This is a genomic window from Paenibacillus sp. JMULE4 (assembly GCF_013337105.1).
GTDB classification, from domain to species: Bacteria; Bacillota; Bacilli; order Paenibacillales; family NBRC-103111; genus Paenibacillus_G; species Paenibacillus_G naphthalenovorans.
The window spans coordinates 1-57062 of sequence record NZ_SGWF01000023.1; the positions used below are offsets into that span (position 1 = coordinate 1).

Consider the following 57062-nt stretch of genomic DNA (forward strand, 5'->3'; position numbering starts at 1 on the left):
TTTTGTGTGGGAAACTAAGTTTGCAAAAGAAGGACTGACATTTGACGATGTATTGCTTGTTCCGCGTAAATCGGACGTTTTCGGTAAAGAAATTGATGTTTCAACCCAATTGACCAACCAAATCAAGCTTAACATTCCGTTTCTCAGCTCAGCAATGGATACCGTTACGGAATCTGCTTTGGCGATTGCTATAGCCCGGGAAGGCGGTATTGGTATCATTCATAAAAACATGACGATTGCCCAACAAGCGGAGGAAGTTGACCGGGTGAAGCGCTCCGAGAGTGGCGTTATTACGAATCCGTTCTCCCTTACGCCGGAGCACCATGTTTATGATGCGGAAGAATTAATGGCCAAATACCGGATCTCCGGAGTACCGATTTGTGATGAAAATAACAAATTGGTCGGCATTTTGACGAATCGCGATCTTCGTTTTGTCCATGATTACTCGATCAAAATTAAAGAAGTGATGACGAGAGAAAAACTCGTAACTGCTCCTGTAGGAACTACGCTTCAGGAGGCTGAAGTCCTTCTCCAGAAACACAAAATCGAGAAGCTGCCTTTAGTGGATGAAAACATGATTTTAAAAGGCCTTATCACCATTAAGGATATTGAAAAAGCGATTCAATTCCCGAATTCGGCTAAAGATAAGCAAGGCAGGCTGCTTGTAGGTGCAGCTGTCGGCGTATCCAAAGATGTAATGGAACGTACGGCCGCTTTGGTCGAAGCCGGTATCGATTTGATTGTTGTAGATTCCGCTCATGGGCATCACATCAATATTCTCAATACCGTGAAAAAAATTCGTGAACAATATCCGGATTTGCCGATTTGCGCAGGTAACGTCGCTACAGGAGAAGGCACAAGAGACTTGATTGAAGCCGGGGCGAGCATTGTTAAAGTGGGGATCGGACCTGGATCCATTTGTACAACGAGGGTCATCGCAGGAATCGGTGTACCGCAGATTACAGCCATTTACGATTGCGCTTCAGTAGCGAGACAATATCAAGTGCCGATTATTGCAGACGGCGGTATTAAATACTCAGGAGACGTTGTCAAAGCTATAGCGGCAGGGGCCAGCGCGGTAATGATCGGCAGTCTTTTTGCAGGCACCGAGGAAAGCCCCGGCGAATCGGAAATTTTCCAAGGCCGCCGTTTTAAAGTGTATCGTGGTATGGGCTCTCTTGGAGCGATGAAGGATGGCAGTAAGGATCGCTATTTTCAGGAGAACGAAAGCAAGCTGGTTCCGGAGGGCATTGAAGGACGGGTACCGTACAAAGGACCTCTGGCGGACACGCTTTATCAGTTGGTCGGCGGACTTCGTTCGGGTATGGGTTACTGCGGAGCGAAAAACATTGATGCGCTGATCAATGAAACAACATTCATTCGGATCACCGGTGCAGGTCTACGGGAAAGTCATCCGCACGACATTCAGATTACAAAAGAAGCGCCGAATTACTCCTTATAAAAAGAAATCAAAACCTAAAATGCGGAACGGAAGCTATGGCTTCCGTTCCTTGTTTTTGTACAGCTTCCCAGGCATGTGGTACAATAAAACAGGCTTGTCTATGCCATAAGATGAAATTCTAATACTGGGAGTGAGATGGTTGTTTCGTTATGTTAAAAAAATTTGTTCTGTCGTAGTTGTCACCCTCTTATTAAACGCGTCACTTACCCTGGTTCAGCCAACACCGGTTCAAGCTGCGGATACCCCTGTGGATTTAAAACTGAATGCCAAATCCGCTATATTGATGGAAGCGAGCACAGGCCAGATTTTATATGAATATAACGCAGATGAGGCACTACCTCCCGCAAGTATGGCTAAGATGATGACGGAATATTTAGTAATGGAGGCAATTAAGTCTGGCAAAATCGATAAAACAACGATGGTTACCACCAGTAAATACGCGTCGGAAGTGATAGGTTCGCAAATTCTGTTAGCTGAGGGAGAGCAAGCTACGGTAGATGATATGTTCTCCGCATTGTCGATTTACTCGGCAAACGATGCTGCAGTAGCGCTAGCTGAACATATAGGCGGGACAGAAGAAAATTTCGCCAAAATGATGAATGAAAAAGCAAAAGAATTCGGATTGTCGGAACAAGCTCATTTTATTAATGCGACAGGATTGGGACGGGCCGACCTTGGTAAGTATGCTCCCCAGAATTTGCAGGGGGAAACGCTCCTTTCTGCAAGAGATGCAGCTATCATCGCCTATAATATCTTAAAGGATCATAAGGAAGTACTGGAATATACGAAAATCCCGGCCAAGAAATTCCGTGAGAGAGACACGACACCAATGATTAACTGGAACTGGATGCTTTGGGACAACCGGAACACGACCAATTTTAAGCGATATGCTTATGAAGGCCTCGACGGTTTAAAAACAGGAAGCACGAATGAAGCCGGCTATTGCTTTACCGGAACAGCGGAACGTAATGGAATGAGGCTGATCAGTGTCGTGATGGGAACGTTAACGGAGCCAAGCCGGTTTGAAGAGACCCGCAAAGTGCTTGACTACGGTTTCACGAACTTTGAACTGAAACAGGTCCTGGGTGCGAAAGCTGAAATAGATTCCATGAAAACAGTGAATATTAAAAAAGGTGTGAAAACACAAGTGCCGGTCGTCACGGAAACTGCAGTTTCCATCGTTGCCAAAAAAGGCGCCGCGGCCGATCAATTTACGATTACAGCGGCACCGGCAGATGAAAGTAAGCTTATCGCCCCGATTACACAGGGTCAGGTGCTTGGGACGGTCAAGGTTTCCTATAACGGAAATGAACAAACAGCTAATTTGGTGGCAGCCGAGGATGTAGAGCAAGGAAGCTGGATCCGGCTGTTCTTCAGAGCGATCAAGGACTTTTTTGTAGATACGGTCAAAGGTGTCACAAGCTGATGAAATCCGATAAAATGGGTTGTTTATTTGCTCCTATTGATGTAAAATATTTGTTTAGTTAGTTTGTCCTATTAAGGCCGATCGTCGAAATATATCGATATGTTGTGGGAGGAATCGGAAATGGAAACTGGTACATCGCGCGTTAAAAAAGGTATGGCAGAAATGCAAAAAGGCGGCGTCATTATGGACGTCATGAGTGCAGAGCAGGCTCGCATCGCTGAAGCGGCAGGCGCCTCCGCCGTTATGGCGCTTGAAAGAGTGCCTTCCGATATTCGTGCGGCCGGAGGAGTAGCTCGTATGGCCGACCCTACGATTGTAGAAGAGGTTATGAAAGCTGTATCCATTCCTGTTATGGCTAAAGCACGGATCGGCCATTATGTTGAGGCGAAAGTGCTGGAATCGATGGGCGTAGACTATATCGATGAAAGCGAAGTGCTCACTCCGGCGGATGAAGTGTTCCATATTAATAAACATGAATTCACCGTACCGTTCGTTTGCGGTGCAAGAGATCTTGGCGAAGCGCTCCGCAGAATCGGGGAAGGCGCATCGATGATTCGTACAAAGGGTGAGCCGGGAACGGGAAATATCGTTGAAGCGGTTCGTCATATGCGGATGATTACCGGACAAATCCGGAAGATCCAGTCCTTGTCCAAGGACGAGCTGATGGCTGAAGCGAAAAATTTGGGGGCTCCTTATGAGCTGCTGCTTCAAGTACATGAAACAGGACGTCTTCCTGTTGTAAACTTTGCTGCAGGCGGTGTGGCTACACCGGCAGATGCAGCGCTGATGATGCATTTGGGTTCGGACGGCGTATTTGTCGGGTCCGGTATTTTCAAATCGGACAACCCTGAAAAATTTGCTAAAGCGATTGTTGAGGCGACTACCCACTATACAGATTACGAGCTGATTGCAAATATTTCGAAAAACCTCGGTACGCCAATGAAGGGAATTGAAATTTCCAAACTGCATGTCTCCGAGCGGATGCAAGAGCGCGGTTGGTAATCCATTTTTTTCGTTCGGGAAGAAGGTAGTGTGAGATGAAAATCGGAGTTTTAGCGCTGCAGGGTGCCGTGGCTGAACATATTAAAATGATAGAAAAGGCCGGGGCGCAGGGCGTTGTCGTAAAAAAAGTGGAGCAGCTGCAAGAAATCGACGGAATCATTATTCCCGGAGGCGAAAGCACTACGATCGGGAAACTGATGAGGACTTATCATTTTGTGGATGCCCTACGTGAATTTTCACGGCAGGGCAAGCCGATTTTCGGCACCTGTGCAGGCTTAATTGTTCTTGCAAAAAGCATTGTCGGGCAGGAAGAGGCGCATCTGGAGCTGATGGATATCGAAGTGGAGCGAAACGCTTTTGGGCGGCAGCGTGAAAGCTTTGAAACCGACTTGGATATCAAAGGCATCGATAACAATGTTCGAGCTGTGTTTATTCGCGCTCCTTTGATTGTCAAGGTGGGCGACAATGTGGACGTGCTGTCTACCTATCGTGACCAGATCGTGGCCGCTAGACAAGGGCATTTGTTGGCAGCCTCGTTTCATCCGGAATTGACCGATGATGAGCGGATGCACGCTTATTTTATAGACATGGTACGTGAGACGAGGTAGGAGGGATCTCCTTGTTGGATGTAAAATTACTGCGCAGCGATATGGATAAAGTAAAACAGGCCATGAAGAATCGGGGAGGAAATAACCTCGAGGAGCTGGATCGTTTTACTAGCCTGGATCTTAAACGCAGAGAGCTTTTACAAGAAGTGGAGCAGCTGAAAAACCGCCGTAACGTGGTTTCACAGGAAGTGGCTCGGCTGAAGAAGGCTAAGGAAGATGCGAATCATCTGATTGAAGAAATGAAGGTTGTCGGAGACCGCATTAAAACATTGGATGAAGAAATTCGCGTTCTGGAGTCTGACCTCGATGCTATCGTGCTGGCTATTCCCAATATTCCTCAAGACGGGGTGCCGGTAGGTGCATCCGAGGAAGACAATGTGGAAATTCGCCGTGTGGGCGAAGTACCGAGCTTTTCGTTCGAGCCGAAGCCGCATTGGGAAGTGGCGCAGCAGCTGAATATATTGGATTTTGAGTCTGCGGCGAAGGTGACTGGCTCGCGCTTTGTGTTTTATAAAGGGCTTGGTGCTCGCCTGGAGCGGGCTTTAATGAATTTTATGATGGATTTGCATGCGGACCAGCACGGGTATCAGGAGATACTTCCGCCGTATATCGTAAACCGGGATAGTTTGACGGGAACGGGACAGCTGCCGAAATTTGCAGAAGATGTTTTTAAAATCGATGAAACAGATTATTTCTTGATTCCTACGGCTGAGGTTCCGGTGACCAACTATCATCGGGATGACATATTATCCTTGGAGGATTTGCCTAAGTATTTTGTGGCGTTCAGCGCTTGCTTCCGTTCGGAAGCCGGTTCTGCCGGACGTGATACCCGGGGTCTGATCAGACAGCATCAATTTAACAAAATTGAACTGGTGAAGCTGACCGCACCGGAGCAATCCAATGAGGAGCTCGAGAAACTGACGATGGATGCGGAGAAGGTGCTGCAGCTGCTCAAGCTGCCTTACCGTGTGCTGTCGCTTTGTACGGGTGATTTGGGCTTCTCGTCGGCGAAAACGTACGATCTTGAGGTATGGCTTCCAAGCAGCAATACGTACCGCGAGATTTCGTCTTGCAGTAACTTTGAGGATTTCCAAGCACGCCGAGCTAACATTCGTTTCCGCCGCGATACCAAGGCGAAACCCGAATTCGTGCATACGCTCAACGGATCAGGGTTGGCTATTGGCCGAACCGTCGCCGCCATTCTGGAGAACTACCAGCAGGAAGACGGCAGCGTTTTGATTCCGGAAGTGCTTCAGCCGTATATGGGGAATGTAACGAAAATCAGTAAAAATTAGAGCTTGATCATGCTTTAGTTTTTGTGATACAATGCTTGTTGTCACCCGGAGAGGTGGTCGAGTGGTTTAAGGCAGCGGTCTTGAAAACCGCCGTGGTCGTGAGGCCACCGTGGGTTCGAATCCCACCCTCTCCGCCATTTATAATAATAAATGGTCCATAAAACAAAAAAACAGCGACCTGATAAGGGTCGTTTTTTTTGACAGATAAGAAAGCAGCGGGTGGAACCCCACACCCCTTCCCTCCTTATCCAACGTATGGGTTTGCACGATAAAGGATCTCGCCGGAGGCGAGGTTTTTCTTATTGTGTAACGGAACCTATGGCTTTTTTTACTTAGGTACGCTTGGTATAAGGAGGATGGCATCTCCGCATGTTAGTAATGTGGAGGTGTTACTCATGAGCAAAAAGGATAGCCTGCAAGTGGACCAACAGCAACTGGCCGAGGCATGGGCGAGAACGCTGCCTACCGTGCTGAATACCTCGGACAGAGCAGAAGTCCAGGCTGATGAGGCGGAAGCGAATGTGCTGCGCGTTCATATTGCTACGGCGGGTCGGAATAACTACGGCTTTGATTTCAAATGTACTTATGTCGATTCCAGAGAAGTGAAGGTCGACCTTGTTGATGTGGAACGAGACGGGGACAATGTCGATGAGCGAACGGACGTCATTCAGACGTTAGTTGATGATTATGTAAGGCATATCCATGAGTGTGCACAACAGCTTCATTCTTTTACGCACAGCTAAACGGAGGAAACGGCCAACATGACAAAAAATAAAAGCAGCGTAGATAAAAATCTGCAAAATGTCGTTAAAGATTTGGACAAAACGGTGGTTACCGGCCATCAGGCACAGCAGGTGCAGCAGCAAACCAACGATCACCGGCATCAGGATGCGTTAAATCATGATGAAACACCTCATACATCGATGCTGATGGATAAAGAGTAACCAGCGAAGGGAGACGGGAATCACATGCCTAAAAATATTCCTCAACCGGTAAACCCGCCGAGCGGCCGTCAAAACCAAGACGAGCACCGCCACCCGAATGAACCGTTATCCGGCTCGAAGAAAGTGAAAAATCAAAATCACAGCCGCCATAATAATGGCGAGGGTTAACAATAATCAACAGCCTCTTACCTTGAACTAAGACCCGGTTTGTGGACAGTTTATATCAAATAGCCATCGATTTAGCTAGCCAGTAATGACCTCTGAATTCGTCGGGGGTCATCTTTTTTAATGTCCACTGTTTCATGTGATCGAAGAACAATTCCATGTAATCTCCTCTGTGTGAATATCGAAGTTTAATAGTTGAGTAAGCTGATTTTACTAATTCGTTGCAATAATTAAGTTATAGATGATCTTGGAAAGGGGCCGGGTATTTTAAAATATAGTCTAATAGATGGAACGCAAACCTCCGATAAATTATTTACAGGAGCAATTTTAGTACAATTATCAAAACGGAGTACGAACGTTAGCGAATGGGGGAGGAATCAAAACGAGGTAAATTTTTCGTTGGAATTTACTACTGAACTACATAATCAAATAATACCGTGGAGGTATCGGTATATGTTAAAGGACAAATTAAAGGGTTTTACCGCGGGAATCATTGTAAGTGCGCTATTTGCGGGAACAGCTGCATATGCAGCAAGCGGGAGCACCATGCTTGAAGTTTTTTACGAGGTGAAAGATATTAAAATTAATAATGTTTCTAAAATGCCTGCCGAGGATAAGCCGTTTATTTATAATGGATCCACCTATGTCCCGCTTCGATTTGTTGCCGAAAATCTCGGACAAAAAGTAGGGTGGGATGGTGAAACCGGAACGGTGTTCATTGGAGAAACAAACGAACCGAATGAAGAATTTCTTGGAGAACGAGTCCAACCAATGAATACACAAAAAGTTAGTAACTGGAATGGTATCTCGTTAATTAATCACGGCAAAAAGATTCAGGATAATTTATCGAATGAGTATGAGAACTACGTTGCTTTTTATGCCGATTGGACATTGGATACAGGGGAGTCCATGTATCAAGAATATCCGTTAAATGGCCAGTATACTTCTTTCAAAGCCAAAGCGGGTATATTGAAGGAGAATCAAGACTCGCCGAACATTGTCACTTTCGTTATAGAAGGTGACGGAAAAGAGCTTTATTCCCATGATTTTGGCCCTGGGGAATTCCCGGAGGACGTGTCCGTTAGCGTAAAAGGTGTGAATAAACTCACGTTAAAACTAACAAAGAAAGAACATCTACGGGACGTAGATAATGGGTTTGGGGTTTTTAACCCGACGCTTAACTTGAAATAAGTTGAAATATCAAGGAATCCCGATTAGCATGGGGCTGCCGGCACGACCGGCAGTCCCTGTTTTGCGTCGGAAAGCAAATCCGGTTTGTTTTTCGGTTCAGATTAAAAATCAAGGGATCCCTTTGTTCACAATCGAAACCCTAATTATTATTCTCCAGCTCTACTTTGTTGAAGCAATCTTTCATCATTTCGTAAGCCATGGCTTCATCATCGGTATATCCGTATATGAAAGCACCGCCGGTTACCGCATCAATCACTTCATCAAATTGAGTACAGATGGAAATGGAAAACTCGTCATAAATGATGTAAAACAAGTGATCTGCGGACATGATTCGTTTCCACCTCGATTATGAAATTGATTCCTCATTTTACCATGATCCCATCGAAATGAGAACCGAGTTTAGAGGGTTCTCTTTGATTTTTCATGATGGTGAGACAGAAAGGGACTAGGCTGCCCCGTATGGAAAATCGTAAGCTTGTGCATAGCCCGGGTGCAGGCGGTATACAGCAGCTTTCGCTCAACTTCCCGATAGTAATGTTCGGCTGAGGCGTTATAAATAAGCACAGCGTCAAATTCGAGTCCTTTGGCCAAATAAACGGGAATGAGTACTACGCCGGCGTGAAACAATCGGGTCTCTTTAGTAATCCATTGAAGCTGAGGCAATTGGCTTGAGAGCTTATCGTACGCATCGCGGGTTTCCCGGGCTGTTTTGCATATGATGGCGATCGTGCCGATTCCAGACGTTTGGAGCCTCTTCACTTCCCCAAGCAAGACGTCCGTCAGCATGGCATGATCAGACACGGCTATCAGTTTGGGAGGCTCCCCGCTGCGGCTGAACGGCTCTACAGGCTCCCCGCAGGGCAAAATCGCCTTGGTGAATTCGGCGATTTCTTTGGTTGACCGGTAGCTTCGAACCAGTCGTATGAACTCCACTTGTTCAGGACCATATAAATCGTAGATTACTTCGTAGCCGGCCATGCCATGATCGGCTTCTGCTGTATGATGCGCAGAAATGGCCTGATTGAAATCACCCAGCAGCGTCATTTTGGCCCAGGGGAACAAGCGGTTCAGGAATACCAGTTGAAAGGGCGAGTAGTCCTGTGCCTCATCGATAATGACATGACGGACCGTATTATACGATGGAAAGCCCTCGATTAATCCGGTCAAGTACAGAAACGGAGTCGCATCTTCGTAAGTCAGCCGGCCGCGGTCCATTTGCTCAAGGGTCAACCGACCGATTTCCTCCCATTCCGGAGGGAGCTCAAGTTCTTTGTCCCCGGCGGTTAGGGCAAACCGGGAGACATCGGATATCAGCTGTCTGTATAGTGCCGCAGCCGAAATAAATCGCAGCTGTTTGATCTTCTCCCGGAGCGGCTTGAATTTTTCGTGTACAACGTATTTACTGAGCAGCAGCGCTTCCTGCATCGCGTCATCAAATGCTGTCTCCCGGTCGCCTTTTTGCTTCCGAAGCGCGTTGTAAGCTCGCTGATAGACTTCCTTATCCAGCAGCTCGATTTCCTCTTTCACCCACGGCTTCATTCTTTCCTCTTTGGCCAGCCGTTTAAGCTCTTTCAGAAGCCATTCCTTCACTAAGTGTATTTTGATGCTCAGCTTTATAGACCCGTCCAGGCTATAAAAATAGTTTGCCATTTGCTGCTTGCCGATCAGTACCCTTCCTCGAAAGACCAGGTCATTAAACCGCATGTCTTGGGACTCCAACCCCCGGGCATATTTCTCTATGATGTCGACAAAGGCTTTGGATGATTTAAAGCGGATGCTGCTCCTGCGTATTTCATCTCCAGGATCACCATGGGTATGAAGCATCGCTTCCATTTGCTCGTACGCATCCTCCACTTGAAATTGCGAGCCAAGGCGCAGCTGCAGATAGTCCTGATAGGTCGTTTGCTGCATATTGGCTTCGCCAAGCTCAGGAAGGACGCTTGAGATATAGCTGTTAAACAGGGCGTTAGGACTGAACAGCACCATATTGTCGCTGTTAAGCGTTTGGCGATGCTTGTAGAGGAGATAGGCGACCCGTTGCAAAGCGACGGATGTTTTCCCGCTGCCTGCCGCTCCTTGAACGATCAGTACCCTGTGGCGGTCATCCCGGATGATCTGATTCTGCTCTTTCTGTATCGTGGCCACAATGGATTTCATATGGTCATCGGTACGCTGCCCGAGAATGTGCTGAAGCACTTCGTCGCCGATGGTTATTCCTGTATTGAACATCGCTTTGATTTCGCCGCCGCGAATCATGAATTGGCGTTTTAAATCCAAGGTGCCGGAAATCGTCCCCATAGGCGTCTCGTAATTGGCCGGGCCCGGCGAATAATCGTAAAACAAGCTCGAAACGGGCGCACGCCAATCGTAAACCCAGTATGTCTGTGTCTGCTCATCCAGAACTGAAGCGATTCCGATGTATATTTTCTCAGTATCGGAAGAGCCTTTTTCCGTAAAATCAATCCTGCCAAAATACGGTGAGTTGTACATTCTCAGCAATCGGTATCGCGTATTTTCGGCATGCTGCAGGCTTCGTTCTTGACCGGCGAGCATCATGGACTGCTGCGTAATGCTGGTGTAGGTCTCCATGATGTCGTCGGGATTCGCCAGATTGACCGTAATGTCGTCCCAGAAATCTTTGCGTGCTTCGGTTACCGTCGATTTACGCTGTTCGGATAATTCCTCCGAGCGCTCGATCAGCTTTCGAACTTCATTCAGCACAAGCTTCAGCCTATGCTGCTCTTCCCACCAAGCGGCATCCTGTGTCAAGGGAGGTCAGCCTCCTTCTTCTATAATATGAAATCTTGTTCGGACATCTTACCATAGGGGAACTTTTACGAGCAATTGCGTACAATAGATCTAAGTGATATGATATTTGGAAATTCAGGAGGTTCGTTATGATTATCATCAAAACACCGGAAGAAATTCAACTGATGCGCAAAGCCGGTGAGATTCTCGCCAAGTGTCATCAGGAAATTGCCAAGATGATCAAGCCGGGGCTTACCACAATGGTTATCAATGATTTTGCTGAACGGTTTATTCAAGAGCAGGGGGCTGAACAAGTAGTCAAAGGGTTTAAAGGTTACCCGTTTGCTACTTGTACTTCTGTTAACGACGTGATCGCCCATGGATTTCCGAACGAAGAACCGCTGCAAAATGGAGATATCGTCAAAGTAGACATTGTATGCCGGTACAATGGGTGGTGTGCGGATTCCTGCCGTACATATCCTGTCGGAACGATCTCTCCAGAGGCGGAGCGTCTGATCCAAGTGACCAAGGAGTGCCTGTTGCTGAGCATCGAGAAGGCCGTAGCGGGAAACCGGATGGGCGATGTCATGCATGTCGTGCAGAAACATGCAGAAGGAGCCGGCTTCTCCGTGGTACGCGATCTGGTCGGGCACGGAATCGGGCGAAGCATGCACGAGGAGCCGACATTTCCTCATGTAGGCAAGCCGGGCCGCGGCGTTCGTCTTCAGGAAGGTATGGTTTTTACCATTGAGCCGATGATCAATGCGGGCAAGCACGAAATGTTTATCGAATTGGACGGCTGGACCGCCCGAACTTACGACGGCAGCCTGTCGGCTCAGTTTGAGCATACCGTTGCCATCACCAAAGACGGACCGCTGGTGATCACCGATGGCATATTTTGATCAGCGGTCTTCAAAAAGAAAAAGCACCGTCCGTACGACTACGGACGGTTGCCTTATTTAAGGTCGGTCGCCGTTCCTGGCAGAGGGACTCGGTATGGGCTCCCCGGCCTTCCCGGCGGACAAGCCTTCCTCGCCGGTGGCGTCCTCCTTCACGTCATTGATGTCTTCGTTGTTATAAATATATATTTCTTCGGTTGGATCAATATGTTTTTCCATAAAAAATCACCTCTTCGCTATTGTGGCGGCAGGGGTGATATTTTATGCGCGAAAATAATGAAAGACCTGTGAATCAGGCCTTGTGTGCTTTCAAAGGGTATGTATGGCGTCCCCGAGAGGACTCGAACCACTATCTGTCCTTTAGGAGAGGACTGCTCTATCCTGTTGAGCTACGGGGACATAAAACCATAGTTATTATATCATACGAAGGGCCGGGAAGAAAGTCCGTAAAAATATTTAAAAAAGATGCAGTGATGTCGTCGGCCATCGGCGTCTATTATCCAGAGAGGAGGGGGAGACGATTACGGAAGAAGCATGGATTGCACGAATCATAGATGGCGACCGGGAAGCGTTTCGTGAGCTGGTGGATCAGTACGGGAACCATTTGTTCAAGGCGGTATATTCTGTGCTCCGGTCGACAAAGGACGCCGAGGATGTGACTCAGGAAGCGCTGCTGAAGATATACGCGTCTCTCCCCCAATACCGGTTTCAAGGTTTGAAAACCTGGATGACACGTATAGCCGTCAACAAAGCGATTGATTTCAAACGGGCTAAAGACCGAAAGAAAGAAGAGCTGACGGATGAGTGGGAGGGACTGGGCGCGCGGCCCATGCTGAGGGAACGTCCGGTGGAGGATACGGTAATCAACCGGGAACGCAGCGATCAGATTCGCCATTATCTCGACCAGCTTCCCGAAAGTTACCGTGACGTCGTAGTTGCATTCTACATTGAAGAGAAGAGCTATCAACAAATCGCCGAAGAGCAGCAGATGGCGCTGAAAACAGTGGAATCAAAGCTGTACCGGGCCAAACAGTACATGCGAAAGGTATGGAAGGAGGAGGAATGGGAATGAATCATAGGAGAATGGAAACCTGGCTTCAATATGTGAAAGATGAGCTGACGAATGAAGAGAGGGCAATCTGTGAATCGCATCTGGACAGCTGCGATGCATGTTTTGAGCTGTATATGCAGTGTTTGGAACAGGCTGGCGATGTTCTGCCGCAGCTTGAGGACCAGGAAGCTTTCTCCGCTGCGGTGATGATGCGTCTGGAACAAGAAATGCCTTACACGAGGCCGGTAGAGATGGTGCCGGAGCAAACCAAACGTAAATTACGCATACCGTGGATTCAACATCCATTCTTTCATTATACGGTAGCTGCAGCCATTACGATGATTCTTATGAGCACCGGTGTCTTCCAGACCCTTACGCAGCACATTTCCCGGTTTGACACAGCCTCAGAGAAAAGAACAGCGGAAACACGGATTCTGCACGTTTCCGTTTCCGAGAAGCTCATGAACAAAACAATCGGCATGCTCGATTCCATTCAACCGAGATATGAAAGAGGGGATACCCATGAATCCAAATAAAAACCCGATGGTTGCTTTTATACTATCGTTCATTCCTGGACTCGGCCACTTGTACTTGGGCCGGCTGATTAAAGCGCTGCTGTATGGCGGCGGATTTTTCGGCTCGCTGCTGCTGTTGGTCGTGATGGTTGCGGTACGTATTCACCGTCTGTTCGGGTACAATGAAATTCCATACTTTTTTATGCTGTTTGTGGCGTTTGTCATTTGGGCGGTCAATATGATTGATATGATTCGTACGCTGCTGGGCAGGCCGCAGCCGCCGCTGCCGGAAAGCTGGGGAGGGGGAGGATCAGACCCGCATGGCAGTACGCAGACAGGGAATACCTCCTCCGTGTGGGGACCGTCACCGGCATCAGCTTCGCAGGCAGACGACCGTTTTGTTACCATGCTGCTGTCGTTCGTTCCCGGACTCGGCCACTTTCAGCTTGGGTTGATGCAGCGGGGGTTGGCGTTCCTGCTGACGTTCTTCGGGCTTACGATCATGATTATCTTCGTAACGGCGCTGACGAATAGAGGGGAGTTTATGGTCTTTCTGGGCGTGCTGCCGATCATCTGGCTCTACTGCATGTTTGACTGTGTACAGCACCTAAACCGCAAACAGCGGGGAGAGGAACTGATCGACCGTTCCATATTCGAAGATTATCAGGAAATGAGGGAAGCCGGAAAAAAGAACAAAACGCTTGGCATGCTGCTTTCCATCTTCCCTGGAGCGGGACATATGTATCTCGGTCTGCAAAAGCGCGGTTTGCAGCTCATGGCGGCTTTCCTGTTCAGCATCTACATCATAGACGTGCTTCGGCTGTCGCTGTTTCTGTTTCTGATTCCGATTCTATGGTTTTTCAGCTTCTTCGATGCACTGCAGTATATTTCAAGGTACGGGCGAGAGGAGATCAGAGATGTGCCTGTCGTGGATTGGCTGATCAACCATCAGAGGTGGGTCGGCATCGGATTGCTCGCTTTGGGCTTGTATTATTTGGTCGATAACGTCATGATGAACGGATTGGAACGATGGGTCGACGAGCAATTGAGCAGAGAAATTATGTATTGGTACCACCAATACTTCCATACGTTCATTGTATGCGTACTGCTGATCGGCGGCGGGCTTCGGCTCTTGTTCGGCAGCAAGCGGGAAAAGGGGGAAAAGACCTCGTGAGAACGTGGCGTGTAGGAACCTTATCCATGGGCTTGTCGCTTATTTTCCTGGGTGTGACCTTGTTTTTATCTCAACTGCAGGGCTTGAACGCTTTCGATACGTTTTTTGCCTGGTGGCCGATCCTGTTCGTGCTGCTGGGGCTTGAAATCCTTGTCTATCTGATATGGATGCGGAAGGAAAACAGCATGGTTCGATATGATTTGATGAGTGTGTTTTTCGTGGGTCTGCTGTTTATCAGCTCTTTTGGACTAACCTTTTTGACCAGCATCGGCGTTCTCGGGGAGGTCAGGCGGATGGTGGGTACAGTTGAACGGACCGTAGACCTTCCGGAGATGCGGGAAGCGGTAGATGAGAGGGTGAAGCGGATTATTGTGCAGACAAACGGTCCACAGGTCAAAGTCGATCAAACCGCGGAGCGGGCTGTCCATTTGTTCGGCAGTTACAGGGAAAGAACACAGGAGGACCAATTCCCGGAGGTTTCCGAAAAGAACGTGTATACCGTTCGTACCATCGGGGATACGATGTATGTTCAGGTTAAGCAGCCGCCGATTCGTCAAGGCTTTGACTCTTACTATCCTTACATGAATGTAACAGTGGTGCTGCCTCAGGATATACCGGCAGAACTGCGGGAACAGGGATAACCACCAGCCGGTGAAGATGTGACAACAGCAAAAAATCCCTGCAGGATCTTCCCGCAGGGTTATGAAGTCAAATATACCTGGAACAAGCTGATGCCGGTTGGGTTAACCTGCATCAGCCTGTTTTGCTTATCATCAAAAAAAGCCTTGAAAATCAAGGCTTTTTCTTCTTAAAAGAGAAAATCGAGACGACAGGATTTGAACCTGCGACCTCTTGGTCCCGAACCAAGCGCTCTACCAAGCTGAGCCACGTCTCGATGTTTTTGCAAAGCACTTAAAGGCTTTATTATTTTATCATGGGCAAGAAAAAAAGTAAAGAGAGTCGTATGCTCTGCCGGTACACAGCGCTGAGAATGTTCTGCGTGAATCGTATTCGGCCGCGTCCGGCATAAGCGATTTCATATTCAAGCGGTTTTCACACTACGCCTTTCCCCGTAATTTGCGAAAGAATTGGGTCAGCATGACCGCGCACTCTTCTTGAAGCACACCGCTGATAACGTCCACACGATGATTAAACCGATCTTCTTGAAGCAGGTTCATCAGTGTTCCGGCACATCCGGCTTTCGGATCGGGAGTGCCATAAATAACCTGAGGGATGCGGGATTGTACGATGGCACCGGCACACATAGGACATGGCTCGAGCGTAACATAAAGTCTGCAATCCAATAGACGCCAGGCATCCAAATGCCGGCTGGCCTGTTTGATCGCGATCAATTCGGCATGGGCGAGCGGATCCCGTGTCGTTTCGCGGACATTGTGGCCGCGGCCGATAATTTCATTACCGCGTACGATGACTGCGCCGATGGGGACCTCTAAAATCGACTCCGCTTTGCGGGCTTCATCGATGGCGGCTCTCATATAAGGCAGATGTTCCTCCCATAAAGACAATACGTACACCTCATTTAGCTTTGTGACCACAAGTTCGAACAAACATTCGTTGTTAACACACTGTGGATAACATTGTGGATAAGTCATTTGGTTTGTCTATTCCATTGTAGAAAAATCGTGCCTTCAGAGCAAGTTCATTTCCCGGCAATCCAGTTATTCACAGGATATCGAATATGTGAATAATCGATATTGAGTGAGCAGTGAGAAGAGATAAAGATGAAAAATCAGTTGAACGGCTTTCAAGCAAGCGATATAATGAAGTAACATATGAAATGGGTAAATTTACCTAATATTCGAGTTGGAATATAGTTATAAGGTCTTAGTTTTCAGCGTGGTAGTCACGATCCGCTAAAAAATAAGCGGGTTTCATTTGGTGTGAAAGGTGGTTTGCTTTCAATGAGTTCGCCTTCGCAAGGCAAATCGTTCGAGGTAGAAAGGATCAAGAATAGAAGCCAAAACGGTATTTTGCTGCAAAGCCGGATTATGGTAGAGAAAAAGGATTTTGTCTCCACGGGTATCCTTACTTATGCGGAAGGAGATATTATCGAGATCGAAATCTCGGAATATAAGGCATTCGAACTCGGGGATAAGGTCAAGCTGACGGTTTATTCTCCGGGTGGTGTATATGTGTTTGAGTCTACGGTTGTCGCCAAGGATCATGGTGCGCTCATGGTCATCAATCCTCCCAGTAATCAGAGTCGTTTCGCGGAAAAACGCGAGCATCCCCGGGTGAAGGTAAATCAAAGCGGAGTGATCGTTTCCATCAAGGAAACGAAGGGGGTCGAACGGCTGCTGCAAAATAAAGTTGATCTCACGGTTCATAATTTAAGTATCAGCGGATTAGGCTTTACGGTGCTGGAAAACATCGGTCTGGACACGAATTCGACGGTTAACGTGGCTCTCGATTTAGGCTTTACCTTGCAATGTGCTGCGGAAATCATAAGATCGGAAACGACCCCTGAAGGCTATTATTACGGGGCGAGATACGTGGATCTGACACCGGACAAAGCGAATTCCCTGCGGGCATTTATATTAAAAATGCAAGTAGAATCACACTATACGCTGAAAAAAGAAGAGATGCAGAATCGTAATTTCAAATAACTCGGGCAAGTGCCGCGGATCAAGCGCGCCTTTTAGCATAAGTTGATTCAAGCAATCATGCTTAAAGGTGGTGAGCAAACGTGCCGTTTCAAATGAAGTATGAGATTATTCCGCGCTATTTGCCTGGCCCAAGCAAGCGGCGGCCGATGCTGCCGCTTGCTCGGTGCCGTTTTATGGTTGCGCATGACACGGGCAATCCGGGGTCGACGGCCGCAGCTAACGTCTCGTATTTTCAACGAACGAGCAACGATATGTCATCCTCGGCACATATTTTTGTTGATGATAACGAAATCCTGGAGTGCATTCCCTTTTTGACCGGGCCTGCGGAGAAAGCATATCATGTCGTTTATAATGTTACAACGGACAATGCCAGATATGGAGCTGATGCGAACGATGCGGCGGGGGCGGTGGAGCTGTGCCACGGAGGGCGTATCCGTCTGACGGAATCGTACAAGCGTTATGTGTGGGTGATGGCCTATGCCTGCTACCGTTACGGTCTAAACCCGTCTACCGACATTGCAGGCCATTATATGCTGGATCCGGCGCGCCGCAGCGACCCGCAGCAGCCGCTTCGGCAGCTCGGCAAAACGTTTTCCGATTTCGTGAGGGATGTAGAAGAAGAGTACCGGGCAAGCGTCATACCGGAGCAGCAGATACTCATCTCTGCGGAGGATGCAAACAAGATGATCCGCTTTTTGTCGGCATCCTACTTTGCTGTAAATGATGCATCGGCTCAAGCGGAGTTTCATCGTCTGGCCAATGAGCTGCGCAGGATTTCGGGGCAGCCGGCACAATAAAGGAAGGATCCAAACCGGTCTGGCGGGAAGCGGGCCGGTTTTTTGTTTTCAGGCGGAGCAGGATTTTCCTCAACCGGTCAGATGACATGGGGGCTGTATTTGTAGTATAATCTTATGTTAGGAATTTACTAGTTGAACTTTTAAGGAGTTGTCCTTGACATGGCATTGAAAGCAGGGATCGTCGGACTGCCGAACGTCGGCAAGTCAACGTTGTTTAATGCAATTACGCAAGCCGGGGCGGAGTCGGCGAACTACCCTTTTTGTACCATAGATCCTAACGTTGGTGTAGTAGAGGTTCCGGATGAGCGTTTGCACCGGCTGGCCGAGATCGTGAACCCGAACCGTATTGTGCCGACAGCATTTGAATTCGTCGATATTGCGGGCCTTGTGAAAGGCGCAAGCAAAGGCGAGGGGCTTGGCAATAAGTTTCTGGCTCATATCCGCGAGGTGGATGCAATCGTACACGTGGTTCGCTGCTTCCAGGACGAGAATATTACCCATGTATCAGGAGTTGTGGATCCGATCAGCGATATCGAGACCATTAATCTCGAGCTGATTCTAGCGGATGTGGACTCGGTAGATAAACGAATTGAGCGGTCGCGTAAAAATATGAAGAGCGGGGACAAAAAATACGCGCAGGAGGTCGAATGCCTCGAACGGGTGAAAGAAGCGCTGTATAACGATAAGCCGGCCCGCAGTGTGGAGCTTAGCGACGAGGAAAAGCTGCTGATTCGCGACTTGCACTTGCTTACGATGAAGCCGGTGCTGTATGCGGCAAATGTCAGCGAGGCGGAGGTGGCCAACGCGGAAGACAACCCTTACGTCCAAAAGGTACGTGAGTATGCTGCTAAGGAAGGCGCAGAAGTGGTGCCGATCAGCGCAAAGGTGGAATCGGAAATCGCCGAGCTCGAAGGCGAGGACAAGCAGATGTTTCTCGAGGAGCTGGGGCTTCAGGATTCCGGCTTGAACCGGTTGATTCAAGCGGCGTACCGCTTGCTTGGGCTGTATACGTATTTTACGGCGGGAGTGCAGGAGGTCCGCGCTTGGACGATCCGCAAGGGTACGAAGGCGCCTCAAGCGGCCGGAGTCATCCACACCGATTTTGAGCGCGGCTTTATTCGGGCGGAGGTCGTTGGGTACGACGATCTGATCGCATCGGGTTCAATGAACGGAGCCAAGGAAAAAGGGCTGCTGCGCCTCGAGGGCAAGGAATATGTCGTCAAAGACGGAGACGTCATGCATTTCCGTTTCAATGTATAAGGAATTTTGGCTTGATGCATATACTCAAAAAAGAAAGGGTGAAATCAGATGCTGGATCGGTTGCAAGCATTGGCTGACCGATATGAGAAATTAAGCGAACTGCTCTGTGACCCGAACGTGACGAGTGATTCCAAAAAGCTGCGGGAATATTCCAAGGAGCAATCCGATCTTCAGGAGGCCTACGACGCGTATATGGAATACAAGAGCGTGTCGGAGCAGTACGAAGCGGCGCGGGTCATGCAGAATGAAAAGCTGGACGACGAAATGAAGGAATTGGTGAAGCTGGAGCTTGAAGAACTGTCAGAGCGTAAAGCCAAGCTGGAAGAGCGCATCAAGGTGCTGATGATGCCGAAGGATCCGAATGACGATAAGAACGTGATTGTGGAAATCCGCGGTGCCGCTGGCGGGGACGAAGCGGCATTGTTTGCCGCCGACCTGTACCGGATGTATACGAAGTATGCCGATTCACAGGGCTGGCGGACGGAAGTGCTGGATGTGAATATGAATGATCTCGGCGGATTTAAAGAGATTATTTTTTTGGTGAGCGGCAAAGGGGCCTACAGCAAGCTGAAGTTTGAGAGCGGCGCACATCGCGTACAGCGTATCCCGGCGACCGAATCGGGGGGACGTATTCATACGTCCACTTCGACGGTATCCGTGATGCCGGAGATGGAAGAATTCGATATCGAAATCCTGGATTCGGATATCCGTGTCGATACGTTCTGTTCCAGTGGAGCGGGCGGGCAATCGGTCAATACGACAAAGTCGGCGGTACGCGTAACACACATCCCGACCGGAATCGTAGCCACCTGCCAGGACGGCAAATCGCAAAACTCGAACAAAGAGAAGGCGCTGCAGGTGCTGCGGGCCCGGATCTACGATAAAATGCAGCAGGAAGAGATGGAGAAGTATGGCGCCGAGCGCAAGAGCAAGATCGGGACGGGAGACCGTTCGGAGCGGATCCGTACCTATAACTTCCCGCAAAGCCGGGTGACGGACCATCGGATCGGCCTGACGCTGCATCGCCTTGACGCCGTGCTCAATGGCGAGATGGATGAAATCATCTCCGCGCTGACCATTGCTTCGCAAACCGAGCAGATCGAAAAAGGAGAATACGCCGGTGCGTGAAGATCGGCCGATGACGATACGTGAAGCCTATGCAGAGGCTTCTTCTTTTTTGCGGCGCAGCGGTGTGCGGGAGCCGGAGGCGAATGCCGGACGGCTGCTCGAGTATCTGCTGGGCGAGAGCCGCAGCGGACTGCTCCTCCGCTGGCCCGAGCCCTTCCCGCCGGAGCGGGAGGCGGACTGGAAGCGGCTGCTTGCCCGCAAGGCGAGTGGTGAACCGGTGCAGTATATCATAGGAGAGCAGGAGTTCTACGGGCTTTCCTATACGGTAACGCCGGCGGTGCTCATCCCGAGGCCGGAGACGGAGCTGCTGGTTGAGCAGGCCGTGCTGCTCGGACGGCAATTGTGGAAAGATGGCGAGAGCCCGGCAGTGGCGGACATCGGCACCGGCAGCGGGGCCATCGCGGTGAGCCTTGCCGTACAGTGCCCGCGGTGGCGGGTGATGGCCTCGGACATCTCGCCGGACGCGCTGGAGGTGGCCAAAGCCAATGCGGTGCGCCACGGGGTAGCCGAGCGAATCGCCTTCTTCGAAGGAGACCTGCTGGCTCCGTGGATCGAGCGCGGCGAGCGGCTCGATCTGGTCATATCGAATCCGCCGTACATTCCGGAGGCGGATGAGGAGGGGCTTCAGCCGGAGGTGAGGCTGTTCGAGCCGCGGACGGCACTGTATGGCGGCGCGGACGGGCTGGTGCCGTACCGCCGGTTGACGGCGCAGCTTGCCGAGCTGCCTGCAATGCCGGCTTTGGTCGGCTTTGAGGTCGGGATGGGGCAAGCTCAAGAGGTCAGGCAGCTGCTGGAACGCGCGGCGGATTGGGACGAGATTCGAACCATTCCCGATTTGGCCGGCATTGACCGGCACGTGATCGCTTTACGGAGAAGGCAGCATTCGTTGTTTTGATCCGCCTGCGTTTAAACTCTCTTAATCCGGACATACTAGCAACTAGAAGAGCTAGAGTTCGAGATTGGAGAGGGGCTGTCCGGAATGGTCAAACGGTTTGCGTGGAAACGGTATGCGTATTTGGCTTTTGCTTTTATGGTGCTGCTTGCTTGCTGGGAATCCCAGCGATCGAATGCCGTCTTGTTTGCATCGCCCGCCGGGAGCGGGGAAGTGCAAAGCGCCGTCATACCGCAGGAATCGATTCGTCTGCGCATCCTGGCTCATTCCGATGCGGCCCTTGATCAATGGCTCAAGCGCGAGGTGCGCGACGCCATTGTGGAACAAATGAACGGTTGGGTTACGGCTCCGCAAGGCATCCAAGAAGCCCGCGAAGTGGTCCGGGAGCATTTGCCGGAGTTGAACGAGCTGGTGGGTGAGACGCTGCGGAAGAACGGTTTTGACTATAGCTATAATGTAGAACTGGGCGTCGTTCCGTTTCCGACGAAAATGTACGGGAATCAAGTGTATCCTGCCGGTGATTATGAGGCGCTGCGCGTTTCCATCGGGGCGGCGGAAGGACAAAATTGGTGGTGCGTGCTGTTTCCGCCGCTCTGTTTTGTTGATTCGGAGATGGTGGTCAAAAGGAACACAGCGTATGCTGCTGAGCCGAAGGAATCCGAGCCGGCCGGGGAGGCAAGTAAAGAGGATAAAGAAACCGGGGCGGCCAAGGAAGACCGGGACAACGTACCGAAAGACAAAACACAGGCTAAGGAAATAAAGACATCCAAGGAAAACGCCGAATCCGAAAAGAATGCTGCTGCGGCCGCCCAGCCGGAGGTTCGGTTTTTCCTTTGGGATATGCTCAAAAAAATCGGTTCCTGGTTCGTTTGAGCGCTTTAGCCATATGAAGCCATTGGATGCAGGGAAAGGAAGAGGTAATCCCGATGACGATAGAGACGATGGTATGGGAGGTAGACGGGCAGCATCCCGATCCGGAGAAGCTGCAGGAGGCTGCGCAGCTTCTCCGGCAAGGACGGACAGTGGCGTTTCCGACGGAGACGGTGTATGGTCTTGGGGCCGATGCCTGCAGTTCAGAAGCGGTGGCCGGCATCTTCTCGGCCAAAGGCCGGCCGTCGGATAACCCTCTGATTGTGCATATTGCAGACAGGTCTCAACTGGAGGAGCTGGCGGCTCCGCCGGATGAGGCCGTTTCGCGTTTGCTGGATGCGTTTTGGCCGGGGCCGCTGACCGTTGTGTTGCCCGTTCGTCCCGGGGTATTATCCCCGCTTGTGACCGCAGGGTTGTCCACGGTCGGGCTGCGCATGCCGGACCACCCTGTTGCGCTGCAACTGATCGCCGCGGCGGGATGCCCGGTCGCGGCGCCCAGCGCGAACCGATCGGGACGCCCGAGCCCGACGCAGGCAGCGCACGTGCTGGAAGATTTGGAGGGACGCATTGGCGGTATCGTTGACGGCGGGGAGACCGGCGTCGGCGTCGAGTCGACGGTTGTGGAGTACGCCGGAGGCGCGCTTCACATCCTGCGGCCCGGGGGGGTTACGCTTGAGCAGCTGCGCCAGGCGCTGCCGCCTCATATCCCAGTGCTCGAGGCAAGCCCCGAGCACCAGGAGCCGTCCGCTCCGCGCGCCCCGGGCATGAAATATGCCCATTATGCGCCCCGCGGCGCGCTGCTGCTTGTTCAAGGCCGCCAGGGCACGGCGCCCGAACAGATTCTCGCTCGCATGCAGCGCGAGCTCAATGAGGCCCGCGCGCGCGGCGAGCGCACCGGCGTCCTCACCTACGGCGAGTACGCCGGTGCGTTCCGCGCGGACTGCGTCGTCGCGTGCGGCCGTCTGGACGACCTCGAAACGGTCGCCCAAGGACTCTACGCCGCGCTCCGCGAATTCGATGAAGCCGGTGTCGGCTTCATCACAGCCCAAGCGTGCCCCGAAGAGGGGATCGGGGCCGCGATCATGAACCGCCTGCGCAAAGCCGCCGGCGGGCGAATCGTGACGCTCTAGCGAGCTTTCCCTGTCCATCCCTGCAGCAGCACATCCGCCTCAAGTCATCTTTCTGCCCTTGTCCGCATATGTTGATTTAGAATAGGACAGGGGGTAGGGTAGAAATGGACTTGGCGTCACCGCTGGTGTGGGCCCAAATCATATCCATCGGACTCATGGCGGTTGCCCTCGGTCTGGATGCGCTGTCACTGGGGCTGGGGATCGGAATGAAGGGTATCCGTAAGCTCGATATTTTAAAAATTAGCGTAACCACCGCCTTATTTCATATGATTATGCCGTTGGCCGGCATGTGGATGGGCGGATATATCAGCATGCTGCTCGGTAAAGTGGCTACGATGTGCGGCGGTATTCTTCTACTTCTGCTGGGATTGCATATGGTATATAGTTCTCTGCGGACAGAGGAGTCCAAGTCTTACGATTATCGTTCCTTTTTGGGCTTGACGCTGTTCTCTCTGAGTGTAAGCATCGATTCTTTCTCTGTGGGCGTTTCACTGGGGATGTTTGCAGGCGATGTCCTGCTTACGGTGCTGATGTTTGGCGTGGCGGGAGGCTTGATGTCGGTCATCGGTCTGCTGCTTGGACGGCGAGTCGGACAATGGATCGGAGAATATGGCGAAGCGCTCGGGGGAGTGATCCTGCTGGCTTTCGGCATCAAGTTTTTGCTTTAAAGGTGAAGTTCCATATTTGCTTGCTTTTGGGGTACAATATGATTATGAGAAACCAAAATATGAACTACGGAAAGGCGGGGAGAACGCGATGAACCGAATCTTGTTCGTTTGTACGGGCAATACTTGCCGCAGTCCGATGGCGGAAGGAATAATGCGTAAAATTCTTTCTGAAGAAGGACTAACGGACATTGAGGTGCGTTCGGCCGGCGTAGCGGCGTACGAGGGAACGCAGTTATCTGACCACGCGGCTTCCGTGTTGAAGAATAAAGGCTGTGTCGGACCGTCGGCCTCAACATTTCTGTCACAGATCCTGATCGATTGGGCGGATTTGGTGCTGACGATGACTTCCAGTCATAAGAGGCATACGATTCAACTGTATCCCGAGGCTGTGGACAAGGTGTATACACTGAAGGAATATGTGCAGGATGACCCGCAGTTAGCGGATAAAATATCGGAGATGGAAAGTCTGATTACCGAGCTGGAGCTGAAACAAGCGCTGTCCGGGCAAATTACTGAGGAAGAGAGAGAGCGTGTACTCACCCTGCAAAAAGAATTGCCGCTGCCGGACATCGCAGATCCGTTCGGAGGATCCTACAGGGAGTATGAAAAATGCGCCTGGGAGATCGAGGAGTGCTTGATCAAGCTGGCGGCGAAGCTGAAAAAAGACCGTTAACATCAGGAGCCGACGGAGGGTCCCGATACGGGAAGTTGGGCTTTACAGCAAACGCTTAATGGGATATGATAAACTTATCAATCATCAGTGCCCGGTGTAACTGGCGACGAGTGGAATAAACCACAGTGGAGCATCGGGACATACGGCCGGTCGCCTGGGCGAAAGAGCAACACGATGCGCGGAGAGCGCATGTGTCATGCTCTTTTTTCGTGTTTACCGCTTGTTTAGGTTATAATGAAATGACTAAGTGAGGAGGCAAACGTGATGAAAATAGCAATGGGTGCGGATCATGCGGGATATCGGTTAAAGGATGAATTAATTCCGTTTCTTGAGTCGATGGGGCATCAAGTGCTGAATTGCGGCTGTGACTGCTCCGATTCCGTGGATTACTCGGACTATGCGCTCGCCGTGTGCGAGAAAATCGTTGCCGGGGAAGCGGACAGGGGAATCCTGATTTGCGGAACGGGGATCGGGATGACGATTGCGGCCAATAAAGTGCCGGGCATCCGCTGTGCGCTGGTACACGATTTGTTCTCGGCCAAGGCGACCCGCGAGCATAACGATTCCAATGTGCTGGCGATGGGCGAGCGCGTCATCGGACCCGGTGTAGCTCAGGAAATCGTCAAAATTTGGCTGGAGACCGAATTTTCAAACGGGGAGCGGCACAAAAACCGCGTTGCCAAAGTGAAAGCGTTGGAAGACAAATATGCGCTGCATCCTTAATTCGAGGTAAAGCAGTCATGAACATAAACCTGACTACGATACGTTCTCAAGTAGAAATCATCGTCCGTGAGCTGGTCAAGGCAGGCGGGGTAGAAGCGGGACAGCTTCTGGTCATAGGGACAAGCACCAGCGAGGTGCTCGGTAAACATATCGGCACAGCGGGAAGCGAAGAAGCGGCCCGGGAAATTTATGCCGGAGTAGAAGCGGTGCGGGAGAAGATCGGCTTTTTTCCCGTTTACCAGTGCTGTGAACATTTGAACCGGGCGCTCGTTGTGGAAAAGGAAACGATGCTGCGGTATGGACTGGAACAAGTGAGTGTCATACCGGTGCCCAAAGCCGGGGGCTCAATGGCTTCCTATGCCTTCAGGCATCTGAAGGAGGCTGTTGTTGTGGAGACCGTTCAGGCGCATGCGGGACTGGATATCGGGGGAACGCTCATCGGTATGCATTTGAAGCGTGTAGCGGTGCCGCTGCGGCCGTCGATCCGGCAGATCGGCGGGGCGCACGTGCAGATGGCTTATACCCGGCCGAAGCTGATCGGGGGTGCTCGGGCAGTCTATACGATCGATACACAGGCGTCCGACAGAACTTGTGATTGAGATGGACTCGCCTATTCGTATTCAAAATAGATCTCGTAATATTCAAGGAGGATAACTTACATGGAATTTCTTCGCAAACAAGACCCGAAAATCGTGGAAGCAATGAATCTTGAGCTCGGTCGTCAACGCGACAAAATCGAGCTGATCGCGTCCGAAAATTTCGTCAGCCAAGCGGTGCTTGAGGCGATGGGTACCGTGTTGACCAACAAATATGCGGAAGGTTACCCGAATAAGCGTTACTATGGCGGCTGCGAATACGTCGACATCGTCGAGGATATCGCACGCGACCGCGCGAAAGAATTGTTTGGCGCTGAGCATGCGAACGTTCAGCCGCACTCCGGCGCCCAGGCGAACATGGCCGTTTACCTTGCTGCGGTACAACCGGGGGAGACGATCCTGGGGATGAACCTGGCGCACGGCGGTCATCTGACGCACGGCAGTCCGGTCAATGCATCCGGAATTTTGTATAACTTCGCAGCCTATGGCGTAAGTGAGAAAGATTCCCGCATCGATTATGACGAAGTCCGCAAAGCGGCGTTCAAGCACAAGCCGCGCTTGATTGTAGCCGGTGCCAGCGCATACCCGCGCATCATCGACTTCGAAGCCTTGGCGCAAATTGCAAATGACGTCGGCGCGCTGTTTATGGTGGACATGGCTCATATTGCCGGTCTTGTGGCTGCAGGCCTGCATCCAAATCCGGTGCCGCACGCTCATTTTGTAACAACGACAACGCATAAGACGCTTCGCGGGCCTCGAGGCGGTATGATCCTGTGCCGCAAACCATGGGCTGCCGCGATTGACAAAGCGGTGTTCCCAGGCTCGCAAGGCGGTCCGCTGATGCATATCATCGCGGCCAAAGCGGTGGCCTTGGGAGAGGCGCTGCAGCCGGAGTTCAAATCATACGCTCAGAATGTTGTAAACAATGCGAAAACATTGGCAGATGGTTTGATGGCGGAAGGAATCAACCTTGTTTCCGGGGGAACGGACAACCACCTGATGCTGATCGATCTTCGCAGCTTGAACCTGACGGGTAAAGAAGCGGAGCATCTGCTCGATGAAGTGGGCGTGACGGTAAACAAGAACGCCATTCCGTTCGATCCGACCAGCCCGTTCGTGACCAGCGGTATCCGGATCGGTACTCCTGCGGCCACAGCCCGAGGTATGAATCAGGAAGCTATGAAAACCATCGCCAAGATTATTTCGCTTACGCTTAAGAATCCGTCCGATCAGGCTGTGCATGAGAAGGTGCGCGGTATGGTGAAAGATTTGACGGCACAATTCCCGCTGTATCCCGGACTTCAGTATTAATGATCGCTAAAACCAACAAAGGCCGGCTCTTTATATGAGGAGCCGGCATATTTATGTTTCACGTGGATCATTGCAGAAGAAGAACGGGTGACATTGTGCTATAATAAATGGGGCAGTACATTCGGTTTATAAGACAAGGGATGAACGGCTGATAGCCAGTGAAGTGAAATAAACTATCATTTTTTTTGGCGTCCATGGAATTTTCCAGACGCTTTCTTTTATGATCTTGGCAGGCTTGGCGTGTCCAAATAGCAATAGACCGCTCCTCAGCCAGGGAACGCGGTCTGTAGAATGCGTAACGTTGATTTGGATTCATTTGCGTTGGTTGGCGTTTTTTTCCCGATTGGGATAAGTATCGGTAGTTGTGGTATAATAGACAAGATTTTGGGCTTTATAGCGTTATAGGAGGACCTTGCATGGGTAAAGTGTTTGTTTGCGACCATCCGTTGATTCAGCATAAGCTGACCTACATTCGGGATGAGAATACCACCACGAAAGATTTCCGCGAGCTGGTGGATGAAGTGGCCACATTGATGGCTTACGAAATAACAAGAGACATTCCGCTCGAAAAGGTGCAGGTGCGCACACCTGTTACGACCGCCGAGTGCAGAGTGATCTCCGGCCGTATGCTGGGTCTTATTCCGATTCTGCGCGCCGGCCTCGGTATGGTAGACGGGATTCTGAAGCTGGTCCCTGCCGCCAAAGTGGGGCATATCGGGTTGTACCGGGACCCGGATACGCTGGAGCCGGTGGAATACTATGCCAAGCTTCCGACGGATGTGCAGGAACGGGAGCTGATCGTAATTGATCCGATGCTCGCCACGGGCGGTTCGGCTAATGCGGCGATCGAAGCGCTGAAGAAAAGGGGCTGCACGCAGATTAAGCTGATGTGCCTGATTGCTGCGCCGGAAGGTGTGCAGGCTGTGCAAAAGGCGCATCCTGACGTTGATCTTTATGTAGCGGCTATCGACGACCATTTGAACGACCACGGATACATAGTGCCGGGGCTCGGCGATGCGGGCGATCGGCTGTTCGGAACAAAGTAAGCTGCTGAATTCGGAAGAGGGAAGGGAAGCCGAGAGCGATGAAAAAAACGAAAGTAATCACCATCTTCGGCACCAGACCGGAAGCCATCAAAATGGCTCCGTTGGTGAAGGAGCTGGAAAAGTATCCCGGGCAAATCGAGTCGCTTGTTTGCGTTACGGCACAGCATCGCCAAATGCTCGATCAGGTACTGGATATATTCTCCATCAAGCCGGACTACGATTTGGACGTCATGAAAGAACGTCAGACCTTGAATGAAATATCGATCCGTGTACTTCAAGGACTGGATCCGGTATTCAGAGAAGAAAAACCGGATCTGATTCTTGTTCACGGGGACACGTTAACGACATTTCTGGCGAGCTACGCCGCGTTTATGCAGCAAATCCAAGTGGGTCATGTGGAAGCGGGTCTTCGGACGTGGAACAAGCTGTCTCCTTATCCTGAGGAAATGAACCGCCAGCTGACCGGAGTTCTGTCCGATCTCCACTTTGCTCCGACGAACTGGTCTGCAGGAAACCTGCGCAAAGAAAACAAGCGGGAAGATTCCATCTTCGTTACGGGGAATACCGTGACCGACGTGTTTCAATACACGGTTCGTCCGTCGTTCTCCCACCCGGTGCTTGAATGGGCACAAGGCAAACGCCTGGTATTGATGACCGCACATCGCCGGGAGTCGCAGGGGGAGCCGCACCGCCAAATTTTCCGTGCGGTACGCCGTCTGGCCGATGAATTCGAAGATATCGCGATCGTATATCCGGTGCATCCGAGCCCGGCTGTAAAGGAACCGGCTTATGAACTGCTTAGCGGCCATGACCGGATCAAACTTATCGATCCGCTCGATGTGTTTGAGTTCCACAATTTTTATCCCCATGCGCATCTCATTCTGACCGACTCCGGAGGGCTTCAGGAAGAAGCGCCGTCATTCGGCGTACCGGTGCTGGTGCTGAGGGAGACGACCGAGCGGCCGGAAGGAATCGACGCGGGAACGTTGGAGCTGGTCGGCACCGACGAACAGAGGGTATATGAGCGGGCTAAAGCACTGCTGAGCGACACGGCTATGTACGAAAGAATGAGCCGGTCGGCCAATCCTTACGGCGACGGCAAGGCGTCCGAACGGATCGTGCAAGCTATCCTTTTCCATTTCAACCATAGGTCGGATAGACCCGAGCCGTTCCAACCGTGACAATCTGATGACAAACGTTACACCATACATCTCTACTGTTTGGTTTGGAATGCAAAAAAAGGTTGATATATCAAGGTTTTTTGCGTTTTTATCACAGAAGGGTTACCAGACTTCGTAATTGACAAATGTGACTTTACTCCGCTAAAATAAACTAGGATTGATAAGGAAGGCTTATGAAACGACAAAATTCCAATGATAATCCGTGGCGAGCCGTTGCTCTATTGGGCAGCATTGGCATTGATTTGGGCGTTTGCATGTTGGCCGGTTATTGGCTGGGCAATTGGATGAGCGAACGTCAGGGCGGGGAACCGTTCTGGATTGTGGGTGGAATGTTGGCGGGTTTCTTTGCGGGAGCCGCCGGCGCTTTTCTGATCATCCGAAGCTACATGCGGGGGGACGGCAATGAATGAACTTTCGACCCGCCTGAAAACGGTTCAGCGTATTATCATATTTTTTTTGTCTTTCTGTTTCATGGCTTGGGCGCTGTTGCCTGGATATCGCCCGCACTTTGCCGGATTGATTCTGGGAACAATCGTCAGTCTTGTCAATGCCCATTATCTGGCGTGGAAAATCAGGCAGCTCACGGATTCGGTGCTTGAAGGAAGAAGGCGCAGAGGCGGTATCGGCTTCGGCACAAGAGCCGCGATTTCCTTGCTTGCCGTGTGGGGGGCTTACGAAGTACCGGAACATATTGCTGTATGGACTACCATCATAGGATTAATTTTTGTACAGTTGGCAACACTCCTATTGGGTATTATTTCAATTAAAAAATAATTATTCCATCATGCCTTGGAAAGGGGTGAAACTAGTAGAATGCATGAGTTACCGATAGTGAATTGGTTAGGAATCGATTGGGACCTTTCCACCATCATTACCATAGCAGTTACATGTTTGATCGTACTGCTCATTGCGATTGCCGGAACCCGCAATCTTTCCGTACACAATCCCGGCAAAATGCAAAATTTCTTGGAGTGGTTAGTCGAGTTTGTTCACAATATCATTGCAGGCACTATGGACATGAAGAAGGGTAAAGCTTTCATTATGCTTGGGATTACACTGATCATGTTCATCTTTGTCGGCAATATGCTTGGCCTGCCGCTTGTCATCGTGACCGAAGTAACGCAGCCGATTCCATGGCTCGGCATAACGCAAGCGGAGATCGATGCGGCGCATCAAGCCGGCAAACACATCGGGATCGGTTGGTGGAAATCACCGACAGCTGACTTGTCTGTTACGATGGGACTGGCCCTCATGGTCATTGTCATGACTCATTATCTGGGACTTACACGTAACACCAAGCACTACTTGCACCACTATGTCGAACCGTTCGCGGTGATGTTTCCGTTGAATATCGTCAAGGAGATCTCCAAACTCTTGACGCTCGGCATGCGTCTATTTGGTAACATCTACGCCGGTGAAGTCTTAATCGCCGTTATTCTCATGGCTGGTATCGGAGGGATACTCCCGCTGATCATCTGGCAGGGCTTCAGTGTGTTCGTAGGCGCCATTCAGGCGTTCGTCTTTACGACGCTGACCATGGTTTACTTGTCTCAAGCCATTGAACACAAAGAGTAATATGCGGACGGGTATTTATGCTGGCATTCAGATCCTTATCCGCTTTATTAAACATAACAAAACCAAAATTGAACAATTTTAAGGAGGATATTTTACAATGGAATTTCTTGCAGCTGCTATTGCAATCGGTTTGGGTGCGCTTGGCGCAGGTATCGGTAACGGTTTGATCGTCAGCAAAACAGTTGACGGTATCGCTCGTCAACCAGAGCTTAAAGGTACGCTTCAAACGGTCATGTTTATCGGTGTAGGTCTTGTCGAGGCGATTCCGATCATCGCGGTCGTATTTGCATTGCTCTTCACGTTCGTATTCGCAGGTTAAGATGCTTGAACCTTGGGCGGGGAAGCCTATAGCCTCCACGCCTTCCTTTTGTCCGAATGTACTCATTCGGATTATGATTCAGCCATTACCCCTCTGAAGGGAGTGACGTATAGATGCATTTCACATTCAGTTCTTTTATCATCGCCATCATTTCGTTCGGGATCCTGATGCTGCTGATCAGCAAATATGCTTTCGGACCGTTAATGGGCGTGATGGAACAACGTAGAAAGCTCGTTCTTGATCAATTGCAAAGCGCAGAGCAGGACCGCAAACAAGCCGATGCGCTCCTCGCCGAACAGAAGGCCGCTCTTGAGCAAGTTCGCAGCGAAGCGAAAGCCATTATCGAGCAGGCCCGTGTAACCAGCGGGAAACAGGCTGAAGATATCATCCGCCAAGCGAAAGAAGAGGCGGCAAGAATTAAAGAAGAAGCGCTTCGCGATATCGAAACCGAGAAAAACCTGGCCGTTGCGGCTCTCCGCAGCCAAGTCAGCGCGATGTCCGTAATGATCGCTTCCAAAATCATCGAGAAGCAAATCGATGAGAAGTCTCAGGAACAGCTGGTTGAGCACTACCTGAAAGAAGTAGGGGGCAACCAATGAGCCAGGACATGATCGCAGCCAAAAGATATGCAAAAGCCTTGTTTGAAGTCGCACGGGAAAAAGGTCAAGTAGCTCAAATAGAGCAAGAGCTTGTATCGGTCGCTTCGGTATTGAAAGAAAATGCGGATTTATCGAAGCTGATTAAACACCCGGGCATCGAGGCTGCTGTAAAAATTGGGCTGATCAAGCAAATCTTCGAATCCTCCGTATCCGAGGCTGTATTGAATACGCTGCAGCTGCTGATTGAGAGAAGACGCGAAGAGGCGCTGGAAGCCTTTGTAAAAGCTTATGTAAAGATCGCAAACGATGCGCTCGGACAAGCGAACGCTACGGTATATACGCCAGTGAAGCTGTCCGAGGCAGAGTTGAACGATATTGCCGCCACGTTCGGCAAATTGACCGGTAAACAAATCCGCGTGGAATCGGTTATAGATAAAAGCTTGCTAGGCGGTATTCAAGTCCGCATCGGCGACCGTTTGTACGACGGCAGCCTGTCCGGCAAGCTGAAGCGTCTGGAAAGAACATTGAATCAATCTCAAGCACTGTAGATAGGGGTGAGGTTCGTTGAGTATCAAACCTGAAGAAATCAGCACATTAATCAAACAACAGATTGAGAAATATAATTCGGAAATTCAAGTCGTTGACGTAGGTACGGTCATTCAGGTCGGTGACGGTATTGCCCGTGTGCACGGCTTGGAAAACGTTATGGCAGGCGAGCTGCTCGAGTTTCCCAACGGGGTTTTGGGCTATGCGTTCAACCTTGAGGAAAGCAACGTAGGTATCGTTATTTTGGGACCTTACACCGACATCCGCGAGGGCGATCAGGTGAAACGCACCGGCCGGATCATGGAGGTTCCGGTTGGCGAAGAGCTTCTCGGCCGCGTCGTTAATGCGCTCGGTCAACCGGTTGACGGCAAAGGTCCGATCAACACAACGCACTTCCGTCCGGTTGAATCTCCGGCACCTGGCGTCATGGACCGTAAATCGGTTCATGAGCCGATGCAAACCGGGATTAAAGCCATTGACGCAATGATCCCGATCGGCCGCGGACAGCGTGAGCTCATTATCGGTGACCGTCAAACCGGTAAAACATCCATTGCGATCGATACCATCATTAACCAAAAGGGCAACGGTGTGAAATGTATCTATGTTGCCATCGGTCAAAAGCAATCCACCGTCGTTAATGTGGTGGAAACGCTCCGCCGTAACGGCGCTCTGGATTACACGATCGTTGTCACGGCTTCGGCTTCCGAGCCGGCCCCTATGCTTTGGTTGGCTCCTTACGCCGGCTGCGCAATGGGCGAGTACTTTATGTACAAAGGCGAGCACGTGCTCATTATCTATGATGACTTGTCCAAGCAAGCTGCCGCATACCGTGAGCTGTCCCTGCTGCTTCGCCGTCCACCGGGCCGTGAAGCTTATCCGGGTGACGTTTTCTATCTGCACTCCCGCTTGCTCGAACGCGCTGCGAAGCTTAGCGACGAGCTGGGCGGCGGGTCGTTAACGGCTCTTCCGTTCATTGAGACCCAAGCAGGTGACGTATCGGCTTATATTCCAACAAACGTTATTTCGATCACAGACGGACAGATCTTCCTTGAGTCCGACCTATTCTACTCCGGCCAGCGTCCGGCGGTTAACGTCGGTATTTCCGTATCCCGTGTAGGGGGCTCCGCGCAAATCAAAGCGATGAAGAAGGTTGCCGGTACCCTCCGTCTGGATCTTGCGCAATACCGTGAATTGGCTGCTTTTGCACAGTTCGGGTCCGACCTTGACCGTGCTACGCAGACTCGTTTGAATCGCGGTATTCGTACCCTCGAGCTGCTGAAGCAAGGGGTAAACCAGCCGATGCCGGTTGAGAAGCAAGTCGTTGCCATCTATGTGGTAACAAAAGGCCATATCGATGAGCTGCCGGTACAGGATGTACGCCGCTTCGAAGCTGAGTTCCTGGCGTACCTGGACTCCAACCGTCCGGAAATTCTTCAAAATATCCGCGATACGAAAGATTTGACATCGGATAATGAGAAGGCTCTGACGGAAGCCATTGGGCAATTCAAAAAAGGATTCGCTCCTTCCGCATAAATGAACGGTAACTGAGCTTCTCGCAAGAGAAGCTCGGTATTCCTTTTTAAGCAACGATAATGGGCTTATCCAAAGATGGCGCTCCTTCCGGAGGGCTTCGAGAGAGAGGTGAGCAGGGATGGCAAAAGGTATGCGCGAAATTAAGCGCTCTATCAAGTCAAAACAAAGTACGAAGCAAATCACGAGGGCGATGGAGATGGTCGCGGCGGCAAAGCTGAGACGTGCTCAGGAGGCTGCCGAGTCAGCACGTCCGTACGCTGATAAGATGAAGGAAGTGATCGCGAGTATTGCCGCAGGTACGAAGGGTGTGACGCATCCGATGCTGCAAACCCGCGAGATCAAGAGGACCGGTTATCTTGTCATCACCTCCGACCGCGGTCTGGCCGGCGGTTACAATGCCAACGTGCTTCGTAAAGTGATGGCTGTCATTAAAGAAAAGCATAAATCTACAAGCGAGTATGCCATTTTCGTCATTGGACGAAAAGGCCGGGATTTCTTCCAGAGACGCAACATCCCAATTGTCGAGGAAGTGACGGGGCTGCCGGATTCACCCCAATTCTCGGATATTAAGTCGGTTGCGGCTTCCGCTGTGGCGAATTTTGAGAATGGCGCCTACGATGAATTGTACCTGGTATACAATGAATTTAAGAATGCCATTACCCAAATCCCGCAGGTGAAGCGTCTGTTGCCGCTTGAGGAAGTCAACAGCGATTCGGTGGCGAACTACGAATATGAGCCGTCTGCCGAGGGTGTGTTGGAAGTACTCCTGCCGAAATATGCGGAAACGCTCATTTACAGCGCGGTTCTTGACGGTAAAGCGAGCGAGTTCGGAGCCCGGATGACGGCGATGAACAACGCTACGAAGAATGCGACGAAGATGATCGCTACGCTGACCCTTCAGTACAACCGTGCCCGTCAGGCTTCGATTACCCAGGAAATATCGGAGATCGTCGCCGGAGCGAACGCACAAAGTTAAGGAATGGACGGCGAAGGCAATTTCGTTTAAGATACGGAAACACATAGGAGGGAAAACATGAACAAGGGGCGCGTTGTGAATATAACAGGGCCGGTCGTTGACATTGAGTTCGAACGTGGACACCTCCCTGAGATTTTGAATGCGATCAAGATTGAAAGAAAAGCGCAAAATGACAGCGAACGCGATATCAGCCTGACGGTTGAAGCGGCTGTTCATCTTGGCGACAACATGGTACGTTGTATTGCGATGTCTACCACTGACGGTTTGGTTCGCGGTATGGAAGCCGTCGATACCGGCGCAGCGATTTCCGTTCCGGTAGGCGCAGCCACACTCGGCCGCGTGTTTAACGTTCTTGGGGAGCCGATTGACAACAATCCGAACGTGGACCGCACGCTGACTAGCCCGATTCATAAAGCCGCACCGGCTTTTGAGAACTTGTCTACACAAGCTGAAATTCTCGAAACAGGTATTAAAGTTATCGACTTGATGGCGCCATACGCCAAAGGCGGTAAGATTGGTCTGTTCGGAGGCGCAGGCGTAGGTAAAACCGTTACCATGCAGGAGCTTATCCATAACATCGCGCAAGAACACGGCGGTATTTCCGTATTCGCTGGTGTAGGCGAGAGAACGCGTGAAGGTAACGATTTGTACCATGAGATGAAAGATTCGGGCGTTATTTCGAAAACGGCAATGGTGTTCGGCCAGATGAACGAGCCGCCGGGCGCGCGTCTTCGTGTCGCTTTGACGGGTCTGACGATGGCGGAATATTTCCGTGACGAAGAGGGCCGCGACGTTCTGTTATTTATCGACAATATTTTCCGCTTTACCCAAGCGGGTTCCGAGGTATCCGCGCTTCTCGGCCGTATGCCTTCTGCGGTTGGTTATCAGCCGACGCTGGCTACGGAGATGGGTCAGCTGCAAGAGCGGATTACTTCGACAAAGAAAGGTTCCGTAACGTCCATTCAGGCGATCTATGTTCCTGCGGATGACTATACGGACCCTGCTCCGGCAACGGCGTTCGCGCACTTGGATGCAACGACGAACTTGGAGCGCAGCATCGCCTCCAAAGGTATTTTCCCGGCCGTTGACCCATTGGCTTCGTCTTCCCGGATTCTGACGCCGGAAATTCTCGGTGAAGAGCACTACCAGGTGGCTCAAGGCGTGAAGAAAATTCTTCAGCGCTACAAAGAGCTTCTCGATATTATCGCCATCTTGGGCATGGATGAGTTGTCCGATGAGGATAAGCTGGTCGTGCACCGTGCACGCCGTATTGAGTTGTTCCTGTCCCAACCGCTGCACGTTGCCGAACCGTTCAACGGTATTCCTGGCGTTTACGTACCGGTAAAAGAAACCGTACGCAGCTTCAAGGAAATTCTTGAAGGCAAACATGACGATCTTCCGGAACCGGCGTTCCACAACGTGGGAACGATCGAAGACGCTATCGAAAAAGCGAAGACGCTGTAAAAACGCAGCATAAGCTTACGAAGCCGTTTGTCCTTGGACAAACATAGTCAATGCTTACGATGCGGTTTGCTCAAGAGCAAACTCTTAGGAGGGGAATCCAAGTGAGCACATTCCTGTTGGAAATTGTAACCCCGGAGCGTAAAGTGTATGCCGAAGAGGCGAACATGATCGTTGTGAAGGGTGTTGAAGGGGAGCTTGGAATTCTGCCTAATCACATTCCGCTGGTCACTCCTTTAAAAGTTGCGCCGGTTACCGTGAAAAAGCAAGGCGCTAAGGACGAATACATCGCGGTAAACGGCGGTTTTATGGAAGTGCGAAAGGATAAAGTGGTTATTCTGGCGGAAAGCGCCGAGCTGCCGGATCAAATCAATCTCGAGCGGGCGCAGGCGGCCAAAGAACGCGCGCAGCAGCGTTTGTCCGCAGCCAAGCAGGACCAAATCGATTTCAAGCGTGCCGAGCTTGCTTTACAGCGGGCGATGAATAGAATCGAAGTATACGGTAAAAAATAATAGTAATGATTGACAAAAGCGAGGGAATATGCTTCCTTCGCTTTTTTACATTAGAATTGTCTGAAAATGTTAGACACCCCAAAAGGCATTTGTTATAATTGGGAAGGCATATATTAACAGTAGTTATACAAGCGATAAGAAAACTTGAACAATGGGGCTGCGTAAGGTACCCTTATGTTAGGTTGTGTTTTCAAATCGTTTGTAGGACTAAAGTAGTAGACGGTTCGCAGCAAGTTGCGTGCCGGACACGAAAAGATATACAGGGAGGCGGTTCGTTCACGATGTATATGAACAACTATGTGGTCGTAACGTTTTTTCTCTTGTTGGGCGTGTTACTCCCTATCGCTGCGCTTGGTATCGGGCGTTTGCTCCGGCCAAATAAGCCTGTCGAAGCGAAGTATACGACTTATGAAAGCGGTAACGTTCCTATAGGCGAGGGGCAAATTCGCTTCAATATCCGGTACTACCTATTTGCGTTGATGTTTGTTATTTTTGATGTTGAAACCGTGTTCTTGTACCCATGGGCCGTTGCCTACAAGCAATTGGGCTTGTTTGCGCTTGTGGAAATGTGTATTTTTGTTGGATTGTTGATCATTGGCTTGCTTTACGCCTGGAAGAAGAAGGTGCTGCAATGGACTTCAATTTAGCAAATATTACACCGGAGGAACGGCAGGAACTCGAACGTAATGTATTCATGACGACATTGGAGCAGATTAAAGCTTGGGCACGAAGCAATTCTTTGTGGCCGCTGACATTTGGACTTGCTTGCTGTGCTATAGAGATGATGGGAACAGGTGCATCGCACTATGACTTGGACCGTTTCGGGGTGATTTTCCGGACTTCTCCAAGGCAGTCCGATGTGATGATCGTTGCCGGGACGGTAACGAAGAAAATGGCTCCGCTGCTGCGGCGCTTGTATGACCAAATGCCGGAACCCAAATGGGTGATCGCCATGGGCTCCTGTGCTACGGCGGGCGGCCCTTATGTAAAATCGTATGCGGTAGTGAAGGGCGTCGATCAGATCGTGCCGGTGGATGTATATATCCCTGGCTGTCCGCCGAATCCGGCCGCTTTGATATACGGAATTAACAAGCTGCAGGAAAAAATCCGCTACGAAGCCAAAACGGGTAAGCAGGTGACCAATCGATGAGCGAGGAGCAAAAGCGAGATCAATCGGGCAGCCCTGAAGCTGACATGCAAAAGCCTAAGGCAGAAGGTGAAGCGTCCGCACCGATGAGCGGCGAGCCTGCCGCTGTTGACGGCGCCGAAGTCACAAAAACGGGGGGCGCCGGAGAACCTCCAGGCGGTTATGCCTCCGCCGATGCGCCGAAGCCGAAGGAACCGAAAGCATCCGCCGCTGCATCTGAGCCTGTGGAGCCTCAGACCGCTAAGGGGGAGCCGGGAGACGCTCCGGCGGCGGAGAAAGCTGCTCCCAGCGATGCTGAGAAAGAGGCAAAGGCAAAGGCTGCCGCTGAGGCAAGAGCAGCCCGGGCTAATGCGCGTGCCGCGAAGAAGGAAGAGGCGGGGACCGAAGCACCGAAGGAGCCGTCGCCGAATCAGCCGCAGTTGGACCGGATCGTCGCCATCCTGAAAGGGTTCGGGGAAGATCTGGTGCAGGAAGCGTATATTAATGAAAAGGGCGGACACATCCCTTATCTTATCATCAAAGGTGACGAATGGCCGGCCGTTGCAGAGCAGCTGAAAACTCATCCGGAGCTCAAGCTGAATTATTTGCGCAATGTGTCCGGTATCGATATGGAAACGCACCTGGAAGTGGCGTACCATCTGATCTCTCTTGAGACCAAACGGGAATATTGCGTCAAAATCAAGACCGACCGGGAGGCTCCGTCCATTCCTTCGGTCACATCGGTATGGCCTACGGCGAACTGGAATGAAAGAGAAATATACGACTTATTCGGCATCGATTTTCCGGGACATCCCGACCTGCGCAGAATTATGATGGCTGACGATTGGGTAGGCCATCCGCTTCGCAAAGATTATGAACCGCTCGACCCGGAGGTGTGATGAAGCTTGGCCATTAGAACGGAAGAGCTGCTATTGAATGTAGGACCGCAGCACCCGAGTACACATGGAGTATTTCGGATTATCGTCAAGTTGGACGGAGAAATCATTACGGAGGCCATACCGGTCATGGGATACCTTCACCGGGGTACGGAGAAGCTGGCTGAGAACCTGACGTATACTCAGATCATTCCGTACACGGACCGAATGGACTATGTATCGGCGATGACGAACAATTATGTGCTTGTCCATGCCGTAGAGCAGCTGATGCAGCTGGAAATTCCGGAACGCGCCGAATTTTTGCGTTTGATCGTCATGGAGCTTCAAAGGATTGCCAGCCATATGGTGTGGTGGGGCACGTATTTACTTGATATTGGAGCCATGAGTCCGTTTTTGTATGCGTTTCGCGACCGTGAAATCATTATCAATCTGTTCAACGAGTTGTGCGGAGCGCGCCTGACCTACAATTACATGCGGGTCGGCGGTGTGAAGTGGGACGCACCCGAGGGCTGGATCGAGAAGGTTCGCGATTTTGTTCCCTATATGAGAGGAAAGCTTGATGAATATCATGAGCTGGTCAGCGGTAATGAAATCTTTCTGGCCAGGATCAAAGGTATCGGAAAGTATGATGCCGAAACAGCTATCGCTTACGGTTTGAGCGGAGCAAACCTGCGTTGTACAGGGGTTGACTGGGATCTGAGGAAGGCTCAGCCTTACAGCTTGTACAACCGTTTTGAATTTGACGTTCCGGTGAGCCATAACGGGGATTGCTACGACCGGTACTTGCTGCGGTTGGAAGAAGTTCGTCAATCTTTGCGTATTCTGGAGCAGGCCGTAGAACAGTTTCCGGCCGAAGGAGAAATTATGGGTAAGGTGCCGCGGGTCATACGTCCTCCAGAAGGTGAGATTTATGCCGCTATCGAATCGCCGCGCGGCGAAATCGGGTGCCATATTATATCCAAAGGCAAGGATAAGCCTTACCGGTTGAAATTCCGCAGGCCATCGTTTGTCAATCTGCAAATTTTGCCTAAGCTGTTGGTTGGCGAAACCATGACGAACTTGATTACGATTCTTGGAGGCATCGATATCGTTGTCGGGGAGGTGGACTGCTGATGCCCGAATTATTACAGCAGCAGTTGACTTGGACGAATGCAGCGATCATGTTCGCTTGGGCCGTCGTCATCCTAATGGTCGTCCTGGGGTTTGTCACTTATGCGATATATTTTGAACGGAAGGTTATCGGCTGGATGCAGCTGCGGATCGGCCCGAACCGCACAGGCCCTCTTGGCTTGCTGCAGAGTGTAGCCGACGTGCTGAAGCTGCTCCTGAAAGAGGATACCATTCCTAAAAAAGCCGAGCGCGAACTCTTTATTCTCGCTCCGGTCATCACGTTTATTCCTGCGTTTATGGTTGTTGCGGTTATACCGTTTACCGAACGATGGATCAGTACGGATATAAATGTAGGCGTGCTTTTTTATGTCGCTTTATCGGGAATTTCCACCATCGGCATCGTGCTGGGAGGCTGGGCATCGAACAATAAATATGCGCTGCTTGGAGGCATGCGCTCTGCGGCGCAAATGATCAGCTACGAAATTCCGCTGGTCATCTCTATTGTAGGCGTCGTCATGATGACCGGCAGCATGAATCTGAACCGGATCGTCGAGGGCCAAGCAGGCGGGTTCTGGCAGTGGAACTTCCTGCCCCAAATCATAGGGTTTGCCGTATTTGTCGTCGCGGCGATCTCCGAGCTCAACCGGACGCCTTTCGACTTGCCTGAGGCGGAATCCGAGCTTGTTGCAGGGTATCACGTGGAATACAGCGGCTTTCGGTTTGCGTTCTTCATGCTTGCCGAATATGTATATGTATTTGCCATTGCCGGGCTGACGACAGCGCTTTTTCTGGGAGGATGGCAAGCTCCGCTCCCGTTTTTGGATTTTATCCCGGGTATCGTTTGGTTCCTGCTTAAGTTTTCGTTTATCGTTTTCGTGCTGTTTTGGCTCCGGGCTACGCTGCCGCGGGTTCGTGTAGATCAATTGATGGGCCTTGGCTGGAAGGTGCTGCTGCCGCTCGCGTTAGTGAACATTTTTGTAACGGCCATTTATATGGCCGTCGCCATGTAATTGCTGCCTGCTGCCGGATGCTGAATACGAAAGGGTGAATCGAGATGAAGGGCATCATAAAAGGGCTCGGCGTGACGTTAAAAGGTTTGACCTCCAAAAAAGTAACTTATGCTTACCCCGACGTTCCGCTGGAAATGCCGGACCGGTTTAGAGGAATCCAGCATTTTGACCCTGAGAAGTGTATCGTATGCAATCAATGCGCACGCATTTGTCCCACCGAATGTATTAATTTGGTAGGCAAGCCGAACCCGGACCCTGAGAAAAAGGGAAAGGTCATTGATACGTACGACATCAATTTTGAAATTTGTATCTTGTGCGATTTGTGTACCGAGGTATGCCCGACAGAAGCGATCGTGATGACGAACAACTTCGAGCTGAGTACCTACAGCCGGGACGATTTGTTCAAAAATTTGGAGTGGCTGAACGAAAATAACACTAACGTGCGTAAAGAGAACAATTCGGCGCTTCCGAAAGGCGGGGCGAAGTAAAATGTTCGGAAACATAGCGAATTTTTTATCCAGCGGAGAGAACATTGCGTTCTTTATATGCGCACTGTTTGCCATCGGCGGCGCCATCTTCATGCTCAGCTTCACTAAAGTGGTGCATATGGTGTTGTCGATGGCGCTGACCTTCCTCAGCCTCGCGGGACTTTATTTCGTACTCGAAGCGGAGTTTGTCGGTGTGGTGCAAATCTTGATTTATGCCGGTGCCATTTCGATACTGATGATCTTTGGCATCATGATGACCAAGCATAGGGAAGACGAGGAAGAACCGAAGCGGCCGTGGCACAATGGGCTGCTTCTGGTGGGTGCGGCCGGGCTGTTCGGCATCATATTTTATGCGATACAGCAGTCGCAGATTCCCATCGGCGAGTTTTCTTCCGTACAAGACAATACGATGGAGATCGGGAAGCTATTGTTTACATCGCATGTGATCCCGTTCGAGCTGATGTCGGTGCTGCTCACCGTCGCTTTCATCGGCGCCATCATTATTGCTAAGAGAGAGGAGGATTGATGGCATGGGAGCAAGCGGTTTGGCAACGCCTTATTTGACGTTAGCGGCGATTTTGTTCTGTATCGGGCTATATGGCGCGCTGTCGAAACAGAATGCGGTCATTGTGCTGCTTTCCGTGGAACTGATGCTTAATGCGGTCAATTTGAATCTTGTTGCTTTTTCAAAGCTCGGTGTGAAGCCCGGCTTGACGGGGCAAATATTCTCTCTGTTCAACATCACGGTTGCTGCAGCGGAAGTGGCTGTCGGTATTGCGATTCTTATTGCGTGGTATCGTAACAAAGGGACAACGGATGTCGGCGAGATGGATTCGATGAAGCGATAAGATGGCTTGTGCCGCAGTTGTTTGCCGTACTTGCGGCAGCCTCGCGGCCGAAGCGAACGCTTAGAGGAGGACTTAAGCTCATGGTATCGGCATACTCGCAATACGCCTGGCTGATCCCGTTGTTTCCCTTGCTGTCGTTTCTGATTTTAACGGCGGCAGGACGCTCCTTGCGGGATGCAGGCGCTTATATCAGTATTGTAGCCGGGTTCGCATCGTTTGTTTTAGCGGTTCTCGTTTTTTGGGAGCGCATCGGCGGACAGGTAGAAAATTTCACGTGGAACAATTGGGAGTGGGTCAAACTCGGCGACGTGTCGCTGAAGATGGGCTTTGAGGTGACCAACCTGAATGCCCTGATGCTGGTGATCGTCACATTGGTGAGCCTGCTCGTCAACATTTACTCCAAAGGCTATATGCATGACGACGAACGGATCAATGTGTTTTTTGCATACATAGCGCTGTTTACTTTCTCTATGCTCGGACTGGTCATTTCTGAGAATTTGGTGCAGCTCTACATCTTTTGGGAGCTGGTCGGCGTCTGTTCATTCCTGCTTGTCGGTTTCTGGTACTTCAAACCGGAAGCGAGAGCTGCCGCGAAGAAGGCGTTTATCGTTACCCGGATCGGCGATGTGGGACTGTTTATCGGGATCCTTCTGCTGTTTTGGTTCATGCCGAACAACGCGCTCGATTTCACTTCCATTAGCAACGCTTTTGAGAGCGGCCAAATTCCGGATCATATCGCAACATGGGTAGCGATTTTGATCTTCATCGGGGCGATTGGGAAATCCGGTCAATTTCCGCTGCACACATGGCTTCCGGATGCCATGGAAGGCCCGACGCCGATCAGTGCTTTGATTCATGCCGCTACGATGGTAGCCGCCGGTGTTTATCTTGTGGCGCGGACATTTGATATTTTTACGGCTTCGGCAACGGCGTTAACCGTGGTTGCAGCCGTTGGAGCCTTTACGGCAATCTTTGCCGCCACGATCGGTACGGCACAAAACGATATCAAGCGTATTCTGGCCTACTCGACGGTAAGCCAGCTCGGTTATATGATGATGGCGCTCGGCATCGGTACGGCCGCGGCTTATACGGCAGGGATTTTCCATTTGTTTACCCATGCGTTCTTCAAGGCTTTGCTGTTCCTTGGAGCCGGCAGCGTCATCCATGCGGTCCATACGCAAAATATTCATGAAATGGGCGGCGTCGGCCGCAAAATGAAAGTCACCGCGTGGACATTTGCTATCGGCGCCTTGGCCTTAAGCGGAATCGCCCCGCTCTCCGGCTTCTGGTCGAAGGATGCCATTCTCACGGAAGCCTATCTTACCGGGCATTACGGTCTGCTTACGGTGGGGCTGATCGCGGCGTTTTTCACCGCATTTTATATGTCGCGTTTATTCTTCCTGGTGTTCATGGGCAAGCCTCGTCAGGACCAGCACGGCGTGCATGAATCACCTGCATCCATGACGTTCCCCTTATGGGTGTTGGCAGTGCTTGCTGTGGCGGCCGGGTTTGTGTTTACACCGTTCAATCCATGGCTCGGCGGCTGGTTGACGGGACATGGGCCGGAAGAGCATGTTTCCGTGTTCGTCATCCTCATGTCGAATGTGGTTGGGCTGCTCGGCATCGGTCTTGGATATCTGGTTTACATGAAACGCACCATCCCGGCAGATGCGGTTTCATCCAGGGCTCCTTGGCTGTACGCTCTTTTGAACCGGAAGTTCTACATCGACGAGCTGTATCAAGCCGTTGTCGTTCGTCCTTTGCAAGGCCTCGGTCAACTGTTGCATTTGTTCGACATTTATGTGGTTGACGGTGCGGTTCGTTTGTCCAGCCATGCAGTGAACGGGCTCGGACGTCTCGGTTCCCGTATGCAGAACGGACAGGTACAGTCCTACGGTTTGGTTACGCTGATCGGGTTGATCATCATCATGCTGGCCATAGCCGGAAGGAGGTTCCTCGATGCCGGATAACTTTCCGATCCTATCATTCATAGCTTTTTCACCGCTTATCGGTGTGCTGATTCTGATGTTCCTGCCCAAAACGCAGGGCGGATGGATCAAGACGACAGCGATTGTGGTTACACTCATTCCGCTTCTGCTGTCCGGTTGGCTGTACTCTCAATTTAATCCGGGTCTGGAGGGCATGCAGTTTAAAGAAGAGCTCCCCTGGATTCATGTGCCCTTGAATAAGGAAACGCAAGGGCTCAGCCAATTGACCTCGTTCTTCTTCGAGTTCAACTATGCGATGGCGGTGGATGGCATTTCGCTCCCACTGGTGTTCCTAACGGCGCTGGTAGCCACCATGGCTGCACTCGCTTCGGTCAACATTAAGAAACGGTGGAAATCGTATTTCATCTTGTTCTTATTGCTGGAAACCGGTATGCTGGGCGTGTTTATGTCCCAAGATCTGTTTTTGTTCTTTGTATTCTTTGAGCTGACGCTGATTCCGATGTTCTTTCTGGTGGGCATCTGGGGGTTCAAGGATCGGGAGCGCGCGGCGAACAAATTCCTGATTTATAACGGAATCGGCTCGGCGATTATGCTGATTGCTTTCTTGATCCTGGTCAGCACGGCAGGCTTCAGTCAGACCGTTCACGATACCGGTGTATCGATCCATTACTCCGGCAGTTTGAACGTCATTATGGAGAACTTGTTCCAGAACGCGGATGCGTACGTGAACCAAGGGGATCTGGAAGGCAATCCGTTCTTCTTGAGCGAAACGATGAAATGGTCGCTGTTCCTCATGCTGCTTGTTGCCTTCGGCATTAAGCTGCCTGTATTCCCGTTCCATACTTGGATGCTTAAGGTGCACACCGAAGCGCCGCCCGCCGTGGTTATGATCCACTCCGGCATCCTGTTGAAAATGGGCGCATACGGCTTGATCCGCTTTGGCGTTCTGCTGTTTCCCCAGCAAGCGATGCAGTGGGCCACCGTGCTTGCCATGTTGGGTGTCATCAACATTTTGTACGGGGCGGTTCTTGCTTTTGTACAGCGGGAGTTCAGATTGGTTCTCGCCTATTCCAGTATAAGCCACATGGGAATTGTACTTTTGGGGATTGCGGCGTTCAATACGATCGGCCTGCAGGGCGCGGTTTTCCAACTCATCTCCCACGGTTTGATTTCCGCACTGATGTTCCTGATCGTGGGCAGCATTTACGAGCGGACACACACCACCCGGCTTGATGAGCTTGGGGGCTTGGCCAAATCCGTGCCATTCATTTCGGGCATACTGCTTGTAGCCGGGATGGCGTCTTTGGGATTGCCAGGCTTGTCCGGATTTATCAGCGAGTTTCTGGCGTTCTTGGGGCTGTTCGAAACGCAAAAAATCATGACGGCGATTGGAGCTTTTGGCATTATTCTGACGGCAGTCTATGTACTGCGAGGGGTGCTTGCCATCACTTACGGACCGTTTGGAAGCGAACTGCCTCAGATGCGGGATGCGCGGCTGATTGAGGCGATACCGATGATTACGCTGGTTGCCTTCATCGTAGTGCTCGGGATCTATCCAAGCATATTAAGCGATCCGCTGCATCAAACCGTCAGCAGTTTCAATCAATTCATTCACAGCGTAGCGAAGATGGGGGGTTAGACCGGTGGAACAGATACGTCTTCAAGCCAGCGATTTGATCCTGCTGGCCCCGGAGCTCACGCTAGTCATCGCTGCTGTCGTACTGTCGCTTATCGATTTGTTTCTTCCGAACAAAGCGAGCCGCACGTGGCTCGGTTGGCTGTCGCTTGCCAGCATCGTGATATCCGCTGTCTTTGTCGTTTCTTACCTGAACCCAGCAGAGCCAAAGCAGCTGCTGCAGTTCAGCTACCGGATCGACGATTTTGCAAATATCATCAAGCTGGTGCTGCTAACGGGCGCGGGGCTCATCACCTTCATGAGCATCGGCTCGGTGAAGGAAGAAAACATTCCTCACATCGGGGAGTTTTATTACCTGCTGCTGCCTGCCACGCTCGGCGGGATGATTATGGCCTCTTCCGGCGATCTGATTACGCTATTCGTCGGTCTGGAGCTGCTTAGCATTACCTCCTACATTTTGGTGGCCATGAACAAAAAGAATGTGCAGTCCAACGAAGGAGCTTTTAAGTACCTTGTGCTCGGAAGCATCTCTTCGGCCGTCATCCTGTACGGGATGTCGTTTCTTTACGGGATATCGGGATCCACGACAGTAAGTGAAATCAACGCTGCCCTGGGACAGAGCACACAGGGAATGCTCCCCCTGATTTACTTGAGCTTCTTCCTTCTTGTGGCGGGCTTTGGCTTCAAGGTAGCGGCGGCTCCGTTTCATATGTGGTCGCCGGATGTATATCAAGGCGCATCTACACCAGTTACCGCGTTTCTTGCGGTCGTGTCCAAAGCGGCGGCATTTGCCATCCTGTTTCGTTTGATGTACAACATCTATATGGTCGGGGACTTGATGAGTTTGCCGATTCATCAGGATATCATGACGACTTTGATGGCGGTTGCTGCGACGGCGATGGTTGTCGGTAACTTCGTCGCTTTGAGGCAGACGCATATGAAACGGCTCATGGCTTACTCCGGAATTGCCAATGCGGGTTATTTGCTGGTTCCCATTGCGATTCAGTTCTCGATGATGCAGTATTCGAACTTTGCCCAGTTTACGTATTACTTGATTGCGTACTTGTTCATGAACATCGGTATTTTCGCGGTGCTGATGATCATCGAGCGCTCTACGGGCGATGAAGCCCTGAAAGGTCTCGCGGGATTATACTACAGGGCTCCGGGTACGGCGGTTGCCGCGGTGCTTCTGGTACTGTCCTTGGCGGGCTTACCCGTGACCGGGGGTTTCTTCGGGAAGCTGTATATTCTGCTTGCAACCATTTGGACGCAGCATTATTGGCTGGCTGCGGTGATGATCGGAACGAGCATCGTAGCGTATTACTTCTATTTCGGATTCATCCGGCAGATGTTCATGCGCAGCGATTATGAAGCCCGGGAAGTTCATGTGTCGCTGCCGCTGGGCATCACGATGTGGCTGTGTGCCGGGGTAAGCGTTCTGATCGGTCTGTTCCCTCAATGGGTTATAGGCTATATTGAACGCATTTTCTCGCTAACACAGGATCTGTTTATGTTTTATTAATTGAAGTTTTGTTCTTCGTCAAAGCTCGGTTCTTCCTTTATGGGAGGACCGAGCTTTTTGTGGTTTGTCTGATTCGTGAATGTTCCAAACAGGATTTGAATTTCAGTTGCAGGGAATGCGCTTAAAGCTTAGAATGAAATAATGGAGTACGGCATACGAAATCAAAAGAAGGATTTTAAATGCGGATGAATCATATGACTTATAAACATATATTTTTTGTAACATGCCTCGGCCTTGCTTTTGTTCTGGCATGCTCGGGGACTACATATGCTGCGCAAGTGGATGATCCGTTTTATGTACGGCAGACGTACTTGCAGCAAATCGGAATGAATCAAGCGTGGGAAGCGGCGAAGGGGAACAGCGGCCTGACCATAGCGATTGTGGATACGGGAGTTGACTTGGAGCATCCCGATTTAAAACCGAATCTGGTTCCCGGGATCAATCTGATCAACCCGAAGGAGCCTCCGATGGATGACAACGGACACGGTACGAATGTTGCCGGAATTATTGCTGCTGTCGGCAACAATGACCGCGGGATTGCAGGGATGCTTTGGAATGCCCGCATTATGCCCATCAAGGCGCTGGAAGCGGACGGGTCCGGCGGCGAGACAAAGCTCGGCGAAGGGATACGTTATGCCGTTGATCACGGAGCCAAAATCGTGGTGCTTTCGCTTGGATTGAATAAATATTCGGCTTACATGAGCGATATCGTTCGTTATGCCGAGGAGCGGAATGTGCTGCTGGTTGCAGCTACAGGCAACGAAGGAAACCGGGTTAAATATCCGGCTGCCTACCCGACGGTTCTTGCTGTAGGCGGCGTTTCGCCTAATGGAGAAGTTGACCGGAAATCCAACACCGGCCCCGAGGTCGATGTAGTAGCGCCTTGGGACGTGTTTACGACGGGACTTGGGGGTACATATGAACCGAAGGACGGCACCTCCATGGCTGCGCCGCAGGTGGCCGCGGCGGCGGCACTGGTCTGGTCGCAGCATCCGGAGAAGAAGCCTTATCAGATCCGCCAGTGGATTCGGCAAACCGCCCAGGATTTGGGGCCGAAGGGGTGGGATCCGGCTGCGGGATACGGACTGCTTCGAGTGGACCGGCTACTGACCGAACCTTATAGGAGCGATATGTACGAGCCCAATGACCGGAAGGACCAAGCGGCGGCATTATCGATCAGCAAGAAAGTGTCGGCTTCCTTCACCGGCGGGACGGATTCCGACTGGTTCTATATCGAGGCCCCTTATGACGGAACCGTGAATCTGACCTTTGACATGGACAGCAGGTACGGGGTGAGTGTGCAGCATACGGACGTTACCGGAGTGCTCGCCAGCAAATCGGTGCGAGGAGGCCAGACGGTTTCCTTCCCGGTTTCAAAAGGACGGGGATTTTACCGACTGCAGTTGAGCGATCGTAACCTTACAGAGGAGATCCCTTATCAATTGACGACTTCGTTTGATATTTACCGTGATCCTTATGAGGACAACGATCTTCAGTATAAAGCTTACGTACTGCCTTCGCGCAGTTTAACGATCAAAGGAACGCTTCATCAAAACGAAGATGTCGATTGGTTTGAATTTCCTGTTCCGCATTCCGGCTCGCTGCGCATCCAATTGTCAACAGATACGGCCCGAATGGACCCCGTGCTGTTAGTTCAGAAGCAGGGAGAGAAATCGATCACGATCGATAAGGCGGATGACGGCGGGACGGAAGTTTACTATCTGCCCGAAGTGTTTCCCGGCAGCTATTACATCCGGATATCCAATGTAAAAGAATACGTCAACCCTGTAGTAGGGGAGTACACTCTTTCCATCGAATACGATGCGAAACTGAACGATCCTAACGAGCCGAACAATCGTTCTTACCAAGCGACGACGGTATCGCTGGAAACGCCATATACCGGCCTGCTCGACAAGCCCGATGACATCGATTGGTTCCAATTCCGCATTGCGGAAGAAAGCTTGGTGCAGATCAGGCTTAGTGACATTCCTGCATCTGTGACCATATATATGGAATTGTATGACGGATCGATGAAAATGATGGCGGGCTCCATGAATAACGCTTCAACGCCAATACAGGAGCTCTCAGGACGCTTTGTACCCGGATCGTATTACCTGAAGCTCAAATCCAACAAGACGTTTACGAATCAGATGTACCAGCTTCAGGTGAATGCCAAACCGCTTACCGGCGGTTATGTGGATATTCGGGGCCATTGGGCGCAAAACGCGATCACAGGTTTAACTGCAAAGCAGGTCGTTGACGGTTATGGCGATTATACGTTCCAGCCCAATCGTGCGATTACCAGGGCGGAAGTAACGGCCGTACTGGCGCGCGCTTTCCAATTAGCCAGGGAGGGAACGAGTGTGTTCTCTGATTTGCCGGCGACGCACTGGGCCTACTCGTATATTGCAAAAGCGTATGAGGCAGGGATGATCGACGGGTATCCGGACCGAACTTTTGCACCTGACCAGCCCGTGACCCGGATGGAAATGACGGCTATGCTGGCCCGCAGTATGAATATGATCGGGAAGTTTAGGGGGTTGTCACCGTTTGTTGATGTGGATGAGCGCTATTGGGGCAACGGGATTCTTAAACAGATGAAAGCGGAAGGATTGATCAGCGGGTATGCTGACGGGACTTTCAGGCCGGATCAGCAGGCGACGCGAGCCGAGTTTATTCAGCTTTTATACGATGTATTGAATAGATAACACCAAGCTAAGTCAGTTTTGGATAAAAAGATCGATTAATGATGCAAAAACGTGGGTAAAAATGCATGACGGGCCTCCTGTGCCGAATCTTTAACGGTTCAAGCACATGAAAGCTTCGTCGGAAATAAGGAGCAGCTTCAGTTATGGACTATTTAAATCAAATGAACGCTACTATGGGGTTGAAGGGCTTGCTGAATATCGTGGTAGTCCTGGTATTCATCGCGGTTTCCTGGTGGGCGTTGCAGGAATTGAAGCTGGAGAGCATCTTTAAACGGCCGAAAACCGCGCAGGCCAAACTGCTGCAAATCCTGCTCTCTGTCGCTCTTGGATATCAAATTGCCCGGTTCATTATCGACTACTTGGAATGGTCGACTTGGTTTTCGGGGATGTTCTGAAATCACTTTTTTTCCGAATAACCAAGGAGAATCTTGTCAACAATGGATAGTACAACCGCTGTAAATTCGAACAACGCCACGAATACTATTTTGATTGGCGGAATCAACGACAATGAACAAAGAGAAACACGCGGAGGGGGATCATGATGAACAAAATTATCGTCCGCGGCGGCAAGAGGCTATCTGGCAGAGTTAAACTACACGGCGCCAAAAATGCCGTACTGCCGATTATCGCAGCCTCTATACTGGGTTCGGAAGGAGAGAGCGTTATTCACGACGCGCCTCCCTTGGACGACGTCCATGTCATCAACAAAGTTCTTGAAAGTCTGGGAATTGAAGTTGAGTATACAAATGAAACGATTCGCGTCAATGCCAGCCGCATTAATACATGTGAAGCCTCCTACGAACTGGTCCGCAAAATGCGGGCATCTTTTCTCGTCATGGGACCTTTGCTGACCCGGATGGGGCAGGCCCGTATATCGCTACCGGGCGGCTGCGCGATCGGTACAAGGCCGATCGATCAGCATTTAAAAGGCTTTGAAGCTATGGGAGCCGAAATCGAGCTGGGCCAAGGCTACATTGAAGCTCGGGTGAGCGGCAGGCTGAAGGGCGCGAAGGTGTATTTGGACGTAGCTAGCGTAGGCGCTACGGAGAATATTATGATGGCTGCTACGCTTGCCGATGGCACGACGCTGATAGAGAATGCCGCCAAGGAACCGGAGATTGTGGATTTAGCCAACTATTTGAACGCGATGGGCGCGAAAATTCGCGGCGCAGGGACTGGAATCATTCGCGTCGACGGTGTGGATCGGCTGAAGGGAGCCGTTCATACCGTGATTCCGGACCGCATTGAAGCAGGTACATATATGATTGCCGCAGCGATCACCAATAGTGACCTGTATATTGAGGGAGCGATCGGCGACCATTTGCGTCCGGTCATTTCCAAAATGCAGGAGATGGGTGTACAAATCATGGAGGACGAGAACGGCATCCGGGTGTATACCGACCGTCCGCTCCGTGCGGTTGACGTCAAAACCTTGCCGTACCCGGGCTTCCCTACCGACATGCAGTCTCAAATGATGGCGCTGCTGTTGACGGCGGACGGAACCAGTTTGGTGACCGAAACCATATTTGAGAACCGGTTCATGCATGTAGAAGAAATGGTGCGCATGAATGCGCAAATCAAGGTAGAAGGACGAACCGCTGTGATCAGCGGAGGCGCCCGCCTTAAAGGGGCGAAGGTATGCGCAACGGATCTCCGTGCGGGTGCCGCGCTGATCTTGACTGCATTAGTCGCAGAGGGAGAGACCGAAATAACCGGTCTTCACCATATCGATCGAGGCTATGTGGACATTGCCGAGAAGCTCAGCCGTCTTGGAGCCGATATCAAGCGGGTGCCCATCGAGGTCGTAGAAACCGAAGCTGTGGGGGAATCTATTCCACTCTTCGCTGTACAACCAAGCATGGCATAAGGAATGTAAGAGAACCGACTCTTCCGGAATCGTGAAGGAAAATCGGTTCTCTTTCTTTTTGTTCTATTCTATCTTTTGTTTTCATAAGATGATGTTACCTGCAGCCGCAATTAGCGAGATTCGGATGCGGAGGACAGAAAGATGGAGGAGCAGCATGAAGTACAAGCAGCCTAATCGGCCACAGAAATCGTGGATTCGCTGGTTCGCCGTATGGTTGGCGAGCTTCACGGCAGTCGTTGTGCTGATGCCTGCGCTGCTCGTTAGAACCGTTCCCGGAAGCGGGCCGGTGCCGGATGCAGTGAATATAAAAGACAGTATGGAGGTCTCCCGTCAGGGAGAACCGCCCTGGATCCCCGTTTACTTAGCCAAGGAAAAAAGAACAGAGCTGGTGAGCCTGGAGCAATATGTACGGGGCGTGGTCGCCGCCGAAATGCCGATGGAGTTTGAGCTCGAGGCGCTCAAGGCTCAGGCCATGGCGGCGCGTACCTATATCCTGCGTCGACTCTTGGACGGCGATCAGAGCAGCGTACCGGTTCCCGAAGCTATGGTCACGGATACGACCGCACACCAGGTTTATGTGACGGATCAGGAACTAAAGCAGCGATGGGGCGAGGAAAACTATGTCTCTTATATGGAAAAGCTGAATCGTGCCGTAACGGAAACGAAAGATATCATTTTAACTTATCAGGGACAACCGATTGAAGCCAGTTTTTTCTCTACCAGCAACGGATATACGGAAAATTCGGAAGACTATTGGAACGTAGCGCTTCCTTATTTGCGAAGCGTAGCCAGTCCGTGGGATGCCAAGCTGTCCCCCAGGTATAAAGAGACGATTACCCTAACGGGAAAAGAACTTCAGCGCATGCTGGGACTTTCTTCGGCTATACCGGTTACGTCGGGCAATACATCCTCGATAAAGGTGATCGAGCGAAGCGCCGGGAACCGGATCAAGAAGCTCTCTATCAATGGAAAGCTGTTTACGGGCCGGGAGGTCCGGGAGAAGCTCGGGTTGAATTCCAGCCAATTCCAATGGAAATATACGAACGGCAAGTGGGAGATTACCACTTTCGGTTATGGGCACGGAGTCGGGATGAGTCAGTGGGGGGCCAACGGCATGGCCAAGGAATCACGGAAAGCGGAGGAAATCGTTAAGTATTATTATACGGGCATAGAGCTTGGGAAAGCTTCGAATCTACTGAAAGGAAAAAGTTTCTAATAAAATAGGTTTTCCTGCGTATAAATCTCGCGAATCTGGCAAGAATGGTTAGCGAGGTGATATACATATGAGTGAACATAAAAGAGATTTGCCAAAACAAGAAGATGCTCCTAAATCTATCGAAGGAGCGCAAAAAAGCACATCTTCATCCTGGAAAAGATTGCTCGCCAAAAAGTGGGTATTTCCGGCAATGTACATGGCAGCAGCGGCAATCATTCTAACCGTCATGTGGGTGTACCAAGGAGCGGGGACGTTGACGTCTGACAAAACCGGCCCCGACACTACCCAGTCCGGTACCGTCACAGACAGCGTTACAGGCCAGGACGCCGTAGCCACCAATGCCAATCAGGAAACGATGCAATGGCCGTTTAAAGACAAGAACGAGTTGGACGTCGTCCTCCATTTCTTTGACAACAAGGCTGCGAACGATGTAAGGCAAGCGGCCATGGTAGAGTATGGCGATACGTTCACGCCGCACATCGGAATGGATTTTGCCAGACCGGACAATCAAACGTTTGACGTTATGGCTGTTATGAGCGGCAAGGTTACCACCGTACAGAAGGATCCAATTGTAGGCCATCTCATTGAAATCTCGCACAGCAACGGTCTCGTTTCCGTCTACCAAAGCTTGTCCGAAGTGAATGTGGCCAAGGACGCGGAAGTGAAAAAGGGCGATGTGATCGCTAAAGCGGGCCGCAATGAGCTGGAGAAAGAACAAGGCGTACACCTTCATTTTGAATTGCGCCAAGGCCAGGGAGGCCCGGCCGTTAATCCGGAAAACTATATTACAGAGCAATAAGAGTTCGCTTAAGTCGCTCTAAGGCAGGGGGAAATGATCTCTCCTGCCTTTTTTTGCGGCTCAACTGCCGCTTGTCCATTTTAAAACAAGGACTTGTCCTTGAAAATAAATGTGTTCTCCGGGCTTGTCAGGCCTGTGAAACAAAGAATATAAGTGCACACCCCTCATATAATGTACCAAACTAACTCGAGTAGGGAGGCGAGGGGAGTGCACGATTACATCAAAGAGCGAACCATAAAGATTGGCCGCTGCCTTGTAGAAACCAAGCATACGGTTCGCACCATTGCTAAAGAATTCGGCGTTTCCAAGAGTACGGTGCACAAGGACTTAACGGAGCGCTTGCCGGAGATCAATCCAGAGCTGGCCAACCAGGTGAAGCACATATTGGAGTACCACAAATCGATTCGTCACCTGCGCGGTGGGGAAGCGACCAAGATCAAGTACCGCAAAACCCGCAGCCCGAAGGCGCAAGAGAAGCTGGTCACCGTAAAATGAAGCGATGTACGGCTTACAGCCTCCAAGCACTTTAGCCAAAGCCATAGGCGTATGCAGACGCTTTCCCGGCCGTACCGTGAGCGGCATGGAGCGGCGGATGAGCTGACTTTTTGCCCAATCCGGATGCCCCTGTGCACTGACGGTACGATCCCGCTCCCGAACCGATAAAAATGAAGCGATTATTGTCGAAAAATCACGGACAAAAAGAGGAATTTTCAAATTCATGGCGAAATTACCTAAGTAACGTATATTATAGGAGTGCCGCTTCTTCAATGAGATGGACGGTTGGCTAGGGAGGATTATTGGATGTTAAGCAAGGATATCGGCATAGATCTAGGGACTGCGAACGTCCTGATTCATGTGAAAGGGCGGGGCGTAGTCCTGGATGAGCCGTCCGTCGTTGCCATCGAAAGCGAAACGAAGCGGGTGCTGGCCGTGGGTGAGGAAGCACGCCGCATGGTAGGAAGGACACCCGGCAATATCATTGCCATTCGCCCGCTTAGAGAAGGCGTTATCGCCGACTTTGAAATTACTGAAATGATGCTCAAATATTTCATTAATAAAGTTGGAGGCAGGAAATGGTACAGTCATCCCCGCATCCTGATTTGTGCTCCGACCAACATTACCTCCGTGGAGCAAAAGGCGATTCGGGAAGCAGCCGAAAGAAGCGGAGCGCGGGAAGTGTTCTTGGAAGAGGAACCCAAGGCAGCAGCGATCGGTGCCGGTATGGATATATTTCAGCCGAGCGGAAACATGGTGGTGGATATCGGCGGAGGGACGACAGACGTAGCTGTTTTGTCGATGGGTGACGTCGTCACCTCCTCTTCCATTAAAATTGCCGGGGACAAGTTTGACTCCTCCATTATGAAGTATATCAAGAGCAAATATAAGCTTTTAATCGGTGAACGGACAAGCGAGGACATCAAGATCCGTATTGGAACGGTACATCCCGACGGACAGAAAGAAACGATGGATATCCGCGGCAGAGATATGGTGAGCGGATTGCCGCAGACGATTACGATCAACTCGCAAGAAATTCAAGAAGCGCTTTGGGAGCCGGTATCTTCCATTGTAGCGGCGGCCAAGAGCGTGCTGGAACGAACGCCTCCGGAACTTTCGGCGGATATTATCGATCGCGGCGTCATTCTGACGGGCGGCGGCGCGATGCTGCACGGAATCGATCAACTGCTGGCCGAGGAGCTTAAAGTGCCTGTCTTGATTGCTGAAGATCCGATGCATTGCGTGGTCAAGGGTACCGGCATTATGTTGGACAACCTGGATAAGGTATCTAAAAGAAAATTTAAGTAATTCAGATCATACAGGAGGCAAAGGATCCATGTTAAGAGGCTTGTACACCGCCGCATCCGGCATGATTGCCCAGCAGCGTAAACACGATATTGTTACTAATAACATCGCCAATATCAATACGCCGGGCTTCAAGGGAGGCAACGGGATTAACCGTTCATTTCCTGAAATTTTGATCTCACGGGTGCGAAATGGCAAGGACGAGCCCGGTTCGGTTTCCTTGGGGCGGCTAAATACCGGCGTTCTCGCGGAGGAGAATGTGTCTCTTCACGCACAAGGCGACCTTCAAGAAACGAACAATCCTTTTGACTTTGCTTTAGTTTCGAACATTCAGGTGCCCGGCGCCGTTTTTGACAGCTCAGGCAAATATGTGGACGCGAACGGCCAGCGTGTCATTCAGCCGCAGGCGTTTTTTACTATTTTGAATGCTGCAGGCGAGGAACGCTATACTTTGAACGGCAAGTTTTCTTTGGATGCGAACGGCCAATTAATCGATGGCGATGGCCATCAAGTGCTGGGGCGTGATGGACAACCTATCGTTCTGGTAGAACCGGGAACGGGAGCTCCGATTACGAATTTCCGCATTACGCGGACCGGACAGTTTATCAATGCGGAGGGTCAGCCATTGCTTGGCGCAAACGGGGAGCCGATGGCTCTGATGATTACCCGGGTGGAGGACCCGAATCAGCTGATTCGCGAAGGGAACGGTTTATACCGTTTGAATGCATTGGATCAGGGGGCCTTTCGTCCGATTAATGCAGATGATCAGGTGGAAGTGCGTCAAGGCTACATCGAGCGCTCCAATGTCGATGCAGGCCAATCCATGGTCGATATGATGGCTGCTCTGCGGGCCTATGAAGCGAATCAGAAGATGATTCAGTTTTACGATAAAAGCATGGAAAAGGCCGTCAACGAAGTTGGACGAGTTTAGGAGGTAGGACATGAACAACTCCATGATTACATCGTCGGTATCGATGCACGCGCTGCAGCAGAAGCTTGATTTGGCAGCCAACAATATCGCTAACGTGAATACGACCGGATACAAACGGCGTGAAGCCTCCTTTCAAGACGTGCTTACCAGCGTAAAGCAGCAGCCGCAAGGCTTCCAAAGGGAAGGGCGGCTTACACCGCTTGGATACAATCAAGGCTGGGGCGCCAAGCTGGTTGCGGCACAACTGAACCTT

General features: G+C 51.0%; 62 protein-coding genes, 3 tRNA genes and 1 riboswitch (1 of these 66 running past the window's edge). Of the genes, 59 read left to right on the forward strand and 6 right to left on the reverse strand.

What is annotated here, in order from left to right:
- Positions 1-4 precede the first annotated feature (4 nt).
- From guaB to EXW96_RS25960, 10 genes are all read left to right on the forward strand, one after another.
- Positions 5-1462, forward strand: a complete 1458-nt coding sequence (gene guaB, locus EXW96_RS25915; RefSeq protein WP_062410189.1) for an IMP dehydrogenase — start codon at positions 5-7, stop codon at positions 1460-1462.
- A 130-nt stretch (positions 1463-1592) separates the two neighbouring features.
- Positions 1593-2888, forward strand: coding sequence for a D-alanyl-D-alanine carboxypeptidase family protein (locus EXW96_RS25920; protein WP_309225225.1), 1296 nt, complete (start codon positions 1593-1595; stop codon positions 2886-2888).
- A gap of 120 nt (positions 2889-3008) precedes the next feature.
- Positions 3009-3890 carry a pyridoxal 5'-phosphate synthase lyase subunit PdxS gene (pdxS, locus tag EXW96_RS25925; protein ID WP_062410187.1) on the forward strand — a complete coding sequence of 294 codons (882 nt, stop codon included), beginning with the start codon at positions 3009-3011 and terminating at the stop codon, positions 3888-3890.
- Positions 3891-3925: 35 nt separating this feature from the next.
- Complete coding sequence (pdxT, locus tag EXW96_RS25930; protein WP_062410186.1) at positions 3926-4498, forward strand: pyridoxal 5'-phosphate synthase glutaminase subunit PdxT; 573 nt, start codon at positions 3926-3928, stop codon at positions 4496-4498.
- 11 nt (positions 4499-4509) lie between these two features.
- Positions 4510-5793, forward strand: a complete 1284-nt coding sequence (serS, locus tag EXW96_RS25935) for a serine--tRNA ligase (protein ID WP_054819849.1) — start codon at positions 4510-4512, stop codon at positions 5791-5793.
- Positions 5794-5840: 47 nt separating this feature from the next.
- Positions 5841-5930 (forward strand) — tRNA-Ser (locus EXW96_RS25940).
- Between the two features lie 258 nt (positions 5931-6188).
- The gene (locus EXW96_RS25945; protein WP_054819850.1) at positions 6189-6536 is read left to right on the forward strand and encodes a hypothetical protein; all 348 of its coding nucleotides are present in this window, start codon (positions 6189-6191) and stop codon (positions 6534-6536) included.
- Positions 6537-6554: 18 nt separating this feature from the next.
- Complete coding sequence (locus tag EXW96_RS25950) at positions 6555-6737, forward strand: hypothetical protein (RefSeq protein ID WP_054819851.1); 183 nt, start codon at positions 6555-6557, stop codon at positions 6735-6737.
- A 24-nt stretch (positions 6738-6761) separates the two neighbouring features.
- Positions 6762-6905 (forward strand): small acid-soluble spore protein P, encoded by a 144-nt coding sequence (locus EXW96_RS25955; RefSeq protein WP_054819852.1) that lies wholly within the window; start codon positions 6762-6764, stop codon positions 6903-6905.
- Between the two features lie 450 nt (positions 6906-7355).
- Positions 7356-8093, forward strand: a complete 738-nt coding sequence (locus tag EXW96_RS25960) for a stalk domain-containing protein (RefSeq protein WP_174351751.1) — start codon at positions 7356-7358, stop codon at positions 8091-8093.
- A 139-nt stretch (positions 8094-8232) separates the two neighbouring features.
- Here EXW96_RS25960 and EXW96_RS25965 read toward each other — a convergent pair whose 3' ends face one another.
- Both EXW96_RS25965 and helD read right to left on the reverse strand, forming a co-directional pair.
- Positions 8233-8421, reverse strand: coding sequence for a hypothetical protein (locus tag EXW96_RS25965; protein WP_054819855.1), 189 nt, complete (start codon positions 8419-8421; stop codon positions 8233-8235).
- 71 nt (positions 8422-8492) lie between these two features.
- Positions 8493-10862, reverse strand: a complete 2370-nt coding sequence (helD, locus tag EXW96_RS25970; protein WP_174351752.1) for an RNA polymerase recycling motor HelD — start codon at positions 10860-10862, stop codon at positions 8493-8495.
- A gap of 128 nt (positions 10863-10990) precedes the next feature.
- Between helD and map the strand changes: the two genes are divergently transcribed.
- Positions 10991-11743 (forward strand): type I methionyl aminopeptidase, encoded by a 753-nt coding sequence (gene map / locus EXW96_RS25975; protein WP_174351753.1) that lies wholly within the window; start codon positions 10991-10993, stop codon positions 11741-11743.
- Between the two features lie 57 nt (positions 11744-11800).
- Here map and EXW96_RS25980 read toward each other — a convergent pair whose 3' ends face one another.
- Together EXW96_RS25980 and EXW96_RS25985 are read right to left on the reverse strand one after the other, a co-directional pair.
- On the reverse strand, positions 11801-11959 hold the full coding sequence (locus tag EXW96_RS25980; RefSeq protein ID WP_160327400.1) for a hypothetical protein: 159 nt from the start codon (positions 11957-11959) through the stop codon (positions 11801-11803).
- A 104-nt stretch (positions 11960-12063) separates the two neighbouring features.
- Positions 12064-12139 (reverse strand) — tRNA-Arg (locus tag EXW96_RS25985).
- Positions 12140-12290: 151 nt separating this feature from the next.
- Here EXW96_RS25985 and EXW96_RS25990 point away from each other — a divergent pair.
- Genes EXW96_RS25990 through EXW96_RS26005 form a run of 4 tightly spaced genes read left to right on the forward strand, consistent with a single transcriptional unit; the run spans position 12291 to position 15121 of the window.
- Positions 12291-12812, forward strand: coding sequence for an RNA polymerase sigma factor (locus EXW96_RS25990; RefSeq protein WP_375162773.1), 522 nt, complete (start codon positions 12291-12293; stop codon positions 12810-12812).
- Entirely contained in the window at positions 12809-13327 is a 519-nt protein-coding gene (locus EXW96_RS25995) for an anti-sigma factor family protein (RefSeq protein ID WP_054819856.1), read from the forward strand. Before EXW96_RS25990 ends, EXW96_RS25995 begins: the two co-directional genes overlap by 4 nt.
- Positions 13314-14480 carry a hypothetical protein gene (locus EXW96_RS26000; protein ID WP_062410181.1) on the forward strand — a complete coding sequence of 389 codons (1167 nt, stop codon included), beginning with the start codon at positions 13314-13316 and terminating at the stop codon, positions 14478-14480. Before EXW96_RS25995 ends, EXW96_RS26000 begins: the two co-directional genes overlap by 14 nt.
- Positions 14477-15121 carry a LiaF transmembrane domain-containing protein gene (locus EXW96_RS26005; RefSeq protein WP_054819857.1) on the forward strand — a complete coding sequence of 215 codons (645 nt, stop codon included), beginning with the start codon at positions 14477-14479 and terminating at the stop codon, positions 15119-15121. Before EXW96_RS26000 ends, EXW96_RS26005 begins: the two co-directional genes overlap by 4 nt.
- Positions 15122-15301: 180 nt before the next feature.
- Here the strand turns inward: EXW96_RS26005 and EXW96_RS26010 are convergent.
- Together EXW96_RS26010 and tadA are read right to left on the reverse strand one after the other, a co-directional pair.
- Positions 15302-15375 (reverse strand) — tRNA-Pro (locus EXW96_RS26010).
- 163 nt (positions 15376-15538) lie between these two features.
- Complete coding sequence (tadA, locus tag EXW96_RS26015) at positions 15539-16006, reverse strand: tRNA adenosine(34) deaminase TadA (RefSeq protein ID WP_256380571.1); 468 nt, start codon at positions 16004-16006, stop codon at positions 15539-15541.
- 396 nt (positions 16007-16402) lie between these two features.
- Between tadA and EXW96_RS26020 the strand changes: the two genes are divergently transcribed.
- The 44 genes from EXW96_RS26020 to EXW96_RS26235 all read left to right on the forward strand — a co-directional run.
- Positions 16403-17107: a flagellar brake protein gene (locus tag EXW96_RS26020; protein WP_174351754.1), complete on the forward strand. Its 705-nt coding sequence runs from the start codon at positions 16403-16405 to the stop codon at positions 17105-17107.
- Positions 17108-17187: 80 nt separating this feature from the next.
- Complete coding sequence (locus EXW96_RS26025) at positions 17188-17904, forward strand: peptidoglycan recognition protein family protein (RefSeq protein ID WP_174351755.1); 717 nt, start codon at positions 17188-17190, stop codon at positions 17902-17904.
- Positions 17905-18063: 159 nt separating this feature from the next.
- A complete protein-coding gene (gene ychF / locus EXW96_RS26030) occupies positions 18064-19164 on the forward strand; it encodes a redox-regulated ATPase YchF (RefSeq protein ID WP_174351756.1) in 1101 nt (366 codons plus the stop codon).
- 48 nt (positions 19165-19212) lie between these two features.
- Positions 19213-20292 (forward strand): peptide chain release factor 1, encoded by a 1080-nt coding sequence (prfA, locus tag EXW96_RS26035; RefSeq protein ID WP_062410178.1) that lies wholly within the window; start codon positions 19213-19215, stop codon positions 20290-20292.
- A gap of 10 nt (positions 20293-20302) precedes the next feature.
- Positions 20303-21187: a peptide chain release factor N(5)-glutamine methyltransferase gene (prmC, locus tag EXW96_RS26040; RefSeq protein WP_174351776.1), complete on the forward strand. Its 885-nt coding sequence runs from the start codon at positions 20303-20305 to the stop codon at positions 21185-21187.
- Between the two features lie 84 nt (positions 21188-21271).
- Positions 21272-22057: a stage II sporulation protein R gene (spoIIR, locus tag EXW96_RS26045; RefSeq protein WP_174351757.1), complete on the forward strand. Its 786-nt coding sequence runs from the start codon at positions 21272-21274 to the stop codon at positions 22055-22057.
- Positions 22058-22110: 53 nt separating this feature from the next.
- Complete coding sequence (locus EXW96_RS26050; RefSeq protein ID WP_174351758.1) at positions 22111-23184, forward strand: L-threonylcarbamoyladenylate synthase; 1074 nt, start codon at positions 22111-22113, stop codon at positions 23182-23184.
- A 104-nt stretch (positions 23185-23288) separates the two neighbouring features.
- Positions 23289-23852: a manganese efflux pump MntP gene (locus EXW96_RS26055; protein ID WP_137670873.1), complete on the forward strand. Its 564-nt coding sequence runs from the start codon at positions 23289-23291 to the stop codon at positions 23850-23852.
- Positions 23853-23940: 88 nt separating this feature from the next.
- Complete coding sequence (locus tag EXW96_RS26060; protein ID WP_062411093.1) at positions 23941-24525, forward strand: low molecular weight protein arginine phosphatase; 585 nt, start codon at positions 23941-23943, stop codon at positions 24523-24525.
- Between the two features lie 86 nt (positions 24526-24611).
- Positions 24612-24692, forward strand: a riboswitch (ZMP/ZTP riboswitch).
- A gap of 97 nt (positions 24693-24789) precedes the next feature.
- On the forward strand, positions 24790-25248 hold the full coding sequence (rpiB, locus tag EXW96_RS26065) for a ribose 5-phosphate isomerase B (RefSeq protein ID WP_062410174.1): 459 nt from the start codon (positions 24790-24792) through the stop codon (positions 25246-25248).
- Between the two features lie 17 nt (positions 25249-25265).
- Positions 25266-25847: a TIGR01440 family protein gene (locus EXW96_RS26070; protein ID WP_174351759.1), complete on the forward strand. Its 582-nt coding sequence runs from the start codon at positions 25266-25268 to the stop codon at positions 25845-25847.
- 60 nt (positions 25848-25907) lie between these two features.
- Positions 25908-27155: a serine hydroxymethyltransferase gene (locus tag EXW96_RS26075; protein WP_062410172.1), complete on the forward strand. Its 1248-nt coding sequence runs from the start codon at positions 25908-25910 to the stop codon at positions 27153-27155.
- 416 nt (positions 27156-27571) lie between these two features.
- A complete protein-coding gene (gene upp, locus EXW96_RS26080; protein WP_054817707.1) occupies positions 27572-28201 on the forward strand; it encodes a uracil phosphoribosyltransferase in 630 nt (209 codons plus the stop codon).
- Between the two features lie 38 nt (positions 28202-28239).
- The gene (gene wecB, locus EXW96_RS26085) at positions 28240-29382 is read left to right on the forward strand and encodes a non-hydrolyzing UDP-N-acetylglucosamine 2-epimerase (RefSeq protein ID WP_137670874.1); all 1143 of its coding nucleotides are present in this window, start codon (positions 28240-28242) and stop codon (positions 29380-29382) included.
- Positions 29383-29555: 173 nt separating this feature from the next.
- On the forward strand, positions 29556-29792 hold the full coding sequence (locus tag EXW96_RS26090) for an AtpZ/AtpI family protein (protein WP_054817706.1): 237 nt from the start codon (positions 29556-29558) through the stop codon (positions 29790-29792).
- Complete coding sequence (locus EXW96_RS26095; RefSeq protein ID WP_054817705.1) at positions 29785-30156, forward strand: ATP synthase subunit I; 372 nt, start codon at positions 29785-29787, stop codon at positions 30154-30156. Before EXW96_RS26090 ends, EXW96_RS26095 begins: the two co-directional genes overlap by 8 nt.
- A 39-nt stretch (positions 30157-30195) precedes the next feature.
- Positions 30196-30957 (forward strand): F0F1 ATP synthase subunit A, encoded by a 762-nt coding sequence (atpB, locus tag EXW96_RS26100; protein ID WP_054817704.1) that lies wholly within the window; start codon positions 30196-30198, stop codon positions 30955-30957.
- Positions 30958-31054: 97 nt separating this feature from the next.
- Complete coding sequence (gene atpE, locus EXW96_RS26105) at positions 31055-31276, forward strand: F0F1 ATP synthase subunit C (protein WP_054817703.1); 222 nt, start codon at positions 31055-31057, stop codon at positions 31274-31276.
- Positions 31277-31389: 113 nt separating this feature from the next.
- Positions 31390-31875 carry a F0F1 ATP synthase subunit B gene (atpF, locus tag EXW96_RS26110; RefSeq protein ID WP_054817702.1) on the forward strand — a complete coding sequence of 162 codons (486 nt, stop codon included), beginning with the start codon at positions 31390-31392 and terminating at the stop codon, positions 31873-31875.
- Entirely contained in the window at positions 31872-32423 is a 552-nt protein-coding gene (locus tag EXW96_RS26115; RefSeq protein WP_054817701.1) for a F0F1 ATP synthase subunit delta, read from the forward strand. The genes atpF and EXW96_RS26115 overlap by 4 nt, the downstream gene beginning before the upstream one ends.
- A 16-nt stretch (positions 32424-32439) precedes the next feature.
- Positions 32440-33954 carry a F0F1 ATP synthase subunit alpha gene (gene atpA, locus EXW96_RS26120; protein ID WP_062410170.1) on the forward strand — a complete coding sequence of 505 codons (1515 nt, stop codon included), beginning with the start codon at positions 32440-32442 and terminating at the stop codon, positions 33952-33954.
- A 118-nt stretch (positions 33955-34072) separates the two neighbouring features.
- Positions 34073-34930 carry an ATP synthase F1 subunit gamma gene (gene atpG / locus EXW96_RS26125; RefSeq protein ID WP_054817700.1) on the forward strand — a complete coding sequence of 286 codons (858 nt, stop codon included), beginning with the start codon at positions 34073-34075 and terminating at the stop codon, positions 34928-34930.
- 57 nt (positions 34931-34987) lie between these two features.
- Positions 34988-36394 (forward strand): F0F1 ATP synthase subunit beta, encoded by a 1407-nt coding sequence (atpD, locus tag EXW96_RS26130; protein WP_062410169.1) that lies wholly within the window; start codon positions 34988-34990, stop codon positions 36392-36394.
- 101 nt (positions 36395-36495) lie between these two features.
- Positions 36496-36903, forward strand: a complete 408-nt coding sequence (locus tag EXW96_RS26135) for a F0F1 ATP synthase subunit epsilon (protein ID WP_054817699.1) — start codon at positions 36496-36498, stop codon at positions 36901-36903.
- Between the two features lie 281 nt (positions 36904-37184).
- Positions 37185-37550: an NADH-quinone oxidoreductase subunit A gene (locus tag EXW96_RS26140; protein ID WP_054817698.1), complete on the forward strand. Its 366-nt coding sequence runs from the start codon at positions 37185-37187 to the stop codon at positions 37548-37550.
- The gene (locus EXW96_RS26145) at positions 37535-38053 is read left to right on the forward strand and encodes a NuoB/complex I 20 kDa subunit family protein (protein WP_062410168.1); all 519 of its coding nucleotides are present in this window, start codon (positions 37535-37537) and stop codon (positions 38051-38053) included. The genes EXW96_RS26140 and EXW96_RS26145 overlap by 16 nt, the downstream gene beginning before the upstream one ends.
- Entirely contained in the window at positions 38050-38928 is an 879-nt protein-coding gene (locus EXW96_RS26150; RefSeq protein ID WP_074728981.1) for an NADH-quinone oxidoreductase subunit C, read from the forward strand. The genes EXW96_RS26145 and EXW96_RS26150 overlap by 4 nt, the downstream gene beginning before the upstream one ends.
- Positions 38929-38934: 6 nt before the next feature.
- Positions 38935-40038: an NADH-quinone oxidoreductase subunit D gene (locus EXW96_RS26155; protein ID WP_054817695.1), complete on the forward strand. Its 1104-nt coding sequence runs from the start codon at positions 38935-38937 to the stop codon at positions 40036-40038.
- Entirely contained in the window at positions 40038-41045 is a 1008-nt protein-coding gene (gene nuoH / locus EXW96_RS26160) for an NADH-quinone oxidoreductase subunit NuoH (protein WP_074728978.1), read from the forward strand. Before EXW96_RS26155 ends, nuoH begins: the two co-directional genes overlap by 1 nt.
- A 44-nt stretch (positions 41046-41089) precedes the next feature.
- Positions 41090-41533 carry an NADH-quinone oxidoreductase subunit NuoI gene (nuoI, locus tag EXW96_RS26165; RefSeq protein WP_074728976.1) on the forward strand — a complete coding sequence of 148 codons (444 nt, stop codon included), beginning with the start codon at positions 41090-41092 and terminating at the stop codon, positions 41531-41533.
- A gap of 1 nt (position 41534) precedes the next feature.
- Positions 41535-42059 (forward strand): NADH-quinone oxidoreductase subunit J, encoded by a 525-nt coding sequence (locus EXW96_RS26170; protein WP_062410164.1) that lies wholly within the window; start codon positions 41535-41537, stop codon positions 42057-42059.
- Between the two features lie 4 nt (positions 42060-42063).
- A complete protein-coding gene (gene nuoK, locus EXW96_RS26175) occupies positions 42064-42381 on the forward strand; it encodes an NADH-quinone oxidoreductase subunit NuoK (protein ID WP_174351760.1) in 318 nt (105 codons plus the stop codon).
- 80 nt (positions 42382-42461) lie between these two features.
- A complete protein-coding gene (nuoL, locus tag EXW96_RS26180; protein WP_074728974.1) occupies positions 42462-44351 on the forward strand; it encodes an NADH-quinone oxidoreductase subunit L in 1890 nt (629 codons plus the stop codon).
- Positions 44341-45969: a complex I subunit 4 family protein gene (locus tag EXW96_RS26185; protein WP_174351761.1), complete on the forward strand. Its 1629-nt coding sequence runs from the start codon at positions 44341-44343 to the stop codon at positions 45967-45969. Before nuoL ends, EXW96_RS26185 begins: the two co-directional genes overlap by 11 nt.
- A gap of 4 nt (positions 45970-45973) precedes the next feature.
- The gene (locus tag EXW96_RS26190; protein WP_174351762.1) at positions 45974-47488 is read left to right on the forward strand and encodes an NADH-quinone oxidoreductase subunit N; all 1515 of its coding nucleotides are present in this window, start codon (positions 45974-45976) and stop codon (positions 47486-47488) included.
- Positions 47489-47682: 194 nt separating this feature from the next.
- Positions 47683-50196: a S8 family serine peptidase gene (locus tag EXW96_RS26195; RefSeq protein WP_254611586.1), complete on the forward strand. Its 2514-nt coding sequence runs from the start codon at positions 47683-47685 to the stop codon at positions 50194-50196.
- 143 nt (positions 50197-50339) lie between these two features.
- Entirely contained in the window at positions 50340-50591 is a 252-nt protein-coding gene (locus EXW96_RS26200) for a DUF1146 family protein (protein WP_062410160.1), read from the forward strand.
- A 146-nt stretch (positions 50592-50737) separates the two neighbouring features.
- Positions 50738-52063 carry a UDP-N-acetylglucosamine 1-carboxyvinyltransferase gene (murA, locus tag EXW96_RS26205; protein ID WP_062411090.1) on the forward strand — a complete coding sequence of 442 codons (1326 nt, stop codon included), beginning with the start codon at positions 50738-50740 and terminating at the stop codon, positions 52061-52063.
- A 154-nt stretch (positions 52064-52217) separates the two neighbouring features.
- On the forward strand, positions 52218-53279 hold the full coding sequence (gene spoIID, locus EXW96_RS26210; RefSeq protein ID WP_174351763.1) for a stage II sporulation protein D: 1062 nt from the start codon (positions 52218-52220) through the stop codon (positions 53277-53279).
- Positions 53280-53346: 67 nt separating this feature from the next.
- Entirely contained in the window at positions 53347-54078 is a 732-nt protein-coding gene (locus EXW96_RS26215; protein WP_054817691.1) for a M23 family metallopeptidase, read from the forward strand.
- A gap of 207 nt (positions 54079-54285) precedes the next feature.
- Positions 54286-54573 (forward strand): sporulation transcriptional regulator SpoIIID, encoded by a 288-nt coding sequence (gene spoIIID, locus EXW96_RS26220; RefSeq protein WP_036682840.1) that lies wholly within the window; start codon positions 54286-54288, stop codon positions 54571-54573.
- Between the two features lie 306 nt (positions 54574-54879).
- Positions 54880-55881: a rod shape-determining protein gene (mreB, locus tag EXW96_RS26225; protein ID WP_054817689.1), complete on the forward strand. Its 1002-nt coding sequence runs from the start codon at positions 54880-54882 to the stop codon at positions 55879-55881.
- 28 nt (positions 55882-55909) lie between these two features.
- Positions 55910-56809, forward strand: a complete 900-nt coding sequence (locus tag EXW96_RS26230; protein ID WP_062410158.1) for a flagellar hook-basal body protein — start codon at positions 55910-55912, stop codon at positions 56807-56809.
- Positions 56810-56819: 10 nt separating this feature from the next.
- Positions 56820-57062: the 5' end (the start) of a flagellar hook-basal body protein gene (locus EXW96_RS26235; RefSeq protein ID WP_174351764.1), read on the forward strand. Its footprint extends 633 nt past the window's final position; the window shows 243 of its 876 coding nt (coding positions 1-243); the start codon lies at positions 56820-56822; its stop codon lies off the right edge, out of view.

What these genes read in the sequence shown, in the direction of transcription:
- EXW96_RS26170 (WP_062410164.1), top strand. Translation starts at nt 41,535, where the DNA reads ATGTTCGGAAACATAGCGAATTTTTTATCCAGCGGAGAGAACATTGCG.
- nuoK (WP_174351760.1), top strand. Translation starts at nt 42,064, where the DNA reads ATGGGAGCAAGCGGTTTGGCAACGCCTTATTTGACGTTAGCGGCGATT.
- EXW96_RS25945 (WP_054819850.1), top strand. Translation starts at nt 6,189, where the DNA reads ATGAGCAAAAAGGATAGCCTGCAAGTGGACCAACAGCAACTGGCCGAG.
- EXW96_RS26000 (WP_062410181.1), top strand. Translation starts at nt 13,314, where the DNA reads ATGAATCCAAATAAAAACCCGATGGTTGCTTTTATACTATCGTTCATT.
- upp (WP_054817707.1), top strand. Translation starts at nt 27,572, where the DNA reads ATGGGTAAAGTGTTTGTTTGCGACCATCCGTTGATTCAGCATAAGCTG.
- pdxT (WP_062410186.1), top strand. Translation starts at nt 3,926, where the DNA reads ATGAAAATCGGAGTTTTAGCGCTGCAGGGTGCCGTGGCTGAACATATT.
- atpE (WP_054817703.1), top strand. Translation starts at nt 31,055, where the DNA reads ATGGAATTTCTTGCAGCTGCTATTGCAATCGGTTTGGGTGCGCTTGGC.
- ychF (WP_174351756.1), top strand. Translation starts at nt 18,064, where the DNA reads ATGGCATTGAAAGCAGGGATCGTCGGACTGCCGAACGTCGGCAAGTCA.
- spoIIR (WP_174351757.1), top strand. Translation starts at nt 21,272, where the DNA reads ATGGTCAAACGGTTTGCGTGGAAACGGTATGCGTATTTGGCTTTTGCT.
- wecB (WP_137670874.1), top strand. Translation starts at nt 28,240, where the DNA reads ATGAAAAAAACGAAAGTAATCACCATCTTCGGCACCAGACCGGAAGCC.
- EXW96_RS26200 (WP_062410160.1), top strand. Translation starts at nt 50,340, where the DNA reads ATGGACTATTTAAATCAAATGAACGCTACTATGGGGTTGAAGGGCTTG.
- EXW96_RS26050 (WP_174351758.1), top strand. Translation starts at nt 22,111, where the DNA reads ATGACGATAGAGACGATGGTATGGGAGGTAGACGGGCAGCATCCCGAT.
- EXW96_RS26070 (WP_174351759.1), top strand. Translation starts at nt 25,266, where the DNA reads ATGAACATAAACCTGACTACGATACGTTCTCAAGTAGAAATCATCGTC.
- EXW96_RS26230 (WP_062410158.1), top strand. Translation starts at nt 55,910, where the DNA reads ATGTTAAGAGGCTTGTACACCGCCGCATCCGGCATGATTGCCCAGCAG.
- EXW96_RS26185 (WP_174351761.1), top strand. Translation starts at nt 44,341, where the DNA reads ATGCCGGATAACTTTCCGATCCTATCATTCATAGCTTTTTCACCGCTT.
- mreB (WP_054817689.1), top strand. Translation starts at nt 54,880, where the DNA reads ATGTTAAGCAAGGATATCGGCATAGATCTAGGGACTGCGAACGTCCTG.
- pdxS (WP_062410187.1), top strand. Translation starts at nt 3,009, where the DNA reads ATGGAAACTGGTACATCGCGCGTTAAAAAAGGTATGGCAGAAATGCAA.
- EXW96_RS25950 (WP_054819851.1), top strand. Translation starts at nt 6,555, where the DNA reads ATGACAAAAAATAAAAGCAGCGTAGATAAAAATCTGCAAAATGTCGTT.
- rpiB (WP_062410174.1), top strand. Translation starts at nt 24,790, where the DNA reads ATGAAAATAGCAATGGGTGCGGATCATGCGGGATATCGGTTAAAGGAT.
- EXW96_RS26150 (WP_074728981.1), top strand. Translation starts at nt 38,050, where the DNA reads ATGAGCGAGGAGCAAAAGCGAGATCAATCGGGCAGCCCTGAAGCTGAC.
- atpF (WP_054817702.1), top strand. Translation starts at nt 31,390, where the DNA reads ATGCATTTCACATTCAGTTCTTTTATCATCGCCATCATTTCGTTCGGG.
- EXW96_RS25995 (WP_054819856.1), top strand. Translation starts at nt 12,809, where the DNA reads ATGAATCATAGGAGAATGGAAACCTGGCTTCAATATGTGAAAGATGAG.
- murA (WP_062411090.1), top strand. Translation starts at nt 50,738, where the DNA reads ATGAACAAAATTATCGTCCGCGGCGGCAAGAGGCTATCTGGCAGAGTT.
- EXW96_RS25965 (WP_054819855.1), bottom strand. Translation starts at nt 8,421, where the DNA reads ATGTCCGCAGATCACTTGTTTTACATCATTTATGACGAGTTTTCCATT.
- nuoL (WP_074728974.1), top strand. Translation starts at nt 42,462, where the DNA reads ATGGTATCGGCATACTCGCAATACGCCTGGCTGATCCCGTTGTTTCCC.
- nuoI (WP_074728976.1), top strand. Translation starts at nt 41,090, where the DNA reads ATGAAGGGCATCATAAAAGGGCTCGGCGTGACGTTAAAAGGTTTGACC.
- EXW96_RS26145 (WP_062410168.1), top strand. Translation starts at nt 37,535, where the DNA reads ATGGACTTCAATTTAGCAAATATTACACCGGAGGAACGGCAGGAACTC.
- EXW96_RS26115 (WP_054817701.1), top strand. Translation starts at nt 31,872, where the DNA reads ATGAGCCAGGACATGATCGCAGCCAAAAGATATGCAAAAGCCTTGTTT.
- EXW96_RS26195 (WP_254611586.1), top strand. Translation starts at nt 47,683, where the DNA reads ATGACTTATAAACATATATTTTTTGTAACATGCCTCGGCCTTGCTTTT.
- map (WP_174351753.1), top strand. Translation starts at nt 10,991, where the DNA reads ATGATTATCATCAAAACACCGGAAGAAATTCAACTGATGCGCAAAGCC.
- prfA (WP_062410178.1), top strand. Translation starts at nt 19,213, where the DNA reads ATGCTGGATCGGTTGCAAGCATTGGCTGACCGATATGAGAAATTAAGC.
- EXW96_RS26075 (WP_062410172.1), top strand. Translation starts at nt 25,908, where the DNA reads ATGGAATTTCTTCGCAAACAAGACCCGAAAATCGTGGAAGCAATGAAT.
- EXW96_RS26060 (WP_062411093.1), top strand. Translation starts at nt 23,941, where the DNA reads ATGAACCGAATCTTGTTCGTTTGTACGGGCAATACTTGCCGCAGTCCG.
- EXW96_RS26020 (WP_174351754.1), top strand. Translation starts at nt 16,403, where the DNA reads ATGAGTTCGCCTTCGCAAGGCAAATCGTTCGAGGTAGAAAGGATCAAG.
- EXW96_RS25960 (WP_174351751.1), top strand. Translation starts at nt 7,356, where the DNA reads ATGTTAAAGGACAAATTAAAGGGTTTTACCGCGGGAATCATTGTAAGT.
- EXW96_RS26140 (WP_054817698.1), top strand. Translation starts at nt 37,185, where the DNA reads ATGTATATGAACAACTATGTGGTCGTAACGTTTTTTCTCTTGTTGGGC.
- atpD (WP_062410169.1), top strand. Translation starts at nt 34,988, where the DNA reads ATGAACAAGGGGCGCGTTGTGAATATAACAGGGCCGGTCGTTGACATT.
- EXW96_RS26055 (WP_137670873.1), top strand. Translation starts at nt 23,289, where the DNA reads ATGGACTTGGCGTCACCGCTGGTGTGGGCCCAAATCATATCCATCGGA.
- atpB (WP_054817704.1), top strand. Translation starts at nt 30,196, where the DNA reads ATGCATGAGTTACCGATAGTGAATTGGTTAGGAATCGATTGGGACCTT.
- nuoH (WP_074728978.1), top strand. Translation starts at nt 40,038, where the DNA reads ATGCCCGAATTATTACAGCAGCAGTTGACTTGGACGAATGCAGCGATC.
- atpG (WP_054817700.1), top strand. Translation starts at nt 34,073, where the DNA reads ATGGCAAAAGGTATGCGCGAAATTAAGCGCTCTATCAAGTCAAAACAA.
- prmC (WP_174351776.1), top strand. Translation starts at nt 20,303, where the DNA reads ATGACGATACGTGAAGCCTATGCAGAGGCTTCTTCTTTTTTGCGGCGC.
- EXW96_RS26095 (WP_054817705.1), top strand. Translation starts at nt 29,785, where the DNA reads ATGAATGAACTTTCGACCCGCCTGAAAACGGTTCAGCGTATTATCATA.
- spoIID (WP_174351763.1), top strand. Translation starts at nt 52,218, where the DNA reads ATGAAGTACAAGCAGCCTAATCGGCCACAGAAATCGTGGATTCGCTGG.
- EXW96_RS25955 (WP_054819852.1), top strand. Translation starts at nt 6,762, where the DNA reads ATGCCTAAAAATATTCCTCAACCGGTAAACCCGCCGAGCGGCCGTCAA.
- EXW96_RS25980 (WP_160327400.1), bottom strand. Translation starts at nt 11,959, where the DNA reads ATGGAAAAACATATTGATCCAACCGAAGAAATATATATTTATAACAAC.
- EXW96_RS26215 (WP_054817691.1), top strand. Translation starts at nt 53,347, where the DNA reads ATGAGTGAACATAAAAGAGATTTGCCAAAACAAGAAGATGCTCCTAAA.
- EXW96_RS26090 (WP_054817706.1), top strand. Translation starts at nt 29,556, where the DNA reads ATGAAACGACAAAATTCCAATGATAATCCGTGGCGAGCCGTTGCTCTA.